Below are 57,671 nucleotides of genomic sequence, written 5' to 3' on the forward strand. Positions count from 1 at the left end.
TGACCCGCGGGCCCGAGGCCGGCGTGGGGACGCCGGCGTCGGCGAGGTCGGGGCGGGCGTCGCCGTGGCCCGGCAGGGCGACGCCGGCGGCGCCGTCCTGGCGCTTGGCCGGGGTGAGCGGCAGCAGGGTGCGGCGGTCGCCCGGGGTGTGGCTCTCGACGTGGCCACCCGCGAGGATCGTCTGCAGGTGCGCGCTCATGTCGCGGTAGGAGTCGAAGCCGAGCACGGCGTCGGCCTCGGGCAGCTGGTCGGCCAGCTCCTTGCCGTAGCGCTCGGCCAGGCAGCCCACGGCGACGACCTTCTGGGTGCGGCCGCCGTCCTTGAGGTCGGAGGCCTCGAGGAGGGCGTCGATGGAGTCCTTCTTGGCCTGCTCGACGAAGCCGCAGGTGTTGACGACGGCGACGTCGGCCTCGGCTGCGTCGTCGACGAGACGCCAGCCCTCCGCGAGCAGCCGTCCGGCCAGCTCCTCGGAGTCGACCTCGTTGCGCGTGCACCCGAGGGTGACGAGTGCGACGCTCCTGTCGGCGCTCGGGTGGGGAGGGGTCATGCGTCCACTCTAGATGCCGGGGTGTTCAATGGCCGACATGCTCGGAACCGCCCCCCACGGCCGCGACGACCTGCTCGCGCGCGCCCGCGAGCTGCTCGCCGAGCACCCGCTCGTCGACGGTCACAACGACCTCCCGTGGGAGGCACGCGAGCAGACCCGCTACGACTTCGAGGCCCTCGACATCGGCCGGCGCCTGACGACCACCCAGACCGACCTGCCCCGGTTGGCCGAGGGCGGCGTCGGCGCGCAGTTCTGGTCGGTCTTCGTGCCGAGCACCCTCCAGGGCGACTCCGCCGTCGTCGCGACGCTCGAGCAGGTCGACGGCGTCCACCGGATGATCGGGTCGTATGCCGACCGGCTCGCCCTCGCGCGGACCGCGGACGAGGTCGAGCGTGCCACCGCGACGGGACGGATCGCCTCGCTGCTCGGCGCCGAGGGCGGCCACTCCATCGGCTGCTCGCTCGGGACGCTGCGCCTGCTGCACGTGCTCGGCGTGCGCTACCTGACCCTGACCCACAACGACAACACCCCCTGGGCCGACTCCGCGACCGACGTCCCGGTCGTCCACGGCCTCAGCGAGTTCGGCCGTGAGGTCGTCCGCGAGATGAACCGTCTCGGCATGATGGTCGACCTCAGCCACGTCGCAGCGACGACGATGCGGGCGGCGCTCGAGACCGCCGACGCACCCGTCGTCTTCAGCCACTCCTCGGCCCTCGCCCTGTGCGACACCCCGCGCAACGTCCCCGACGACGTGCTCGGGGCGCTCCCGGCCAACGGTGGTGTGTGCATGGTGACGTTCGTGCCCGAGTTCGTCTCCCCGGCGACCGCCGAGTGGCGCGTCGAGGCCGCGGAGGCCGCGGCCGAGGTCGGTGTCGAGGCCCGCGACTGGGAGGCCTTCGGGCGGTTCACCGCCGGCTGGCAGCGCGAGCACCCGAAGCCGGACGCGACGATCGAGCAGGTCGTCGCGCACCTCGAGCACGTGCGCGAGGTCGCGGGCATCGACCACGTCGGCATCGGCGGCGACTACGACGGCACCGACACCTTCCCGGTCGGTCTCGAGGACGTCAGCGGCTACCCGCGACTCGTCGCCGCCCTGCTCGAGCGCTCGTGGTCCGACGCCGACGTGGCGCAGCTCGTCCGCGGCAACACCCTGCGCGTCATGCGCGACGTCGAGGCCGTGGCCCGCGACCTGCAGACCACCCGCTCCCCCAGCCTCAAGACGTTCGACGAGCTCGACGGCACGCACTGACCGCACGCACTGACCGCACGCCGGTCGCCCACCCGGGCACACGGCATACGCCCTCGGTGGGCGCAGCCTGCTACTGGCGGAACCGGGCGATGGTGAGCCCGACGAGGCGGGCGACGACGAGCGCGACGTAGAGCATGCCGGCGATCTGCTGGAGCAGCACGAACGCCCGGGCGTGCGGCTCGACGGCGATGATGTCGGACAGGCCCGTCGAGGTCATCGTCGTGATCGAGAGGTAGAGCAGCTCGAACCAGGTGCGGGTGCCCGGGTCGGCCTCGCCGTAGATGGTGAACGAGTGGGGCCACAGGATCTGGACGGCCACGTAGAGGTAGGCGAAGCCCCACGCCACCACGGTGAACGTCGCCCCCGTCGCGTAGAGCTCGTCGCGCGTGACCCAGTTGTCGGCGAACATGTACCGCAGCAGGCCGTAGCCGGTGTAGAGGTAGAAGAGCGCGTGCAGCAGCGCGCTCCAGAAGGCGAGGGTCTGGTTGTCGGTCCACACCGCCTCGGCGACGGTGAGCAGCACGACCGGCCCGCCGAGGAGCACGGCCACCCAGGTCAGGGCCGGTGTCGCACGGACCGCGCGGACGGCGAGGAAGAGCACGACGAGGCCGATGAGCCCGAAGATCGCGCGGCCGGTCTCGCGGACGTCGCCGGCCCTGGTCTCGACGAACGGGTAGGCGACGAGCGCGGCGAGCTGGGCGAAGAGCAGGAGCGCGCACGGGAGCTCGGCGACCTTGCGGCGCAAGCGGTCCAGCCACGACGGCGGGCCCGCCCGACGGGGCGATGACGGCCAGAGCTCCAGCGACGCACTCACGACTCGGACTCTAGTGGCGAGGCCGTCAAGAACACGTCAAGAGCCGTCAGCAGGCGGTCAACGGACCGGACGGCCACGGCGGGCCGACCTAGGAAGGAGGCATGTTCACCAACGTCCTCCTGCTCGTGGTCGGGGTCGCCGTGCTGGCCTACCTCGTCCACGTCCTGCTCCACCCGGACCGCTTCTGATGAGCGACACCGCCAGCGGGCTGCTCACCATCGCCGTCCTCGTCGCCGCCCTGGCCGCCGCCCACGTGCCCCTCGGTGCGTGGATGGCGCGCGCCTTCACCGGCACCGACACCGGGCACTGGCGCGTCGAGCGCCTCGTCTACCGCCTGTGCCGGGTCGACCCGTCGTCCGAGCAGCGGTGGAGCACGTATGCCGTCGCCGTCCTCGGCTTCTCCTTCGTCGGGATCGTGCTGCTCTTCGCCCTGATCGCCCTGCAGGGCGTGCTCCCGCTCGACCGCGGCGCCGCGATGAACCTCGACACCGCTCTCAACACCGCCGTCTCCTTCGTGACCAACACGAACTGGCAGTCGTATGCCGGGGAGGCCGGCACGTCGCCCCTGGTGCAGACCGTCGGGCTGACCGTGCAGAACTTCGTGTCGCCGGCCGTCGGGCTCGCCGTCGCGATCGCGCTCGTGCGTGGCCTGGCGCGCTCCAGCGGCTCGGAGGTCGGCAACTTCTGGGTCGACCTCGTGCGCGGGACCGTGCGTGTCCTGCTGCCGCTCGCCCTCGTGGGAGCCGTCGTGCTGCTGCTCGGCGGCGTCGTCCAGAACCTCTCGGCACCCACGGCCGTCACGACGCTCTCGGGCGGCTCACAGGTGCTCCAGGGCGGCCTCGTCGCCTCGCAGGAGGCGATCAAGGAGCTCGGGACCAACGGCGGCGGCTACTTCAACGCCAACTCCGCCCACCCCTTCGAGAACCCGAACGCCGTCACGAACCTCGTCGAGATCTTCCTGCTCCTCGTCATCCCGTTCTCGTTGCCCCGCACCTACGGCATCCTCGTCGGCGACCGTCGGCAGGGGTGGGCGGTGCTCGGCTTCATGGCGACCCTGTGGGGGCTCATGGTCGCGGCGGTCACCTGGGCCGAGGTGAGCGCCGCGAGCGGCCCGCTCGGCGGCCTGGAGGGCAAGGAGCTGCGCTTCGGCACCTGGCCCTCGGCCCTCTTCGCCGCCAGCACGACCGGGACCTCGACCGGCGCCGTCAACTCCATGCACGAGAGCTTCAGCCCGCTCGGCGGGGGCGGCGTCCTCTTCTCGATGCTGCTCGGCGAGGTGTCTCCCGGAGGCGTCGGCTCCGGCCTCTACGGCGCCCTGCTGCTCGCGGTCCTCACCGTCTTCCTGTCCGGGCTCATGGTCGGGCGCACGCCGGAGCTGCTCGGCAAGCAGGTGGGGCGTCGGGAGATCACCCTGACCGCGCTCGCGCTGCTCGTCATGCCCGCCCTCGTGCTGGTCTTCACCGGCGTCGGGATGGTGGCGCCACTCGTCTCCTCGCAGATGCTCGCGTCGGGACCGCACGGGCTGACCGAGGTGATGTACGCGTACGCCTCGGCCGCCAACAACAACGGGAGCGCCTTCGCCGGCTTCTCGGCGGACACCCCCTACGTCAACCTCACGCTGGCGCTCTGCATGCTCCTCGGCCGCTTCGTGCCGATCGTGCTGGTGCTCGCCCTCGCCGGTTCCCTCGTGGCGCAACGTCGCCGGCCGGTCAACGCCGGCACCCTGCCCACCCACACACCCACGTTCGCAGCACTGTTCGTCGGGGTGGCGGTCATCGTCACCGGACTCACGTTCTTCCCGGCCCTGGCGCTCGGCCCTCTCGCGGAGGCACTGTCATGACCCGCTCGACCTCACTCACCCTCCTGGCCCGGCAGCTGGTCGCGACCTTCCCGGAGGCCGTGCGCAAGCTCGACCCGCGCCACGTGTGGCGCAGCCCGGTCGTCTTCGTCGTGTGGGTCGGCTCGCTCGTGACGACCGTCGTGGCCGTGCTCGACCCGTCGTGGTTCGCCTGGAGCATCACGCTCTGGCTCTGGGCCACCGTGCTCTTCGCCAACATGGCCGAGGCCGTCGCCGAAGGACGCGGCAAGGCCCAGGCCGCGACGCTGCGAGCGGCCCGGACCACGACGACGGCCCGGCGCCGGACGCCGGACGGGTCACTCGAGACGGTCGCCGCCTCGGACCTGACGGTCGGCGACCTCGTCATCGTGCGGCCCGGCGAGGTGATCCCGGGCGACGGCGACGTCGTGGAGGGCATGGCCACGGTGGACGAGTCGGCCATCACCGGCGAGTCCGCCCCGGTCATCCGCGAGTCCGGGGGCGACCGATGCGCCGTCACCGGTGGCACGACGGTGCTCTCGGACGGCATCACCGTGCGCATCACGACCAGGCCCGGCGAGACGTTCATCGACCGGATGATCGCCCTCGTCGAGGGGGCCGCCCGGCAGAAGACCCCGAACGAGATCGCGCTGACCATCCTGCTGACGACCCTGACGATCATCTTCGTCCTCGCCGTCATGGCCATCCAGCCGCTCGCCGTCTACTCCGGCCACGAGCAGTCGGTCGTGGTCCTCGTGGCGCTGCTCGTCTGCCTCATCCCCACGACGATCGGTGCGTTGCTCTCGGCCATCGGCATCGCCGGCATGGACCGGCTGGTGCAGCACAACGTGCTCGCGATGTCGGGCCGGGCCGTCGAGGCGGCGGGCGACGTGTCCACCCTGCTGCTCGACAAGACCGGCACCATCACGTTCGGCAACCGTCGGGCGACGGAGCTGCTCGAGGCCCTCGGGCCCGGTGGAGCCGGGCCCGGTGGAGCCGGGCGCGACGAGCTGCTCGAGGCGGCATACCTCTCGTCGTTGGCCGACGAGACCCCGGAGGGCCGTTCGATCGTCGAGCTGGCCGCGGACGGACTGCCCGACGCGACGCGTCGACGGTTCGACGGAGTCCGTCGCGACGGCGCCACGTTCGTCGAGTTCACCGCTCAGACGCGCATGTCCGGCGTCGACCTCTGCGACGGGACCGCCGTGCGCAAGGGGGCGTCGGACGCGGTGTGCGCGTGGGTGTCCCGACAGGGCGGCCAGGTACCACCGGAGGTCCTCACCGTCGTCGAGACCATCGCCCGCGCCGGCGGCACTCCCCTCGTCGTCGCGACGCGTCGCCCGGGTCAGTCGCCGCGCGCGCTCGGCGTCGTCCACCTCAAGGACGTCGTCAAGCCGGGCATGAAGGAGCGCTTCGACCAGCTGCGCGCCATGGGGATCCGCACCGTCATGATCACCGGCGACAACCCGCTCACCGCCACCTCGATCGCGGCGGAGGCCGGGGTCGACGACTTCCTCGCCGAGGCGACGCCCGAGGACAAGATGGCGCTCATCAAGAAGGAGCAGGAGGGCGGCCGGCTCGTCGCCATGACCGGTGACGGCACCAACGACGCCCCGGCCCTGGCGCAGTCCGACGTCGGGGTCGCGATGAACACCGGGACGTCCGCGGCCAAGGAGGCGGCCAACATGGTCGACCTCGACTCCGACCCCACCAAGCTCATCGACATCGTCTCGATCGGCAAGCAGCTGCTCATCACGCGCGGGGCGCTCACGACCTTCTCGATCGCGAACGACATCGCCAAGTACTTCGCCATCATCCCGGCGATGTTCGTCGTGCTCTTCCCCGGGCTCGAGGCTCTCAACGTCATGGGCCTGGCGACTCCGAAGTCCGCGATGCTCTCGGCCGTCATCTTCAACGCGCTCATCATCATCGCGCTGATCCCCTTGTCTCTCAGGGGCGTTCGCTATCGGCCCTCCGGTAGCACCGCCCTGCTGCGACGCAATCTCCTGCTCTACGGCGTCGGCGGCGTCATCGCGCCGTTCATCGGCATCAAGCTGATCGACCTCGTCGTGAGCCACCTGCCCCTGTGAACCCCGGAATGATGTGAGACAGAGATGAACAACGTCGTCAAGCAGTCCCTGGCCGGCCTGCGGGCCATGCTGGTGCTCACCGTGCTGCTCGGTGTGCTCTACCCCGCCGTCGTCTGGGGCCTCGGACAGGGCGTGGCCCGCGACCAGTCAGCCGGCTCGCTCGTCTCCTACGGCGGCAGGGTCGTCGGGTCGAGCCTCATCGGCCAGCAGTGGAAGGGCGGCGAGTGGTTCCACTCGCGCCCCTCGGCGAGCGACTACGCCGGTGCCACGAGCGGCGGGACCAACCTCGGCCCGGGGACCACGCTCGACGCCCAGGTGGCCGAGCGCGCCGCAGCCGCTGGGATCAGCCGGGTGGGCGCGCCCGCCGACGCGCTCACCGCCTCCGGCAGCGGACTCGACCCGCACATCTCGCCGGCGTATGCCGCAGCCCAGGTCGACCGTGTCGCCGCGGCCCGCGGCCTCGACGTCGGGCAGGTGCGCTCGCTCGTCGCGGCGCACACCCAGGGCCGCACGGCCGGCTTCCTCGGCCAGCCGCGGGTCGACGTCCTCGAGCTGAACCTCGCCCTGGCGCGCCTCGCGACGCCGAGCGCCGGATGACCTGAGAGGATCGAGGACATGGGGCGTGGCTCGCTGCGGATCTACCTCGGCGCGGCGCCGGGCGTCGGCAAGACCGTCGCCATGCTCGACGAGGCGCACCGCCGGCTCGAGCGGGGCACCGACGTCGTCGTGGGCCTCGTCGAGACCCACGGGCGGGCCCACACCCAGGCCTTCGTCGAGGGGCTGGAGGTTCTCCCCCGCCGTGAGGTCGAGCACCGTGGCAGCCGCCTCTCCGAGCTCGACGTCGCGGCGGTCATCTCCCGCCACCCCGGGGTCGTCCTCGTCGACGAGCTCGCCCACACCAATGTCGGTGAGGGCGGCCACGAGAAGCGGTGGCAGGACGTCGAGGAGATCCTCGAGGCCGGCATCGACGTCATCTCGACGGTCAACATCCAGCACCTCGAGTCGCTCAACGACGTCGTCGAGTCGATCACCGGCATCCGCCAGCAGGAGACCGTGCCCGACGAGGTGGTGCGTCGCGCCGACCAGGTGCAGCTCGTCGACATGTCGCCCGAGGCACTGCGACGACGGATGGCGCACGGCAACATCTACGGGCCCGAGAAGGTCGACGCCGCACTCGCCAACTACTTCCGCACCGGCAACCTCTCGGCACTGCGGGAGATCGCCCTGCTCTGGCTCGCCGACCGGGTGGACGAGGCGCTCGAGCGCTATCGCGCCGACCAGGGCATCGACGCCCAGTGGCCGGCCCGGGAGCGCGTCGTCGTCGCCCTGACGGGCGGCGCCGGGTCCGAGACCCTGCTGCGCCGCGGGGCCAGGATCGCCACCCGCGCCGCCGGCGGCGACCTCATCGCCTGCCACGTGAGGTCGGCCGACGGCCTGGCGTCGACCGACCCCGTCGTGCTCGAGCGACTGCGACGTCTGGCCCGAGACCTCGGTGCGGAGTTCCACGACGTCTCGGGACACGACGTGGCCGACGCGATCCTCGACCACGCGCGCGGCGTCAACGCGACGCAGATCGTGGTCGGCGTCAGCCGGCGCAGTCGCTGGCAGCAGACCCTGCGCCCCAGCATCGCCTCGGAGGTCGCCGACGGCTCGGGCGACATCGACGTGCACCTCGTGCCCCACGAGGGGTCGCGGGTGGGTCACCGTCGAGCCCGCGCCACCGGTCTCCCCCTGCGCCGGGTCCTGACCGGGCTGCTGCTCGCGGTCGTCGCCCTCGTCGCCCTGACCGGCGTGCTCGTCGCGACGCGCGAGGGCCACACGCTCTCGCTCGACCTGCTGCTCTACCTCGCCCTCACCGTCGTGTGCGCCCTCGTCGGCGGCATCTGGCCCGCGCTGTTCTGCGCCGTCGTCGGGTCGCTCGTCGTCAACTGGTTCTTCACCGAGCCGCGAGGCACGCTGACGATCAGCGACCCACCGAACGCCCTGGCCCTCGCCGTCTTCGTCCTCGTCGCCATGGCGGTGTCGTCGGTCGTCAACGTGGCGGCCCGTCGGACCGAGCAGGCCGTCTCGGCCGAGCGCGAGTCGTCGGCGCTGGCGGCCATGAGCCGCGACCTGCTCGCCGAGCCCCGGCCGCTGCCCGCCCTGCTCGTCCGGGCACGCGACGACCTCGGCATGCGCGCGGCCGTGCTCGTCGAGGCACATCCGGACCAGCCGTCGAGGGTGGTCGCCTCGACCGACCCCGGGCTGCCTGCGGGCAGCCTGGTTCCCCCGGGGTCGAGCTGGACGCTCGACGTCACCGTCGAGGAGGGCCTGCACCTGCTGCTCGACGGACCGCCGGTCGCCGCCGAGGACCAGCGGGTCGTGGGCGCCTACGCCGCGCACGCCTCGATCCTGCACGGGCGCGAGCAGCTCGTCCGCGCCGCGCGGGAGGCGGCGGGGCTGGCGCGCGACAACGCTGCGAGGACGACCCTGCTGGCCGCCGTCTCGCACGACCTGCGCACCCCGCTCGCCAGCATCAAGGCCGGCGTCTCCACGCTGCGGCAGTCCGGGCTCGCCCTCTCGGCGGAGGACGAGGCCGAGCTGCTCGAGTCGGTCGAGGAGAGCGCCGACCGCCTCGACTCGCTCATCGGCAACCTCCTGGACCTCTCGCGGCTGGAGACCGGGGCGGTCCGGGCCCACCACCACTCGATCGACCTGCTCGACGCCGTCGTGTCGACGGTGCGCACCACCTCCGCCCCCGACCGGGTCGAGGTCGCCCTCGAGCCCGACCTGCCGCTCGTCCGCGCCGACCTCGGGCTGCTCGACCGCGTGCTCGCCAACGTCGTCGAGAACTCCCTGCGCCACAGCGGCGACGCCGACGTGCGGATCACCGCCGGGCGCATCGGGTCCACGGTGCAGGTGCGCGTCATCGACCGTGGCCCAGGCGTGGCCGACCCGGACAAGGAGCGGATCTTCGCCGCCTTCCAGCGCGCCGGCGACGCTCCGCAGGGCGACGGCCTCGGCCTCGGCCTGGCCGTCGCACGGGGGCTGATGACCGTCATGGGAGGCTCGCTCGTGCCCGAGGACACCCCCGGCGGTGGCCTCACCATGGTCATCGAGCTCCCGCTCACCCCGCCGGTGCCGGCCGGTCGAGGTGATGACGACCCCCACGTGGGTGACGAGATCACCTCGACCGACCGGACTGCCCAGGAGGAGGACGCGTGACCCGAGTGCTCGTCGTCGACGACGACCCCCGACTCCAACGCACGCTGGCCATCGCGCTGCGCGCCCACGGCAACGAGGTCGTCACCGCGGCGGACGGGCGCACGGCCGTGCAGTCGGTGACCGAGGACGCGCCGGACCTCGTCATCCTCGACCTCGGCCTGCCCGACATCGACGGCACCGAGGTGCTCCGGCGCATCCGCGCCACGTCCGTCGTGCCCGTCATCGTCCTGTCCGCGCGGCACGAGTCCGACGACAAGATCGAGGCGCTCGACCTCGGGGCCGACGACTACGTCACCAAGCCCTTCGGCGTCGAGGAGCTGCTCGCTCGGGTGCGGGCGGCCGTGCGACGCGGGAGCGACCTCGGGCGCCAGCTCGAACCCGTCGTCACCGGGCACTTCGTCCTCGACTTCGCCGAACGGCGCGCCACCGTGGCGGGCGAGGACGTCCGGCTCACCCCGACCGAGTGGCGCCTGCTCGAGGCCCTGTGCCGCGAGCCGGGACACCTCGTGCAGCAGCAGGACCTGCTGCGCGCGGTCTGGGGACCGTCCTACGGCCGGGAGTCGAACTACCTGCGCGTCTACGCCAACCAGCTGCGCCGCAAGCTCGAGCCCGACCCGGCCAACCCCCGTCACCTCGTCACCGAGCCCGGCCTGGGCTACCGCTTCAACCCCTGACGCGAGCCAGCCACGGCCCCTCGACCCGCAGAGAAGGGCCAGTCGTGGCCCTTCGACGGTTCGTAGGGGCCAGTCGTGGCCCTTCGACGGGTCAGTCGCGCTCGCGGTAGCCGCGCGAACCACGGTCGGTGAGGTTCCAGGCGTCCTCGGACTCCTCGTCGTCCTCCTCGACCGTGCGCGTCATGTCGCCCGGCGTCCACCGGGCGGTCGGCACGGCAGTCGTCTCCTCGTCGCCGCGGCGCTGCTCCCCCCGCTGCGCGACGATCGCGGCGGTCCGCTGCGGAGCGACCTCCTCGGGCTCGTCGGGGTCGTCCGCGTAGTGGGCCGAGACCTCTGGCGGCTCGACGTCGACCGGCGGGGCGGCATACGGCTCGGCGGGCTCGATGAGGTCCGCGAGGTCGTCGTCGTCGACGGGCTCGTTGGGGTGGGGCACGTCCTCGCCGCGCAGCAGCGCGAGCGTCTGCTCGAGGTCGTCGGGCCGCACGAGCACGTCGCGCGCCTTGGACCCCTCGCTCGGGCCGACGACACCGCGCGACTCGAGCAGGTCCATGAGCCGGCCGGCCTTGGCGAAGCCGACACGCAGCTTGCGCTGGAGCATCGACGTCGAGCCGAACTGGGTCGTGACGACGAGCTCGGTCGCCTGGAGCAGCACGTCGAGGTCGTCGCCGATGTCGTCGTCGATCTGCTTCTTGGGGGCCGCGACGGTGACGTTCTCGACGTAGTTGGGCTTGAGCTGGGTCGTGACGAACTTGACGACCTCGTGGATCTCGGACTCGTTGACCCACGCGCCCTGCACACGCATCGGCTTGCTCGCACCCATGGGCAGGAAGAGCGCGTCACCCTGCCCGATGAGCTTCTCGGCGCCTGGCTGGTCGAGCACGACGCGCGAGTCGGCGAGCGAGCTCGTCGCGAACGCCATGCGCGAGGGCACGTTGGCCTTGATGAGGCCGGTGACGACGTCGACCGAGGGCCGCTGCGTCGCGAGCACCAGGTGGATGCCGGCGGCGCGCGCGAGCTGCGTGATGCGCACGACCGACTCCTCGACGTCGCGCGGGGCGACCATCATGAGGTCGGCGAGCTCGTCGACGACGACGAGCAGGTAGGGGTAGGTCGTGATCTGGCGCTCGGAGCCGGGCAGCGGCTTGACCTTGCCCGCGCGGACCGCCTTGTTGAAGTCGTCGACGTGCTTGAAGCCGAACGCCGCGAGGTCGTCGTAGCGCTGGTCCATCTCCTTGACGACCCACGCGAGCGCCTCGGCGGCCTTCTTGGGGTTGGTGATGATCGGCGTGATGAGGTGCGGGATGCCTTCGTATGCCGTGAGCTCGACACGCTTCGGGTCCACGAGGATGAGGCGCACCTCCTCGGGCGTCGAGCGCATGAGGATCGAGGTGATCATCGAGTTGACGAAGCTGGACTTGCCCGAGCCGGTGGCGCCGGCGACGAGCAGGTGGGGCATCTTCGCGAGGTTGGCGATGACGTAGGCGCCCTCGACGTCCTTGCCGACGCCCATGACCATCGGGTGCTCGTTGGCACGGGCGGTGTGGCTGCGCAGCACGTCCCCGAGCGAGACGTTCTCACGGTCGAGGTTGGGGATCTCGATGCCGATCGCGGACTTGCCCGGGATGGGGCTGAGGATGCGCACGTCGGCCGAGGCCACGGCATACGCGATGTTCTTCGACAGCGCGGTGACGCGCTCGACCTTGGTGCCCGAGCCGAGCTCGACCTCGTAGCGCGTGACCGTCGGACCGCGGGTGAACCCGGTGACGGCGGCGTCGATGTCGAACTGGTCGAAGACGCCGGTCAGCGACTCGACCACGCGGTCGTTGGCCTCGCTGCGCGTCTTGTGCGCCGGGCCGGGCGTCAGCATCGCGGGGTCGGGCAGGCGGTAGGTGATGTCGCCGCCGAGGCTCAGCTGCTCGACCCGTGCGGGGAGCTCGGACATGGGCGGCGGGATGAGCTCGGCCTTGGGCCCGACCTTGCTCGTGTCGGGTGCCCCCAGGGTCTTCGGGTCGGTGGCGTCGATGACCTTCTCGGCCTTCTCGCCGCCGGGACGCGGCACGACGAGGCCGGGGGGCGTCGGACGCTTCTCCCCCGGACGCGGGCGCGAGCCGGCCTCGTCCTCCATCGCCCGCTGCGCGGCCTGGCGGAACGCCTCGTCACCGTCGCGGTCGGCGAGGTCGACTGGCTTGCGGCGGGCGCGCCTGACGGCGGCGGCCGGGGCGTCGTCCGGCTCATCGGCCTCGTGGTCGTGGTCGTCGTGGCCGCGGTCGATGACGAGGGCCCTCAGCTGGCGCATTCGGGTCGGGATCATGTTGACCGGAGTGGCGGTGATGACGAGCAGGCCGAAGAGCCCGAGCAGGATGAGGATCACGAGCGCGCCGTAGGTCGAGACCGCAGCGGCGAGCGGGCTCGAGGCGAGGAAGCCGAGGATGCCGCCGGCGGCACGCATGCCGTCGGCGCCGTCGGGTGGGTTGGGGATGCCGTCGGCGAGGTGCGACAGGCCGCACGCGGCGAAGGTGAGCGCGATGGTGCCGACGACGATGCGGTTGGTGGCGGCGTCGTCCTGGGGCGCGCGGAGCATGCGCAGGCCGAGGGCGAGCAGGACGAGCGGGACGGCATACGCGACGCGACCGAAGGTGCCGGCGAAGACCGCGTGCACGACCTGGCCGAAGGTGCCCGAGACCCCCCACCACTCGCGGGCGGCGACGACGACCGCGAGCGCGAGGAGGGAGAAGCCGATGCCGTCGCGCTTGTGCTCGGGCTCGAGGTCGGCGGCGCTGTGGCCGACGCGGCGCACCGCTCCCCCGGCCATGTGCGAGACACCCATCCACGTGTTGCGCACGGCACCCAGCGGGAAGGGCAGCCCCCCGCCGCGAGCCCTGGACGGCGTCCGTGACCCGCCCTTGGCCGCCGGCTTGCGGGTGGCGGGCTTGCGCTGCGCCGGCCGGGTGGACCGGGCTGCCGGAGGGCGCGACGTGGCGCTCGTCGAGGACCCCTTGGCGCGGGTCGCCGCAGAGGTGCTCGTGCGCTGGGTGCTGGACGGACGTGACGCCATGCTCGCACCGTACGTCAACGCACCGGTGAACTCACGCGTCACACGCGCACCACGGGGCAGAGAATGGCCGGCCGCGGGCCGCGGTCCGGTGAACCCACCTCGGCCGCAATGCCGCCCGGCCTAGTCTGGAGAGGTGAGCACGGGGCCATCCCCGACCGAGGGACCCGACGCGGGAGCGGGCCTGACACCCGGTGCCCCCGCACTGCGGCAGCTGCTCCGGATCCGGCCCTTCCGCCACCTCTTCGCCGCCGGCGCCGTCTCCAGCTTCGGCGACTGGCTCGCCCTGCTCGCGACGACCGCCCTGGCCGCCGAGCTGGCCGCCGGCGGGGTGGGCCGGTACCTCGCCGTCTCGGGCGTCTTCATCCTCCGCATCGCGCCGGCCGTGCTCCTCGGACCCCTCGCCGGGGTCGTCGCCGACCGGCTGGACCGGCGCCGCACGATGATCGTCGGGGACCTGCTGCGCTTCGCGCTCTTCGTGTCCATCCCCGTCGTGGGGACGCTCTGGTGGATGTACGTCGCCATCGTGCTCATCGAGTGCACGTCCCTCTTCTGGAACCCGGCCAAGGACGCCACCCTGCCCAACCTCGTCCCGCCGGACCGGCTCGAGCTGGCCAACCAGCTCGGGCTCGTGGGCAGCTACGGGACGGCCCCCGTCGCGGCCCTGGCCTTCTCGGGGCTGTCGCTCGTCGGCGACCCGTTGCGGTCGGTGCTCCCCGGGCTCGACCCGGAGGGGATCTACCTGGCGATGTACGTCAACGGCGCGACGTTCCTCGTCAGTGCGTGGATCGTCTGGCGGCTGCGCTTCCCACCACGGCCGGCGCGCGAGGCCCTCGCGGGACAGTCCGTGCTGAGGACCGTGACCGACGGCCTGCGCGTCGTCCGGGACCGGCCGTTCGTGCGGGGGCTCATCGCCGGCATGCTCGGTGCCTTCGCCGCCGGTGGGCTCGTCATCGGGCTCGCCACGCGGTTCGTCGCGGACATGGGGGCAGGGGCACCCGGCTACGGGATGCTCTTCGTCGCGGTCTTCACCGGGATGGCGATCGGCATCGTCGGCGGCCCCCGGGCTCTGGCAGGACTCTCCCGGCCGCGCATCTTCGGCGCGGCCCTCGGCAGCGCCGGAGCGCTGCTGCTCGTCCTCGCGGCGGTGCCCGCGCTCGTCGTCGCGCTCCCACTCGCGACACTGCTCGGCGCGGTCATCGGCGTGGCCTGGGTCATCGGCTACACCCTGCTCGGCCTCACCGTCGAGGACGAGGTCAGGGGCCGCACCTTCGCCCTCGTGCAGTCGCTCGACGGCGTCGTGCTCGTGCTCGTCCTCGCGGTCGCGCCCCTGCTGGCGGCGGGGTTCGAGGCGGCGCTCTCCCTCCCCCGCACGCTGCACGTCGGCCCGTTCGAGCTCACCTACACCGGAGCGACGGCCGCCTACCTGATCGCAGGGCTCGGGATGGGCGCCGCCGGGCTCGCCGCGTGGCGCACGATGAACGACAAGCCGGGGCTGTCCGTCTTTGCGGAGGTGCGCCAGCTCCGGCGCAGCCGCCGCGGCGGGTGAGGAGGGGCGGCCCTGGCGCGCTCTGCACCTGCGCGCTCCCCGCGCACCGCGACGTCGCCTCGTCTCAGATGACGACACTGCGGTCTTGGCGTCTGGACACGCCCGAGCCGGCTCCCCTATGGTCCTTCGCAGGTCATGAGTGCCAGTGACAAGCCCCGGCTCGCTGGCCAGCAACCCTCCTCCGCGGTGGGGTGCTCCGGGTGACGACCAGGCCACCCTCGATCCGCTCGCGCGATCGAGGTCGGCAAGCGCGGACCCGCACCGGGTGGGTCCCTTGACCCAGGAGCACTGGCATGTCGGCCCTTCCTTCGACGCACCCTTCGACCCGTCCCTCGGCGCACCTCTCGACGCGCCCCGCCTCCCAGACGGCCACCACGCCCTGTGGCGGCTCGTCCGCCCCCGCCGTGCGCACCCGCGCCCTGCACGCCGTGCCCGAGGCGCGCACGCTGCCCACCGTCGTCGGCGCGCAACTGCGCGTGCCGACGCTCCACGGCGACACGGCATACGCCAACCTCGACCACGCGGCGTCGACGCCGGCGCTCGAGACGGTCAAGGCAGCGGTCGACCGGGCCCTCGAGACCTACTCCTCCGTGCACCGCGGCGCCGGCTACGCCTCGCGCCTGACGAGCGCCTGGTACGAGCAGGCCCGCGAGGAGGTCGCGGCCTTCGTCGGCGCGCGACGGGACGACACGGTCGTCTTCACCCGGACGACCACCGACTCGTGGTCGCTGCTGAGCAAGGCCCTGCCGAGCCGCACGACGGTCTTCGTCTTCGACATCGAGCACCACTCGACGCTGCTCCCATGGGGCCGTTTCCGCACGGTGCGCCTCCCGGTGCCGCAGACGGTCGAGGACGCCCACGCCCTGCTCGAGGAGGCGCTGGCCGACCACCCGTCGCGCCACCGCCTCGTCGTCATCGCTGCCGCCTCCAACGTCACCGGTGAGGTGTGGCCCGTCGAGCGCTTCGCCGCCCTCGCGCACGAGCACGGCGCCCGGATCGCCGTCGACGCCGCCCAGCTCTCGGCCCACCGCACCATCGACCTCGCCGGCTGGGACGCCGACTACGTCGCGTTCTCGGGGCACAAGACGTATGCGCCCTACGGCGCCGGTGTCCTGGCCGGGCGCTCCGACTGGCTCGACGCCGGCACGCCGTACCTGCTCGGTGGCGGGGCCACCCGGGCGGTGACCGAGGACGGCACGACGTGGGCCACCGGGCCCGCCCGTCACGAGGGCGGCAGCCCCAACGTCATCGGCGCCATCGCCCTCGCTGCGGCGTGCGCCACGATCTCGAGGCACCGCGACTCCATCGAGGAGCACGAGAGCCGCCTCCTCGAGCGGCTGCGCGCGGGGCTCGACGAGGTGCCCGGCGTCGAGGTCCTCTCGATCTTCGGCGACGACAGCGACCGCGTCGGCGTCGTCGCCTTCACCATCGAGGGCTGGGACTCCTCGCTCGTCTCGCAGGTCCTGTCGGTCGAGCACGGCATCGGCGTCCGCGACGGCAGGTTCTGCGCCCACCTGCTCGTCGACGAGCTGCTCGACGACCCGTGGGGCGAGCGCTCGGCGACCGCGGTCCGCGCGAGCATCGGTCTCGGGAGCACCCGCGAGGGCGTCGAGCGCCTCGTGGCCGCGGTCGCCTCGCTCGTCGAGGAGGGCACGACGGCGACGTGGACGCTCACCGGCAGCGGCTGGGCGGTCGAGGGCACCGACCCCCGCGACGTCGAGGTCGACCGGCCCTGGTGACCCTTCCCCCGGGCCGGCCTCGGGCGGGGCTCAGGCTCAGGCTCAGCGCGGCGGCAGGTGGTAGCTCGCCCACACGGCTGCGTGGTCGGCCCGGTTGAACGCCACCTGTCCGGCCTCGACGACCGTCAGGCCCCGGCTCAGCAGGTGGTCCAGCGCCGCGAATGCTGGCAGCCGGTGGCCGGCGAACGGCCACGTGCGCACCCACCCCTGACCGTCGGTGCGCTGGGCGTCGTCGAGGCCGTCGGCGAGGTCGCGGAAGCCCGGATGGCCGAAGCCGGCGTTGAAGTCGCCCGCCATGACGAGCAGCTCGTCGCCGTCGAGCCGCTCCTTCCACGACTGGAGGTCCCGCAGGCCCGCGCGCCACTCGGCGGTGTCGCCCGGGAGCGGCGCGGTGGGGTGGGCGACCTTGAGGCGGATTGTGCCGTTGGGCGCCGTGACGTCGACCTCCGGCTGGACGCTCCGGGTGCCCTCGACCGCCGGGTCCGTGCCGAGGCTGCGGACCGACAGCGGGTAGCGCGACAGCACCATCGTGCCGGTGTAGGTGTCGGCACGCGCGACGCCCTGGCGCTGGTTGAAGTAGTCGGCGGCTCCCTCGGCGTCCAGGCGGCGCATCATCGCGGGCGTCGCCTCGGTGAGCACCAGCACGTCGACCGAGTGGTAGCGCACGGCATCCATCAGCTGCTCGGCGTTGGCCGAGCCGATCCACGTGTTGGCCGACATGACCGTCAGGTCGCGGTCGGCCTTGGGCGAGGACGTCGCCTCGAAGGACGGTGCGGCGACCGTCGCCGCAGCCACCAGCACGGCGACGACCGGGAGCAGCATCCACCAGCGCCGCAGCAGCAGGGTCGCCACGGCGAGCAGCCCGAGGCCGACGACGACGAAGGGACCTGCCGTCTGGAGCACGACGACGGGGTATGCCGTGGAGTCGTACCAGCGGAGCGCACCGACCGCGCCGAGCCCGACGAGGACGACGCCGACGACGACGTCGACCCACCGCCGGGCCGGCGGGCGGCGCCGCGCCGACGGGGGTGCCGGTGGTGCCGACGGAGGTGTGGACCGAGGCGGCGACGCAGGTGCCGGCACGGCGTGCCCGTCCCCCGGATGGTCGGTCGAGGGGCTGTCGTCCCCGACCCGGCCGGTCCCCCCGTCGACCTCGTGCACCGTCACCTCAGGCCTGCAGCACGACCGGGATGATCATCGGGCGGCGGCGGATCTTGCCACCGACCCACGAGCCGACCGCGCGCCGGATGACCTGCTGGAGCTGCTGGTCGTCGCGCACGCCCTTGGCGACGGCCTCCTCGATGGCCCGCTCGACCTTGGGGATGACCTGCTGGAAGATCTCGGCGTCCTCGACGAAGCCGCGGGCCGTGATCTCCGGGCCGCTCGCGATCTTGCCGGTGGCGGCGTCGAGCACGACGACACAGGTGATGAAGCCCTCGTCGCGCAGGATGCGCCGGTCCTTGAGCAGCGCCTCGTCGGCCCCACCCACGCTGCTGCCGTCGACGTAGACGTAGCCACAGTCGACGACACCCGTCACCCGGGCCACCCCGTCGACGAGGTCGACGACGACGCCGTCCTCGGCCAGCACGACGTTCTCCTCCGGCACGCCGGACTGCATCGCGAGCTGGGCGTTGGCGTACATGTGGCGCCACTCGCCGTGGACCGGGAGGACGTTGCCGGGACGCACGATGTTGTAGCAGTAGAGCAGCTCGCCCGCGCTGGCGTGGCCGGAGACGTGCACCTTGGCGTTGCCCTTGTGCACGACGTTGGCGCCGAGCCGCATGAGGCCGTTGATGATGCGGTAGACGGCGTTCTCGTTGCCGGGGATGAGGCTGCTCGCGAGCAGGACGGTGTCGCCGGGACCGACGTCGATCCGGTGCTCCCGGTTGGCCATGCGCGACAGGGCCGCCATCGGCTCGCCCTGGGAGCCGGTGCAGATGAGGACGAGCTCGTCGTCGCGCAGGCTGTCGATCTTCTTGATGTCGACGAGGATGCCGTCGGGCACCCTGAGGTAGCCCAGCTCGGCGGCGATGCCCATGTTGCGCACCATGGAGCGGCCCACCATGGCCACCTTGCGGCCGGCCTTCTCGGCTGCGTCGAGCACCTGCTGGACGCGGTGCACGTGGCTGCTGAAGCAGGCCACGATGATCCGGCGCTCGGCGTGGCGGAACACCTTGTCGATGGCCGGCGCGATCTCCAGCTCGGGCGTGGTGAAGCCCGGGACGTCGGCGTTGGTCGAGTCGGTGAGGAAGAGGTCGACCCCCTCCTCGCCGAGCCGTGCGAACGCGCGCAGGTCGGTCAGGCGCCCGTCGAGCGGGAGCTGGTCCATCTTGAAGTCGCCGGTGTGCAGCAGAGTGCCGGCCTCGGTGCGCACGAAGACGGCGAGCGCGTCGGGGATCGAGTGGTTGACCGCCACGAACTCGAGGTCGAAGACGCCGAGCTTCTCGCGCTGGCCCTCCTTGACCGCCATGGAGTACGGCCGGATGCGGTGCTCCTTGAGCTTGGCCTCGACGAGGGCCAGGGTCAGCGTCGAGCCGATGATGGGGATGTCGCCCTTGAGCTTCAGCAGGTAGGGCACCGCGCCGATGTGGTCCTCGTGGCCGTGCGTGAGGACGATCGCCACGATGTCGTCGAGCCGGTCGGCGATGTAGGAGAAGTCCGGGAGGATGAGGTCGACTCCGGGGTGGTGGTCCTCGGGGAAGAGCACGCCGCAGTCGATGACGAGCAGCTTGCCCTTCGTCTCGAGGACGGCCATGTTGCGTCCGACCTCGCCGAGCCCACCGAGCGCGACGACCCGCAGGCCGTTGTCGGGGAGGGCGGGAGGCGTGGTCAGCTCGGGGTGGGGGTGGCTCACAGGTGTCCTGTCATTCGGTGGTGCCGCCGGGCCGTCATGGGCGCCGGTCACGGGTCATGGGGCGGTCATCCGACCGCCGAGAGGGCATCGCGCAGCAGGGCCGTCTGGACGTCGTCGGCCTCGACGAGCGGCAGGCGCACGCTCGGTGATTCAATGACGCCCTGGAGGGCGAGGCCGGCCTTGGCCATGATCGCGCCCTGCGTGACGTTCATGACGGCGTTGACGAGCGGGACGAGCCGGCGGTGCACGGCACGGGCGTCGTCCCAGCGGCTGTCGACGACGGCATCGGCCATCTCGCGGTAGGCGACCGGGGCCACCTGCGAGGTCACGCCGACGAAGCCGACGGCGCCGTAGACGAAGTGCCCGAGGTTCATCGCGTCGTCGCCGGAGTACCAGTCCAGGCCGGTCTCCTGCATCATCTCGCCGGCGAACCAGAGGTCGCCGCGGGCGTCCTTGACGGCCGTGATGCGCTCGTGCTCGGCGATGCGCAGGTAGGTCTCGCGCGCGATGGCGATCCCCGAGCGGCCGGGGATGTCGTAGACCATGACGGGCAGGTCGCTGGCGTCCGCGAGGGCGCGGAAATGCGCGACGAGCCCCGCCTGCGGCGGCTTGTTGTAGTACGGCGTCACGGCCAGGACCGCGTGGGCGCCGGCCTTCTGGGCGTGGCGCACCGACTCGACGCTCTTGGCGGTGTCGTTGCTGCCGGCACCCGCGATGACGACGCACCGGTCGCCGACCGCGTCGACGACGGCGCGGAGCAGCTCGTCCTTCTCCTCGGCGGAGGTCGTCGGCGACTCGCCGGTCGTGCCCGAGACGACGAGGCCGTCGTGCCCGGCGTCGACGAGGTGGGTCGCGACGCGTTGCGCGGCGTCGAGGTCGATGGAGCCGTCGGGCCTCATGGGCGTGACCATCGCCGAGAGAACACGTCCGAGGGCGGGTGCGTCAGCCATGGGGCCAAGGTTAGCGCCCGCGACTGCACGCACGACGCCACGCCCACGCCGTGCTCTCGAGGCGTCTCTCCGGCCGTCTCCCCGGTGGCCGGCAGCGGGCACGAAAGAGGCGAGGCACTACTCGCTCGGGGGTCCGAGTAGTGCCTCGCCACCCCCTACATCGCCGCCGCTCTGCCGCCGTTACAGCCTTTCGGCCGCCGATCTTCCCGACGGTCTTCCCGACGACGGCGTATGCCGGGTCAGCCGCGCCGCTCGTAGGTGACCCAGGCGAAGCCGGGGCGCGCCTCTCGCGCCGTCTCGGCCCACTCCAGGGGGTCGATCGGGGGGAAGGTGACCGAGCCGTCCGGGGACTGGTCGACCTCGGTGACGAGGAGGCGGGCGGCATACGCCATCGCCTGGCGGTAGATCTCTCCCCCGCCGACGACGAAGACCTGCTCGGCGTCCGCGACGAGCGCGAGTGCCTCGTCCAGCGAGTGCGCGACCTCGACGCCAGGCGCGCTCCAGTCGGGCTGCCGGGTCACGACGACGCTGCGGCGGCCCGGGAGGGCGCCCATCGAGTCGAACGTGCGCCGGCCCATGACCATCGGGTGGCCCATCGTCGTGCGCTTGAAGTACTTGAGGTCCTCGGAGATGTGCCAAGGCATCGTCAGGCCGTCGCCGATGACGCCGTTGCGCCCGACGGCGGCGATCATCGTCACGTTCGGCCAGGCAGTCGTCATGGCGCCAAGGCTCCCAGACCGCAGGGAGTCAGACCGCGATGGGGGCCTTGATGCCCGGGTCGGCGACGTAGTCCACGAGCTCGAAGTCGTCGAGGTCGAAGGCGTCGATGTCCGTCTTGCCGGGGGTGATCCGCATCGTCGGCAGCGCGTGCGGCGTCCGGGTCAGCTGCAGCCGGGCCTGGTCGAGGTGGTTGAGGTAGAGGTGGGCGTCGCCCAGGGTGTGCACGAACTCCCCCGGCTCGAGGTCGGTCAGCTGGGCGACCATCTGGGTCAGCAGCGCATAGCTGGCGATGTTGAACGGGACGCCGAGGAAGATGTCGGCGCTGCGCTGGTAGAGCTGGCACGACAGGCGGCGCCGGCCGTCGGGTCCGGGCGGGGAGACGTAGAACTGGAACATCGTGTGGCACGGCGGCAGCGCCATGTCGTCGACGTCGGCGACGTTCCAGGCCGAGACGATGAGGCGACGACTGTCGGGGTTGGTCCGGATCTGCTCGATGACCCTGGCGATCTGGTCGAGGTGACGCCCGTCGGGGGTCGGCCAGGACCGCCACTGGTAGCCGTAGATGGGGCCGAGGTCACCCGTGACGGGGTCGGCCCACTCGTCCCAGATGGAGATGCCGCGTTCCTGGAGCCAGCGGACGTTCGTGTCGCCGCGCAGGAACCACAGCAGCTCGCCGATGATCGAGCGCAGGTGCAGCTTCTTCGTCGTCATGGCCGGGAAGCCGTCGGCGAGGTCGAAGCGCATCTGGTGGCCGAAGACGCTGAGCGTCCCGGTGCCCGTCCGGTCGGACTTCTCCTGACCGTGGGTCAGGACGTGGTCGAGGAGGTCGAGGTACTGCCGCACGGTCCGCAGCCTAACCCCGGCCGCCGACCCGCCGCCGTATGCCGTCCCGCCACGCCGCGTGGCCCCGACCGACGCGCTCGCCCCCGCTGTGTGCAGCGACCGGGGCCAGGGTCCCGAAACCTGCACACTGGATCACCGCTCAGGCGCGCACCTGTGGACGGCGGCGAATCGTGACGTCCCGGACTGCGCACCATGGGACGGTGCGCGCAGACCGGGTCCTCGAGCAGACGCCACGGCTCCGGGCGCAGGTCAAGGGCCAGGCCGGCCTCGACACCCGAGGACAGGCCGTCGCGTCGGGCATCGGCGACGAGGCGATCCGTTGGGCTCTCGCCACCGGTCGCTGGACGACCGCCCACCCCGGCGTCTACCTGACCACGCCCGGCCGCGACGACTGGGAGGTCCGGGCCGTCGCGGCCCTGCTCTTCGTCGGTGGGCCGGTCGCCTTGTGCGGACCGAGCGCCGCCTTGGCCTGGGGGCTGGACCGCCGCGAACCGGGGGCGGTTCACGTCATCGTCCCGGCGGGGCGTCGAGCGAGCATCCGTCCCGGCATCGTGGTCCTGAGGTCCAGGCGGTTCGACGAACGGATCGACGGCTTCGCTTGGCCGCACCGCACCACGGTGGAGCACACCGTGCTCGACCTGGGCATGCGAGCACCGCTCGACCGGGTGCTGGCCGTAGCGGCTCGGGCGTGCCAGCAGCGCCTGACGGACGAGGCGCGGCTTGCCGGCGCGCTCGCCGGCCGCTCGGACCAGACGCACCGGGCCTTGCTGCGGGAGTGCCTGGCCGACGTCGGTGAAGGCGCCGAGAGCGCCGCCGAGGTGCGCTACATCCGCGACGTCGAGAGGGCCCATGGGCTGCCGGCCGCGGTCCGCCAGTACGACCTCGGGGACCGTCGCCGGTGCGACAACCTCTACCTCGCCGAGCAGCTCGTCCTCGAAGTGGACGGTCGCCTCGCGCACGAGGGCTGGGGCGCCCGGGTCCGTGACGGCATACGCGATCGGGCATCCGCACGGGTGGGCCGGCTGACCGTGCGGGCATTCTGGACCGACGTGGCTGTCACTCCGTGCGCGCTCGCGGTCGAGGTGGCTGATCTGTTGCGGATCCGAGGGTGGACGGGTTCACCACGCGCCTGCCGCAGGCAGGGATGTGCCGTGGCCCTCGAGGCCGCGGCATGAGTCGCGCTGTGAGCAGGGATCGGTGCCTGGACACCGACTCATGCACACGGGGTCGCTGCGGAGACTCAGGCGGCGGGTCAGGCGTCGTAGTCGAGGCTGACCTCGTCGGTGACCGGGTGGCTCTGGCAGGCGAGGACGATGCCGGCCGCGACCTCCTCGGGCTCCAGGGCGTAGTTGCGGTCCATCCGCACCTCTCCCGACACGAGCCGCGCGCGGCAGGTGCCGCACACTCCCCCGGTGCACGAGTAGGGCGCGTCGGGCCGGGCCCGCAACGTCGCGTCGAGGATCGTCTCCTCGCGGCTCGGCATGGGGATGACCGTGGTGCGCCCGTCGAGGTTGACCGTGACGGTGGCCTCGGGCGGCGCGCCGGCGTCGACGACGACCTTGCGCTTCGGCTCGGTGCCGTCGTCGACGTGGAAGATCTCGTGGTGGATGTGCCGGCTGTCGACGCCGCGGCCGGTGAGCAGCGCCTCGGCGCCGGTCACCATGCCGAAGGGCCCGCAGAGGTACCACTCATCGACCGACCCGACGGGCAGCAGCGAGTCGAAGATCGCCGTGAGCCGCTCGGTGTCGAGGCGGCCGTGGAAGAGCTCGACGTCCTGGGCCTCGCGGGACAGCACGTTGACGAGGTGGAAGCGTCCCGGGAAGCGGTTCTTGAGGTCCTCGAGCTCCTCGAGGAACATGATCGAGCTGGTCCGCCGGTTGCCGAAGAGCAGCGTCGCGCGCGACCCGGGCTCCTCCTCGAGGGCGCTCGTCAGGAGCGACAGCACGGGCGTGATGCCGGACCCCGCCGCGATGGCGACGTGATGGCGTATGCCGTCCGGCCGGGTCGCGCAGGTGAAGGATCCCTGGGGGGTCATGACCTCGACGACGTCGCCCGCGGACAGGCCGTCGTTGAGCCAGCCCGACATCCGGCCGTCCGGCACGCGGGCGGCCGCGACCCGGAGCCGGCGTCCTGCGGGGTCGGCTCGGCGGGACTGGCAGATCGAGTAGGACTGGCGCACGTCCTCGCCGCGGATGGTGGCGCGGAGCGTCAGGTGCTGCCCGGGCTCGAAGGCGAACTCGTCGACGAGGTCCTCGGGCACCGAGAAGGTGACGGCGACGGCGTCGTCGGTCAGCCGCTCGACCGAGGCGACCGTGAGAGGGTGGAAGCGGGCCCGGTGGCGCACTGACGCGCCGTTCGGCGTGGTCGAGGGCGAGTCGGCCGTGGCCGGGGTGGTTACGTCGGTCATTCAGATGGCCTTGAACTCGTCGAAGGGCTCGAGGCACGCGTTGCACCGGCGCAGGGCCTTGCAGGCGGTCGAGCCGAAGTGGGCGATCTCGGTGGTGTCGGTGGACCCGCAGAGCGGGCAGGTGACGACGTGACGGCTCAGGGTCACGGCGACGGGTGCGCCGGGCTCCCCCGCCGGCACGGGGCCGGGGGGCGCGATCCCGAAGCGCTGCAGGGCGGCTCGTCCGTCGTCGCTCATCCAGTCGGTCGTCCACGCCGGCGACAGCTGCGTGCGCACGTCGGCGGCATACCCCTGGCGGCCGGCCTCGAAGACGATCCGCGACGCGATGGCCTCCATGGCCGGGCACCCGCTGTAGGTCGGGGTGATGGTCACGGTGACGGTGTGTGCCGCCTCGTCGACGGCGACGTCGCGCAGGATGCCCAGGTCGGCGATGCTGATGACCGGGACCTCGGGGTCGGGGATGCGTGAGATTGCCTGTGCGACAAGAGACTCCACTGCCAAGACGATCACCACGTCGCGCCGGGGTGGGACCTGGCGATGTGCTGCATCTCGGCGAGGAGGTAGCCCATCGGGCGTGAGTGGATGCCGGCGCGGCCACCGCGCGAGCGCCACCGGGAGCCCTCGGGGAGGGTCAGCGTGGCCTGCTCGACGACGCGGACGACGCGGGCCTCCACCCGGTCGCGCAGGCTCGAGGGCAGCACCCCGGCGCCGCGGTCAGCGGCGAGCACCGAGGCCCCGTCGTCGTCGAAGAGCTCTGCGACGTAGGGCAGCACGCGGTCCAGGGCCGACTGCATGCGGCGGTGCGACTCGTCCGTGCCGTCGCCGAGGCGCACGACCCACAGCGACGCGTGGTCGAGGTGGTAGCGGACCTCCTTGAGCGCCTTGCCGGCGACGCCCGCGACGACGTCGTCGCCCGAGCCGGTCAGGGCGGTGTGCAGCTCGACCTGGTAGGCGGAGAACCACAGCAACCGGGCCATCTCGTCGGCGAAGTCGCCCCGCTCCTGCTCGACGAGGTGGACGTTGTGCCAGTCCCGCTCGTCGCGCTGCATGGCGAAGTCGTCCTCGCCGCGGCCGGTCCCGTCGATCGAGCCGATGTAGGGGTAGAGGCCGCGCGCCTGTCCGAGGAGGTCGAGCGCGATGTTGCCGAGCGCCATGTCCTCCTCGATCTGCGGTGCGTTGGTCATCCACTCGCCGAGGCGCTGGGCGTAGACCATCGCGTCGTCGGCGAGGCCCACCAGGTAGCCGGCATACGGCTTGGTGCCGGGTCCGGGTCCGGTGTTCTCGGCGGCGCCGGGGAGGGACTCACGCCGCGCCGACTCCGAGGCAGAGGACACCGCGCCCGTGACGGGCTCGGTGACCGGCCTGCCGGCAGTGTCCGGGTCGATGTCGGCGTGGGTGCCGGCCGCGGGAGAGCTGGGTGAGGTGGTCACAGGTACTCGACATCCTCGGGCACGTCGTAGAAGGTCGGGTGCCGGTAGATCTTGTCGCCGGCCGGGTCGAAGAACGAGTCCTTCTCCGACGGGCTGCTCGCGGTGACGTCGTCGGCCTTGACCACCCAGATCGACACGCCCTCCTGGCGGCGGGTGTAGACGTCGCGCGCGTTGCGCAGGGCCAGCTCCGCGTCGGGCGCGTGCAGCGAGCCGACGTGCACGTGGGACAGACCGCGCTTGCCGCGGACGAAGACCTCCCAGAGCGGCCAGCTGCGCTCGGTCGCTCCCTCGGGTGCGTCGGTCACGCGGCACTCTCCTTCTCGTTCTCTCGGGTGGCCTGCTTGGCGGCATACGCGTTGGCGGCCTCGCGGACCCAGGCGCCGTCGTCGTGGGCGCGCCGGCGGTGCTCGATGCGCTCGGCGTTGCAGGGGCCGTCACCGCGCAGCACCTGCCAGAACTCGTCCCAGTCGATCTCGCCGAAGTCGTAGTGGCCGCGCTCCTCGTTCCAGCGCAGCTGCGGGTCGGGCAGCACGATGCCGAGCTTCTCGGCCTGCGGCACCATCATGTCGACGAACTTCTGGCGCAGGTCGTCGTTGCTGACCCGCTTGATGCCCCAGGCCATCGACTGCTCGGTGTGACCTCCCTTGGCGGCCTCTCCGGTGTCGGGCGGCCCGAACATCGCGAGCGCGGGCCACCACCAGCGGTCCGCGGCGTCCTGGGCCATGGCGCGCTGCCCCTCGGTGCCCCGCATGAGGTTCCAGAGGATCTCGAAGCCCTGCCGCTGGTGGAAGGACTCCTCCTTGCACACGCGGATCATGGCGCGGGCGTAGGGCCCGTAGGAGCACCGGCAGAGCGGCACCTGGTTCATGATCGCGGCGCCGTCGACGAGCCAGCCGATGGCCCCGCAGTCGGCCCACGTCAGGGTCGGGTAGTTGAAGATCGAGGAGTACTTCTGCTTGCCGTCGTGCAGCCGGTCGAGCAGCTCCTGCCGGTCGATGCCGAGGGTCTCGGCGGCCGAGTAGAGGTAGAGCCCGTGGCCGGCCTCGTCTTGCACCTTGGCGATGAGGATGGCCTTGCGACGCAGCGACGGGGCACGGGTGATCCAGTTGCCCTCGGGCTGCATGCCGATGATCTCGGAGTGCGCGTGCTGGGCGATCTGGCGGATCAGCGTCTCGCGGTACGTGTCGGGCATCGCGTCCCGCGGCTCGATGCGCTGGTCGGCGGCGATGAGGGCGTCGAAGTCGGACCCGATCGCCTCACGCTGGTCCTCGTGCGCCGTGGCCGCGTCGTACGCGCCGGTCTCGGCGGCGTTCAGCGGTTCGTTCGGGTCGATGACGTCGTTGCCATACATGAGTCCAGTATGCGAGATGGGGCCGGGGGCGTCCAAAGCCGGGGTGGACCAGGGCGGGTCGAGAGCGACCGGGGTGGACGACCGGGCCGCTCACGCCTGAGAGGATGCCGGGGTGGCACACGAGCACTCGAACGGACACCAGCACGACCACGGGCACGACCACCAGCACGAGCGCGGCCCCGTCGCCGACGCGTCGGTCCGGGTCGCCCGCGCCTCGGACGCCCCCGCCGTCGGGCTCGTGCAGGCCGTCGTCTTCCGGGAGGCGTATGCCGCCACGCTCGCGCCCGAGGTCATCGCGACGTTCGAGCCGCGGGCCTTCGCGAACGCCTGGCGCGCGACGCTCGAGGGCGAGCAGTCCCGCGACGGCGTGCTCCTCGTCGCCTGCGCCGGCGAGCAGGTGGTCGGGTTCGCCGCGGTCGGCGCCTCCGACGACGCCGACGCCGAGCCCGGCACGGCCGAGCTGCTCGTGCTCGGCGTGCACCCCGACGCGCGCCGCCAGGGGCACGGCTCACGGCTGCTGCACGCCGTCGTCGACACGACCCGGGGCCGCGGCCGCTCCGAGCTCGCCGCCTGGGTGCTGGCGAGCGACGACGCCACCCGAGGCTTCCTCACCGCAGCCGGGATGGTGGCCGACGGCGCGCACCGCGAGCGTGTGGTCTCGCAGGACGGCGCCACGACCGGCGAGATCCGCCTGTCGGCGGCCGTCGTCGACGGCGAGGACGGCACTCCGGGCCAGGGCGGCGAGGACACGGAGCCGGTGTGACCGCGGCCGCAGAATCCGGCACGGCTGATCCAGCTGACCCGGGGGCACGACGTGCCGTCGTGCGGCAGGCGCTCTCGGTGGGCGTCGCGACCGGCGCCTACGGCCTCAGCTTCGGGGCGCTCGCGGTCGCTGCCGGTCTGGACACGTGGCAGGCGATGGCGCTGTCGCTGCTGATGTTCACCGGCGGGTCGCAGTTCGCGTTCGTCGGCATCATCGCGAACGGGCTGCACGCGGCGCCCGCGGCGATCGCGGCGTCCTCGATGCTCGGCATCCGCAACGGGCTCTATGCCCTAGAGCTGACGCACCTGCTCGGGGCGCGCGGGCCGCGCCGGGTCGCCGCGGCCCACCTGACCATCGACGAGTCGACGGCCGTGGCGGTGGCCCAGGACGACGCGCGCACCTCCCGCCTCGGCTTCTGGGTCACGGGACTGACCGTCTTCGTCCTGTGGAACCTCACCACGCTCGTCGGCACCGTCCTCGGCTCACACATCGGCGACCCCCGCACCTACGGTCTCGACGCCGCGGCCTGTGCGGCGTTCACCGCCCTGCTGTGGCCGCGGCTGCGCGACCGGGACGCGGTCGCCATCGCCGTCCTGGGCGCCGTCGTGGCGATCGTGCTGTCACCGACGATGCCGCCCGGCATACCCGTCGTCGCGGCGGCAGCCGCCTCGCTGCTGGCCTGGCGGACGCCGAGGAGGGAGGCACCGTGAGCCTGTGGACCTCGCTGCTGCTGGCGGCCGGGATCGCCTTCGCGCTCAAGCTCGCCGGTCACCTCGTGCCGGCCCACCTGCTCGACGGCCCCCGGGTGCGCCGCGTCACCGCGGCCCTGCCCGTCGCCCTGCTGGCCGCGCTCGTCGCCACGCAGGCCTTCACCGTCAGGGGTGGGGCGTTCGTGCTCGACGCCCGGGCCGCGGCCGTCGGTGTCGCGGTCGTCGCGCTCGCCCTCCGCGCTCCGTTCATCGTCGTCGTCGTGCTCGGGGCGGCCACCGCGGCGCTGCTGCGGGCGATGGGCTGGGGCTGAGCCGTGGCCGACGCCGCCGACGTCCGTCGCCTCGCCCTGGCCCTGCCCGGGGTCGAGGAGATCGCCAGCGACGGCTTCGACTTCCGGGTGGGCAACAAGGGCTTCGTCTGGTCCTGGCCTGAGCGGCGTCCCGGGCAGCGACGGGTCATCCGCACCGACATCGCGGTGCTCTACGTCGGCGACGAGGCCGAGAAGCAGGCGCTCGTGCTCGGCGAGCCGGACCTCTTCTTCACGACGCCCGCCTACGACGGTGCCCCGCTCGTCATGCTGCGCCTCGAGCAGGTCGACGTCGGACGGCTCGACGAGCTCGTCACCGACGCCTGGCGCATGCGCGCGCCGGACGAGCTGCTCGGCCCCTGAGCCGGCTCAGGCGTGCGCGTCGCAGACGGGCTGGAGCGGACGCCCGGGCAGCTCCTCGCGGTTGTGCAGGCGGCTCGTCGGTGCGCCGCAGACGTGACAGGCCGCGAGGTGCACGGCCTCGTCGGAGAACCCCACCGCCATCCGCTCGTCGAAGACGTAGAGGTGACCCTCCCAGAGACCGCGGTCGCCCCGCTCCCCGCCATAGCGCACGATGCCGCCGTCGAGCTGGTAGACCTCCTCGAAGCCGCGTGAGCGCATGAGGCTCGTCAGCACCTCGCACCGGATGCCGCCGGTGCAGTAGGTGACGACCGGGCGCCCCTTCAGCTCGTCCCAGCGGCCCGCGTCGAGCTCGCGCACGAAGTCGGCCGTGTGGCCGATGTCGGGGACGACGGCGCCGCGGAAGCGGCCCACCTGCGCCTCGACGGCGTTGCGGCCGTCGAAGAGCACGACCTCGTCACCGCGCTCGGCGACGAGGGCGTCGAGCTCGTCGGGACGTAGCCGGGCGCCGCCCCCGACGACCCCGTGCTCGTCGACGACGACCTCGTCGGGCACGCCGAACGAGACGATCTCGTCGCGGACCTTGACCACCAGACGCGGGAAGTCGAGGCTGCGGCCCTCGTCGTCGAGCCCCGTCCCGTCGCTCCACTTCACGTCGATGTCGTGGAAGGAGGCGTACTCGCGGGTCTTGCGGACGTAGGTCTTGAGCACGGTCACGTCGCCGCCGACGGTCGCGTTGATCCCGTGCGGGGACAGCAGGATCCGGCCGCGCAGCCCGAGACCCTCGCAGAGGTCGCGCTGCCACAGGCGGAGCGCGTCAGGGTCGGCGAGCGGCCGGAACGCGTAGAAGAGGACGACCGTGGGGATGGCCATGCGAGGAGCTCGTTCGAGGAGGGGGCCGGTCAGTCGAGACCGAGGTAGTGCTCGAGCCCGACGGTCAGACCTGGGTGGTCGGCGACGGCGCGCACCGCGGCGACGACGCCGGGCATGAAGCTGCCGCGGTCGAACGAGTCGTGGCGCAGGGTGAGCATCTCCCCCGCGTTGCCGAGCAGCACCTCCTGGTGCGCGGTCAGCCCGCGCAGCCGCACCGAGTGCACGGGGATGCCGTCCAGCCGGGCGCCGCGGGCACCGTCCGGGTCGTGGGTCGTGGCGTCGGGCACCGGGTCGCAGCCGGCCTCGGACCGGGCCTTGCCGATCATCGCTGCCGTGCGCGCGGCCGTCCCCGACGGTGCGTCGACCTTGGCGGGGTGGTGCAGCTCGATGACCTCGACGGACTCGAAGAAGGGGGCGGCCTTGGCGGCGAACGCCATCATGAGCAGCGCCCCGATGGCGAAGTTCGGCGCGATGAGCACCCCGACGCCGGCGCCGGACGCTGCCGGCGGCGCCTCGGCGAGCTGGCCCCGTAAGGTCTCGAGCCGAGCCTCGTCCCAGCCCGTCGTGCCGACGACGACGTGGACGCCGCGCTCGACGCAGTGGGCGACGTTGGCGGGCGAGGCTCCCGGCACCGTGAGCTCGACCGCGACGTCGGCTCCGCCCAGGTCGCCGAGGTCGTCCCCGGAGCCGTAGGCACCGACGAGCGACAGGCCCTGGGCGCTCTCGATCGCCCGCACCGCCTCGGAGCCCATCCGGCCGCTGGCGCCGATGACGGCGACCTTGGTGTCACGGGACTGGCTGCGTGTCGTGTCGCTCACCCGGCCACCCTAACGAGGGCGCCCGGCCGCGGGCGCACGCGCACGGCATACGAAACCCGCTCATCACGGCCGAAGACGGTCCCGCGAGGAGCCGCGGTTCCCACCGGACACTCAGGACCGGGCGCGACGATGCGGGTCGTGCCCGTGTTCACCCCGTCGTCCCTGCTCACCGCGTGGACCCCGGCACCGGCCGGGCTGGCCCTCGTGGCGCTCACGGTCGTGCCCTACGCGGTGTGGCTGCGACGTGCCCGCCGCCTCGGGGTGGCGTGGTCGTGGTGGCGCCCGGCCCTCTACCTCGGCCTCGGCGTCGGCACGCTGGCGTATGCCGTGTGCGGACCTCTCGCCGTCTACCGCACCCAGGTCTTCTGGATCGGTGCGCTGCAGGTCGGGGTGCTGGCCTCGCTGACGCCGGTGGGACTCGCGCTCGGCGACCCGGTGCGCCTGCTGCGGGCCACCGCCCCCGAGTCCGGCCACTGGCTGCTTCGGCTGCTCGAGAGCCGTCTCGCCCGGGCTCTGATGTTCCCCGCCGTCAGCACCCTGCTCGCGGTGGGCACGCTGCTGGCCGTCTGCTACACCCCGTGGTTCGACCGCTCGGTGCACTCGGACGCCGTCGCCGCCGTGCTCTACGTCGTCCTGCTCGGCTCGGGCCTGCTCTTCGTGCTGCCGCTGCTCGTCGAGGAGCTGCTGCCGCACTGGGCCACGCCACCCGTACGCGCCTTCCTCGCCTTCGGTGACGGCCTGCTCGACGCGATCCCCGGCATCCTCGTCATGACGTCGTCGACCTTGCTGACGCCCCACTTCCCCGGCTTCTCGACGGCCGTGAGCGGCATCGACCCTGTGCTCGACCAGAAGCTCGGCGGCGGGGCGCTGCTCGCGGTCGCCGAGTCGGTCGGGCTGCCGGTCATCGGGGCCGTCTTCATGGAGTGGGTGCGCAGCGACGAGCGCGAGGCACGGGCCATCGACGCCCAGCTCGAGGCCGAGCAGGTCGGCCGGCGCGACGGAGCCGACAGTGGCCTTGACGATCAACCCGGCTTCGGGCGTCCGGAGCCGTCGAGGCCCGTCGGAGCCGAGGGCGAGCCGGACGTCGACACGCAGCCCGCCTCGTCGGGCCTGTGGTGGGAGACGGACCCTCGCCTGTCGGGGCGGTTCGGACCCCGCGACTGACGCGGCGCCGCTCCCGTCAGACCCGTCCGACCGGCGCGGCCGGTCCGACAGCCCACCCGGGCCCCAGCGTCGACCACTCCGCCTGCCGTCGAGGCTGGGCGTCCGGAGACGGCGAACGGCCCGCCACCCCAGTGGGGTGACGGGCCGTTCGCGTGATCCGGGACCGGTCAGGCGTCAGCGGACTCCGTGGCCGGCGCGTCGGCCTCGGCGGCCGAGTCACCGTTGTCGCCCTCCGGGAGGACCGCCGCGAGGCTGAGCTTGCCGCGCGGGTCGATCTCCTTGAGCTCGACCTGGATCTTCTGGCCGATCTTGACGACGTCGTCGACGCTGTCGATCCGCTTGCCACCGACGAGCTTGCGCACCTCGGAGATGTGCAGCAGACCGTCCTTGCCGGGCAGCAGCGAGACGAACGCACCGAAGGTGGTCGTCTTGACGACGGTGCCGAGGAAGCGCTCGCCGACCTCGGGCATCGTCGGGTTCGCGATGGCGTTGATCGCCGCGCGAGCCGCCTCGGCCGAGGGGCCGTCGACCGCACCGATGAACACGGTGCCGTCGTCCTCGATGGAGATGTCGGCGCCCGTGTCGTCCTGGATCTGGTTGATCATCTTGCCCTTCGGGCCGATGACCTCACCGATCTTGTCGACGGGGACCTTCACCGTGATGATGCGCGGCGCGTACGGGCTCATCTCGTCGGGCACGTCGATGGCCTCGGCCATGACGTCGAGGATGTGCAGACGCGCGTCGCGGGCCTGGGTCAGCGCGCCGGCGAGGACCGACGCGGGGATGCCGTCGAGCTTCGTGTCGAGCTGGATGGCCGTGACGAACTCCTTGGTGCCGGCGACCTTGAAGTCCATGTCGCCGAAGGCGTCCTCGGCACCGAGGATGTCGGTGAGCGCGGCGTACTGCGTCTCACCGTCGACGGTGTCGGACACGAGGCCCATCGCGATGCCGGCGACCGGGGCGCGCAGCGGCACACCGGCGTTGAGCAGCGACAGGGTCGAGGCACAGACCGAACCCATGGACGTCGAGCCGTTGGAACCGAGGGCCTCGGACACCTGACGGATGGCGTACGGGAACTCCTCGCGCGTCGGCAGGACCGGCATGAGCGCACGCTCGGCCAGGGCGCCGTGACCGATCTCGCGGCGCTTCGGCGAACCGACGCGGCCGGTCTCACCGGTGCTGTAGGGCGGGAAGTTGTAGTTGTGCATGTAGCGCTTGCGCGTGACGGGGCTCAGCGTGTCGAGCTGCTGCTCCATCTTGAGCATGTTGAGCGTGGTGACACCCATGATCTGGGTTTCGCCGCGCTCGAAGATCGCCGAGCCGTGCACGCGCGGCAGGACCTCGACCTCGGCGCCGAGGGCGCGGATGTCGGCGAGGCCACGGCCGTCGATGCGGACCTTGTCGCGCAGGATGCGCTGGCGGATGAGCTTCTTCTGCACGGAGCGGAAGGCGGCCGAGACCTCCTTGTCACGCCCCTCGAACTGCTCGGCGAGCTGGCCCTTGACGGCGGCCTTGATCTCGTCGAGGCGCTCCTCGCGCTCCTGCTTGCCGGCGATCGTCAGCGCAGCGGTCGTGTCGGCCTCGACGGCGGACTCGACGGCGGCGTAGACGTCGTCCTGGTAGTCGAGGAAGATCGGGAAGTCCTGGACCGGCTTGGCGGCCTCGGCAGCGAGCTGGGCCTGGGCCTCGCAGAGCTGCTTGATGAACTTCTTGGAGGCCTCGAGGCCCTCGGCCACGACCTCCTCGGTCGGCGCCTGCTTGCCCTCGTTCTTGACGAGGTCCCACGTCGACTCGGTGGACTCGGCCTCGACCATCATGATCGCGACGTCGTCGCTGCCGTCGGTGTGCTTGACGACACGACCGGCGACGACCATGTCGAAGACCGAGCGCTCGATGTCGGAGAAGTTCGGGAAGGCGACCCACTGGCCGTCGATGAGCGAGACGCGCACGCCACCGATGGGGCCCGAGAACGGGAGGCCGGAGATCTGCGTCGAGGCGCTGGCCGCGTTGATGGCGAGCACGTCGTACTGGTGGTCGGGGTTCAGCGAGAACACCGAGATGATGACCTGGACCTCGTTGCGCAGACCCTTCTTGAAGGTCGGGCGCAGCGGGCGGTCGATCAGGCGGCAGGTGAGGATGGCCTCGGTGGACGGGCGGCCCTCACGGCGGAAGAAGCTGCCGGGGATCTTGCCGATGGCGTACATGCGCTCTTCGACGTCGACCGTCAGCGGGAAGAAGTCGAACTGGTCCTTGGGGGACTTGCCCGCGGACGTCGTCGACAGGAGCATCGTGTCGTCGTCGAGGTAGGCCGTGACGGCGCCCCCGGCCTGACGGGCGAGGCGGCCGGTCTCGAACCGGACCGTGCGGGTGCCGAAGCTGCCGTTGTCGATGACGGCCTCGGCGAAGGTGATGTCTGGACCCTCCATGTGGGCCCTCGCTTTCTTTTTCTCATGTGCCGCGCACATCGTCGTTGTGTGCGTGGTTGCTTCTTCGGGCCGGGTGGCCCTGGTGCGGTCCGACGGACGTCGGGCGCCTGCACCTACGACGAAAGGCGGTCTCCGCAGGACGCGGTGACCGCCTTTCGTCACGAGCTCATCGACGCAGGCCGAGTCGCTTGATCAGCGAACGGTAGCGCTCGATGTCGGTCGCCTCGAGGTAGCGCAGCATGCGCTTGCGGCGGCCGACCAGCAGGAGGAGACCACGACGGCTGTGGTGGTCGTGCTTGTGGGCCCGAGCGTGCTCGGTCAGGTCCTTGATGCGCTGCGTCAGCATCGCGATCTGGACCTCGGGAGAGCCGGTGTCGCCCTCGACCGTGGCGTACTCGGTCATGATCTGCTTCTTCACGTCAGCGTCCAAAGGCATGGATGAACCGACTCCTTCTCATCTCGTTGCGCGGTGCTCCGGGGCATGTCCACCCGGGCGCTATCGATCCGCGGCCGAACTACGGCGTCTCCCAGCCTAACAGCGGGGTTCGTGCGCCCCTAATCGAGCCGGCGGCCCGTCCGGCCGCCCATCAACGGGGCTGCGTCACCGTGCGTGACCGTTTCGTGACCGGGAGGACGTTTGGGGACCTCCACGGGCTGGGTACGACATGTACTGCTCGGGGAATCCATCTTGAAGGAGCTAAGCGACACCATGATCGTTCTCGGACTCATCTTGCTGATCATCGGACTTCTGGTGAAGTCCCTCAGCATCCTTGTGACCATCGGCGCCATCATCCTGGTCATCGGCATCGTGCTCTTCGTGCTCGGCGCGACGGGTCGCGCCATCGGCGGCCGCAAGCACTGGTACTGATCGGTCGCTGCCACCGGCAACAACCAGACGCCCCCGCGGTCTCCGCGGGGGCGTCTTGCCGTTCCGGCGCAACCGCTGACACGGCGCGCACCGCGCACACGGCGCCCCAGGACGAGGTATGCCGTCCGCTCGACTCGAGCGGACGGCATACCTCGTGTGGTCTCCGGGGTGTCCCGGGGTGTCAGAGGTTGATCATGTGCCCCGCGATGCCCTCGATGGCTTCCTTCATCGCCTCGCTCAGCGTCGGGTGGGCGAAGACGTTGCGGGCCACCTCGTCGGCGGTGAGGTCCCACTGCTGGGCCAGCGTGAGGGCGGGCAGCAGCTCGGTCACCTCGGGACCGACCATGTGGGCGCCGAGCAGCTCGTTGTGCTCCGCGTCGGCCACGATCTTGACGAAGCCGACGCCCTCGGCCATGCCGCGCGCCTTGCCGTTGGCCGAGAAGGGGAAGCTGGCCGTCTTGACGTCGTAGCCCTTCTCCTTGGCCTGCGCCTCGGTGTAGCCGAACGAGGCGATCTGCGGCTGGCAGAACGTCGCCCGCGGGATCATGTCGAAGTTGAGCTCCATCGTCTCGGCGTCCGCGATGGTCTCGGCAGCGACGACGCCCATGGCCTCGGCGGTGTGCGCGAGCATGAGCTTCGCAGTGACGTCGCCGATGGCGAAGACGTTGGGCACGCTCGTGCGACCGCGACCGTCGACCGCGATGGCGCCCCGCTCGGTCATCTGCACGCCCAGGGACTCGAGGCCGTAGCCCTCGGTGCGCGGGGCGAAGCCGAAGGCGGCGAGGAACTTGTCCGCCTCGAGGACGGTCTCGTCTCCCCCGGCAGCCGGGGCCACCGTGACGCGGACGCCGGAGCCGGTGTCCTCGACGTTCTTGACGGCCGTCGACAGCAGGACCTTGACGCCGAGCTTCTTGTACTGGCGGAAGATCTCCTTGGACACGTCCGGGTCCTCGGTCGGGACCATGCGGTCGAGGAACTCGACGATCGTGACGTCGACGCCGAAGTTCTTCATGACGTAGGCGAACTCGACGCCGATGGCGCCCGAGCCGCCGATGATGATCGACGACGGCAGCTCGGCGTCGAGGATCTGCTCCTCGTAGGTGACGACGTTGTCGCTGACCTCCATGCCGGGCAGCATCCGGACCGTGGCGCCGGTGGCGATGATGAGGTGGTCGAAGGTGACCGAGCGCTTCGAGCCGTCACCCTGCTCGACGTCGAGCGACGTGGCGGAGGTGATGGTGCCCCAGCCGTCGATCTCCTCGATCTTGTTCTTCTTCATCAGGTAGTGGACGCCCTTGGCGCTGGCGTCGGCCACGGACCGGCTGCGGGCGTGCGTCGGACCGTAGGACATCGTGGCGTCGCCCTCGATGCCGAACGTCTTCTTCTCGTGCGTGATGATGTGGGCGATCTCCGCGTTGCGCAGGAGCGCCTTGCTGGGGATGCAGCCGACGTTGAGGCAGACGCCTCCCCAGTACTGCTTCTCGACGACCGCAACCTTCTTGCCGAGCTGCGACGCGCGGATCGCCGCGACGTAGCCACCAGGTCCGGCACCGAGCACAACGAGATCGAAATCAGCCATGCCCACACCCTATCCGTGCGCGAGCGCGCGCCGAGACGGCGTCCGGCACCACATCACGATCTGCACAGAACCGGCCAATTGCTGTGTCGCAGACCACATCGCGGGGCGCCGCAAGAGTAAGTTTCCGCGACGCACGGCCGAACAATCCGGCCCGACCAACGGAGGTCACCCGAGTGAGCACCACTCCGCACCGCCACGAGGCGCCACCGGCGAACAAGGGCCTGCTGGTCCTCGCCGGAGTGCTCCTCGCCATCCCGATCATCGCCCTGCTCCTCGTCGGCACCTACGCCAAGGACGAGCCACGCCTCGGGGGCTTCCCCTTCTTCATCTGGTACCAGTTCCTCTGGGTCATCCTCTGCTCGATCCTCACCTACTCGGCGTACCGGATCGTGCTCAAGGCGCGCCCGCACGTGCCGATGAACCCCGAGGGTGACTCCTACCTCGACGACGACCTGTCCCCCCGGGACCGAGAGGACGGCACCCGATGACCGCCGGCACCCTGGCGATCGCCCCCGCCGCCAACACCGGCGGCGTCAACGGCGTCGCCCTCACCGTGCTCATCTTCTTCTTCGTCGTCGTCGCGGCGGCCGGCTTCTGGGCCGCGCGCTGGCGTCGCCCGGCGAGCATGGAGAGCCTCGAGGAGTGGGGCCTCGGCGGACGGTCCTTCGGCACGTGGATCACGTGGTTCCTGCTCGGCGGAGACCTCTACACGGCCTACACCTTCGTCGCCGTCCCGGCCGCCATGTGGGCCTTCGGCGCCGTCAACGGCTTCTTCGCCGTGCCCTACACGATCATCCTCTACCCCATCATCTTCATCTTCATGTCGCGCCTGTGGTCGGTCTCGCACCGCCACGGCTACGTCACGCCCGCCGACTTCGTCCACGGCCGCTCCGGCTCGCGCGGCCTCTCGCTGGCCGTTGCGGTCACCGGCTTCCTCGCGACGATGCCGTACATCGCCCTGCAGCTCGTCGGCATCCAGGCCGTCCTCGAGGTCGCGGGCGTCGGCGGTGGCGGCAACTGGGTCGCCAAGGACCTGCCGCTCTTCATCGCCTTCCTCGTCCTGGCGCTCTACACCTACACCTCGGGGCTGCGGGCGCCGGCGATCATCGCCTTCGTCAAGGACATCCTCATCTACATCGTCATCATCGTCGCGGTCATCTACCTGCCCTCGAAGGTGGGCGGCTGGGGCCACGTCTTCGACGCCGCCGAGCACAAGATGAAGACGACGACCAACGCCGCCACCGGCAAGCCCAACGTCTTCATCCCGGGGGCCGGCGCCTACTGGGCCTACGCGACGCTGGCACTGGGCTCGGCCATGGCGCTGTTCATGTACCCCCACTCGGTCACGGCCACGCTGTCGGCCAAAAGCCGCAACACGATCCGCAAGAACGCCTCGATCCTGCCGGCATACTCCTTCCTGCTCGGCCTGCTGGCCCTGCTCGGCTGGGTCGCGATCGCCGCCGGCACCAAGCCGGTCGGTCTCGACGGCAAGGTCAACGGCCAGCTCGTCATCCCGCAGCTCTTCGAGGACATGTTCCCGTCGTGGTTCGCGGGGGTCGCCTTCGCGGCCATCGCGATCGGTGCGCTCGTGCCGGCCGCGATCATGTCGATCGCCGCGGCCAACACGTTCACGCGCAACATCTACAAGGCGTGGATCAAGCCGGACGCGACGGTGCAGCAGGAGGCGAAGGTCAGCAAGATCACCTCGCTCGTCGTCAAGGGCTTCGCGCTGATCTTCGTGCTGACCCTCGACAAGAGCAACGCGATCAACTTCCAGCTCCTCGGCGGCATCTGGATCCTCCAGACGTTCCCGGCGCTGGTGTTCTACCTCTACACGCGCTGGTTCCACCGCTGGGCCCTGCTCGTGGGCTGGGCCGTCGGCATGGTCTACGGCACGCTCGCCGCCTACAACGTGACCAACAAGGCGACCGGCGCCCCGTTCGCCGGGTCCGTGGCCAGCATCCCGGTCATCGGGCAGCTCGGCTACATCGCGGTGACGGCGTTCGCGATCAACGTCATCGTGGCCGCGGTCCTCACCCTGGTCCTGCGCGCCGCCAAGGCGCCGGAGGGCAAGGACGAGACGATCCCCGCGGACTACTTCGCCGACGCGGGTGACCCGCGGGTCGAGAAGCTCGCCGTGGGTCCGCACGAGACGACGCCGTCCGCCTAGGTCGCGTCACCGAGCAGGTATGCCGCAGGGCCGGGTCCGCGAGGACCCGGCCCTGCGCGCGTCCCCGGCCCCTCCCCCCGGTCGCCCTCGAGTGGCCCCGCAACCTCACCTGCCCCACCCCTGCCCGCTCTCCCCCGTCGAGTGGCCCCGCAACCCCACCTGCCCCATCCGCTCCTGTGACGACGGGGCCACTCGACGGCGAGCGGCGGTCGGTGGGTGTGACGACGGGGCCACTCGAGCGGGATGTCCCCGGGGCGGCGGGTCAGAGGTCGCGGGGGCGCTCGGGCGGGAGGGCCGCGATGGCCTGGTCGACGTCGAGGCCGGTGACCTGCAGCAGGTCGACGATCGTCGAGCGCACCTGCGCCAGCACGGTCTCGGTGGCGAGGCTCGAGGTGCGGGGCACCGAGGCCGTGGCCGTCGCGACCGCGAGCAGGGCAGGCCGCCCGATCTCGGGGGACGCGTTCTCGGACAGGGCTCGTCCGATGACGTCCGTGGCCTCGGCCAGCTCGAGCAGCAGCGTCTCGTAGCCCGGGGGCAGGGCCTCACCGCGTCCGACGGCGACGGTGACGCGGCGCACGAGCACCCGGGTGCTGCGCATCGCCCGGTCGAGGGGCTCGACGAGGTCGACCATCTTGCGCACCCCCGGCCGGTGGTGCCGCTTGAACGGTGACGACGTGATGACCGAGAGGCCCTCGTCGGCGGCCGACCGGAGCTCACGCAGCAGCGACTCGGTGCCGCGGGCCGACGCGAGCACCTCGGCGGCGCCCTCGACGTCGCCGTCACGGGCGCTGGCGGCCGCGCGGCGCAGCAGCTCGCCGATCTTGCGCACGGCCTCGGCCGCGGCCACGCGTGGGCGGCGCAAGGGCGCCTGCGGGACGACGGTCGCCGCGACGAGGGCGATGCCGCCCCCGATGAGGGCGTCCGTCCAGCGCCCGAAGGCCTGACCGGGGCTCGCGACGAGAGCCGCGATGACGATGCCCTGGACGGCCGACTGCGTGACGATGACGGCGCTGCCGTCGAGGAGGGTCGCCAGCGCCATGGAGACGAGGACGACGGCGGAGATCTGCCACGGACCGCTGCCGGCGACGTGGACGAAGACGTCGGCCGTGAAGACGCCGACGGCCACGCCGATGGCGACCTCGAAGACCCGGCGCAGCCGCTGGCCGTAGGACATCCCGAGGCAGACGACCGCCACGATCGGGGCGAAGAAGGGCGAGGGGTGGCGGAACACGTCGGTCGCCACCCACCAGGCCACGCCCGCGGCCACCGCGCACTGGACGATCAGGAACATCCGCGAGCGCAGGCGGCCCAGCCGCGTGCGCACGCTGAGGCGGCTGCGGTCCCAGGCACGGTCGAGCGCCTCGACGACCGGGGCGTCGCTCCTCAGGTAGTCGTCCACGAAGGCACCTCTCGGTCGGGTGCCGCCCGGGGCGTGCGGCACGTCGTGGTGGGAGTCGTGCAGGGGTGCTGCGGGCGGTCGTTCTCGTCGGGCCGGTCAGAGACCCAGGGCAAGGATCGCATCGAAGATCTGTCGCACGGCAGGGGCCGCCACCTTCGAGCCCGAGCCGCCCTGCCCGACGACGACCACGACGGCGTACTTCGGCTTGGTCGTGGGGCCGTAGCCGGCGAACCACGCGGTCGCCTGCTTGCCGAACACCTCGCCCGTCCCGGTCTTGCCGGCCACGGGGTAGCGGCCCTGCGGGAAGCCCTTGAAGGCCGTGCCCGCCGAGCCGCCGGGACGCGTGACGTCGCCGAGGGCAGAGCGGACGTATGCCGCGACGTCGGCCCGCAGGGGCACGGTGCCCACGCGCTTCGGCGGGATCACCGTGGTGCCGGCCGGCGACCTGTAGGCGGCTGCCACCTGGGGCTGCCACAGCGTGCCACCGTTGGCGATCGCGGCGTAGACCCCGGCCATCTGCAGGATCGTCACCGCGGTGTCGCCTTGGCCGATGGAGAAGTTCACGGCGTCGCCGGCGCGGTACTGGTAGCCGGTCGTGCAGTTCTCGGCGGCGAGCCGCTTGAGGTAGTCGGCCCGGGCGCGGTCGGTGCGTGCCACCTCCGGGTAGCCGGTGGCCGCCCGCTTGCACGACTCGGTCCTCGTCGCCAGCCAGTACTGCTCCTTCCACGCGCGGTCCGGAACGCGGCCGGCGGCCTCACCGGGCACGTCGATCCCGGTGCGCTGCCCGAGCCCGAACGCCTTGGCCATCGACACGAACGGGTCGGGGGCGGTCACGGGCGCGGCGAGACCGCCCTGGGCGAGCCACGCGGCATACGCGAGACGGTAGAAGACGGTGTCGCACGAGATGACGAGGGTCTTGTGCAGGTCGATCGGTCCGAAGCCGCGGGACTCGTAGTTGTTGAAGACGTGCCCGCCGACCGAGACGTTCGCCGAGCAGTCGTAGGTGCCCTTGAGATCGGCTCCGGCGTTGACGGCCGCGGGCACCGAGATCACCTTGAACGTCGACGCGGGCGGGAAGGTCTCGGCGGTGAGCCGCGAGCGCAGCGGGGTGCCCGACCGTTCGTCGTCGAGCCGTGCGAGGTCGGCGCTGGTGATGCCGCCGGCGAAGACGGACGGGTCGTAGGAGGGGTAGCTCGCTGCCGCGACCACGGCGCCGTTCGTCACGTCGACCACGACGGCGGCGCCGGTGTCGGCCCGCAGCTTCTGCGCGCGCGCCGAGGCGACGGCGCGGGCGAGGGCGGCCTCGGTGCGCGCCTGGAGGCGGGCGTCGAGGTGGGTGACCACGTCGCTTCCGGGCACCGGCGCCGTCGACCCGACGGTGCCCGTGACGATGCCACGCGGGTCGATCGAGACCACCGTCGCACCGTTGGTGCCGCGGAGGACCGCGTCGTACTGCGCCTCGAGACCCGAGCGGCCGACGACGTCCTCGGCACCGATGCGGCCCCCGCTCCGGGTGACCTCTTCGGCGTCGGCCCGGGCGACCCAGCCGAGCAGGTGTGGCGCCAGGGCCCCGTCGGGGTGCGGGTAGGAGCGCACCGGCTCGGCGGCGACCCCCACGCCCGGGAACTTCTCCGGCTGCTCGAGCAGGGTCAGCGCCCGGCGCGCGTCGACCCCCGACGCGACGGGGATGGGCACGTACGGCGAGCCGTTGAAGCACGCCGGCGCGGCAGGTGCACCTACGGTGCCGCACAGCATCGTCTTGCCCCACAGGCGGTCGAAGGGCAGGCCGAGGGCGGCGGCGACCCGGGTGACGAGGTCGCGGCCTCCGTCCGCGGCGTCGACGAGCACCGAGCGCTGCACGGTGACGACCGTCTCGAAGGCGTTGTCGACGAAGGGCGCTCCCGTGCGGTCGAGGATGCGGCCACGCAGCGCCTGCTCGGTGACCGTCCGCGTGTTGAAGGTGACGGCGGCCCGGGCGAGCTCCGGTCCCTGGACGAGCTGGAGCTGACCGAGACGGCCGAGCAGCAGGCCGAAGAGCGTGACGAGCAGGACGAGGACCACCCCGGCGACACCGACCCGCCGACGCGTGCGACGCCGGGGACGCACCCTCATCCGAGCCTCCGCCGCACCAGCGCCCGGTCGAGCGCGAGGAAGACCGGCAGCACGAGACCCCCGACCACCACCGTCACGAGCAGCCGCGAGAGCCCGTCGACGACCTCCACGCTCCCGTCGGCGAGCACGGCGGAGCCCAGACCCGCCACGAGCACAACGGCCGCGGCCGCCAGCAGCGCGGCCGGCGCCCGGAGGCGGGACCGCGACGAGGTGCGCCGGAAGAGGCCCGCGACGAGGCCGGCGACCATCATCACGAGCGCCGTGAGCCCGAGCGGGACCCCGGTCGGCGGCACGAGCTCGACGACCCAGCCGGCGAGCAGCCCGACGAGGGCGCCGTGGACGGGTCCCCGGAGCACCGCGGTCGCGACGACCCCGACGAGAACGAGGTCGGGCACCCAGCGCGGCGGGACGCCGAGTCGCGGCAGCAGGGTCGCCACGACGAGCGCGGCGACGAGCACGTATGCCGTCCGCAGCACCCCCAGCAGCGTCGGCCTCATCGCGCGCTCCCCGGTGCCGGCGTGGTCGACCGGACCGCGGGCCTGGGGCTGGTGCGCGCCGTCGGCACGAGGACCGCGACGACGTCGATGGCGTCCGGGTCGATCGCTGGGCGCACCGTGGCGCTGCGCGCGCGCTGCCCCCGGTCGGGGTCGACCGAGGTCACGGTCCCGACGACGAGGCCGGCGGCATACGGCGTCTCGTCGACGCTGCCGAGGGTGCGTACGACGTCGCCGACGACGGGGGTGGACGGGACGACCAGCTCGAGGCGCAGGGAGCCCCGGGGCCGCGACTCCGAGTCGCCCGGCGTCGGGGCGGAGACGGTGCCGAGCGCCCCGGCCGGCCCCACCCGGACGGCCACGACGGAGTCCGCGCTGCCGAGGACCTGGACATCGCTCGTCCACGGCGACACGGCGACGACGCGCCCGACGAGGCCGTCCGCCGCCACCACCGTCGAGTCGGTCCGGATGCCGTCGCGGGACCCGACGTCGATCGTCACGCTGCGACCACCGAGGGGGCTCAGGTCGGTGGCAACGACCCTCGCCGGGACGAGGGTGCGGCCCGTGGTGGTCGCCGACCCCATCAGGTCCTCGAGACGGCCGAGCTCCTCGAGGCGCTGCTCCTGCTCCCCGGAGAGGGCGCGCAACCTCACGTTCTCGGCCTCGACCCGCGCGAGCTCGTCACGCGGGGCGCCGGACAGGACCCGCTGCACCGGCCCGAGCACGAGCCCTCCGACGCTGCGCACGCCGTCGGCACCCGACCAGCCGGCGAGGTCCGCAACGAGGAGCGCGACGGTCAGCGAGGCGAGGACGACGAGGAGGCGGCGGCGGGCTGCGGGCTGCATACGGCTAGAGGCGGTGGTCCCCGACGAGCACGCGCTCGAGGCTGTCGAAGTCGTCGACGCAGCGGCCGGCGCCCCGGGCCACGGCGCGCAGCGGGTCGTCGGCGACCTGCACCGGCACGCCGAGCTCGTGGCGCATGCGCTCGTCGAGGCCGCGCAGCAGCGCCCCACCCCCGGTCAGGGTGATGCCGCGGTCGAGGATGTCGCCCGCCAGCTCGGGCGGGCAGACGTCGAGGGTGGCCCGGACCAGCTCGATGATCTGGAGCACAGGGCCCTCGATGGCCCGGCGCACCTCGACCGAGCCGACCTGCACGGTCTTCGGCAGGCCGGTCACGAGGTCACGCCCCCGAACGCGCGTCGTCAGCTCCTCGCGCAGCGGGAACACCGAGCCGACCGCGACCTTGATGTCCTCGGCGCTGCGCTCCCCGAGCAGGAGGGAGTACTCGCTCTTGACGTGACTGACCAGGGCCTCGTCGATCTCGTCGCCGGCGATGCGCAGCGAGCTCGACGTGACGATGCCACCGAGGCTGATCACGGCGACGTCGGTCGTGCCGCCCCCGATGTCGACGACCATGCTCGCGGAGGTCTCGTAGACGGGGAGCCCGGCGCCGATGGCGGCCGCCATCGGCTCCTCGATCATGTAGACGCGCCGGGCACCGCACCGGGTGGCGGCGTCCTCGAGGGCGCGCCGCTCGACGCCCGTCACCTCGCTCGGGACGCAGAGCACCATGCGCGGGCGCACGAGCCGCGAGGTGCGCACCTGGTCGATGAACCACCGGAGCATCCGCTCGGTCTCGTCGGCGTCGGAGACGACGCCGTCGCGCAACGGCCGCACGGCCCGGATGGTGCCCGGAGCACGGCCGAGCATCTCCTTGGCCCGGGTGCCGGCGGCGACGAGACGACCCGTGCCGACCTCGACCGCGACGACTGACGGCTCCTCGATGACGACCCCGTGCCCGCGGGCGTGGATCAGGGTGTTGGCGGTGCCGAGGTCGATCGCCAGGTCACGCCCGAGGGGGCGCAGCCGCGGTCGGGAGGTCATGCAGGGATTGTGCCCCGATCAGCCCTCGAGATCGGGGAACCAGATGCCGATCTCGCGTGTGGCGGACTCGTGGGAGTCGGATCCGTGCACGATGTTCTGCTGCACCTTGGTGCCCCAGTCGCGGCCGAGGTCGCCACGGATAGTGCCGGGGGCGGCGTCGGTCGGGTTGGTGGCGCCGGCGAGGCTGCGGAAGCCCTTGACGCTGTCCTGGCCCTCGATGACGACGGCCGTCACGGGGCCCGAGCTCATGAACTCGACGAGGGGCTCGTAGAACGGCTTGCCCTCGTGCTCGGCGTAGTGGGCCGCGAGCTGCTCGCGGGTCGGCGTCAGCACGGAGAGGGCGACCAGCCGGTAGCCCTTCCCCTCGATGCGACGCAGCACCTCACCGGTGAGGCCGCGCTGGAAACCGTCGGGCTTGACGAGGACGAGGGAGCGTTCGGTGGTCACCCGTCCACCCTATCGGCCGTGCCGTCGTCGTCCGCGCCGGCTTCGCTCCCGCCGGCAGCCGCCTCACGGCGGGCCATCTCGGCGTCGACCTTGGCGCCCTTGACGAGGCAGGTGACCCACAGGGCGAGGAAGAAGAGCCCGACGACGAACATCATCGGGACGACGAGGGCGCTGAGGAGGGTGAGGGCCTGCACGACCCAGCCCAGGGTGACGCCCCAGGGCCGGCGCATGAGTCCCGCGGCCACGATGCAGAGCGCTCCGAGGCCCACCCCGACGACGAGGTATGCCGTGCTGGACCCGCTCCCCTGGTCGGTCGCCGCGATCGCCCGTGCCACGAGGGCGCCGAGCAGGATGCAGATGGACTGGCCACCGAGCACCGTCGCGAGCATGCGGAAGGTGAACTTGCCGGTCTGTCCGTAGAAGATGGTCGGGCTCATGGGGTGGTGTCGCCTCGGCTGTCGTGCGGCTGGTGGTGACTGGCAGCGAGCGGCTGCTCAGTAGTGCTGGCTGGTGTCCCAGGTGCGGATGATCGCCTGCGCCTCGGCGGAGCCAGCCCCGGTCGCCTCGGCGTAGAGGGCCATCGCGTCCTCGCGGCGTCCCGCGAGGATCAGCTCGCTGATGCGCGCCCGTCCCTCGTCGGTGAGCCGTCCCGCGGTGTAGGACGCGGCCGCGTCGCGCACGCCGGGACCCTGGCCCGGCACGAACCAGTGGTCCACGGCGCGCTTGGCGTCGGCGAGCGGCGCCCCGGTGGCCTCGCGGTAGATCTTGATGGCGTTGATCTTGTGCCCGGCGCTGATCTCCCGGCTCACCTTGGCGCGGACGGCGTCGGTGAGGCCGACGATCTCGCGGTCGGGGTCCCTGCGGCCCATGACCCGGCCCCAGATGACGACGGCCGCGATGACGATGACGACGATGAGCACGAGCTTCACCAAAGGGGGCATGGGGGCCAGCCTAGATCGGGGTCGAGGGGCGGTCGGGTCAGACGTCGGTGAGGCCGAGCAGCATGCGGACCTCACCGGCGGTGATGACCGAGCCCGTGGCCACGACGCCGCCGCCCATCCCCTCGGCCTCGGCCAGCGTCACGGCCTGCTCCAGGGCGTCTGGCAGGTCCCGGACCACGGTCACGCGGGACTCGCCGAAGAGCTCGACGGCGAGCTTGCCCAGGTCGTCCGGGCGCATCGCGCGCGGTGACGAGCTGCGCGTCACGACGATGTGGTCGAGGGCCGGCTCGAGCACCTCGAGGATGCCGACCGCGTCCTTGTCGGCGACGATGCCGACGAGCCCGACGAGGCGGGTGAAGGCGAAGGCCTCCTCGAGCGCGGCCACGAGCGAACGTGCCCCGTGCGGGTTGTGCGCGGCGTCGACGAGGACCGTCGGTGACCTCCGCACGATCTCCAGCCGGCCCGGCGAGGTCATCGCGGCTGTCGCGGCGCTCAGCACCTCGGGCTCGATGCGCTGCTCGCCCCCGCCGACGAAGGCCTCCACGGCTGCGACGGCGGTCGCGAGGTTACTCGCCTGGTGCGCGCCGTGGAGCGGGAGGAAGAGGTCGGCATACTCCCCCGCGAGGCCGCGGAGGGAGACCTGCTGGCCGCCGATGGCAACCTCACGGGCGAGGACGCCGAAGTCGTTGCCCTCGAACACGATCCGTGCTCCCCCGACCTCCTCCACCCGGTCGAGGAGGACCCGCGCGACATCGTCGTCCTGGACGCCGGAGACGGTCACGGAGTCCGCCTTGATGATGCCGCTCTTCTCCTCCGCGATGGAGACGACGTCGTCGCCGAGCAGGTGGGTGTGGTCGAGGTCGACGGGGGTGACGACGGCGACCTGGGCGTCGATGACGTTGGTCGCGTCCCACGAGCCGCCGAGCCCGACCTCGATGATCGCGACGTCGACGGGCGCGTCGGCGAACGCGGCGTAGGCGAGCGCCACGAGCACCTCGAAGAAGTTCATCCGGCGTCCGCCGGACTCGAGCGAGCGGGCGTCGACGAGCTCGATGAGCGGCGCCACCTCGTCATAGGCGGCGATGAACTTCTCGCGCGGGATCGGCTTGCCCGACAGGGTGATCCGCTCACGGATGTCGTGCAGGTGCGGTGAGGTGAAGCGTCCCGTGGACAGACCGCTCTCACGCAGGATCGTGTCGATCATCCGGCTCGTCGACGTCTTGCCGTTGGTGCCGGTCAGGTGGATCGAGGGGTAGGTCCGCTGCGGGTCGCCGGCGAGCTCCATCACGGCTCGGATGCGGTCGAGCGAGGGGCCGATGTCGTTCTCGGGGGCACGGGCGAGGATCTCCTCCTCGATCTCGCGCATCCGCTTCATCTCCTCGAGGTTGCGCGCCGCCTCCAGGGCGGCGGCGTCGGGACGCCCGCTCATGCCTGCTCACCGTCCTCGAGCTCGCGCGCCATCCACACGCTCTCCGGGAGCCCGGACCCGGGCGTCTCGCGGTGCGTCTCGACGAAACCGTGCTTGTCGTAGAAGCGCGCCGCCTGCTGGTTGCCCTCGAGGTAGGACAGCGTGATGCGCGACTGCTCGCTCTCGCGCGCCCGGTCGACGACGGCGTCCAACAGCCGTGAGCCGATCCCGTGGCCGTGGTGGCCCGGCAGCACGTAGAGCTTCCACAGCACGAACGCGTCGTCCTGCGGGCCGAAGGTCGCGACGCCGACGACGTCGTCGCCCTCGACAGCCACGAGCGTGCGGCCCTTGCGGATCGAGTCGGTGACGACGTCGCTCGTCCACCACTTGGCCAGGCCCATGGCGACGTACTCCGGGCCGGCGATCGGCTCGTAGGTCGCGAGCCACGTGCGGTGACCGACCGACAGGACGCCGGACAGGTCGTCACCGACGGCGCCGCGGATGACGACCCCGTCGGCCGCCAGCGCGACGGTGGCGCCGTCGGCGTCGATCGGGTCGGTCTCGGGGGTGGTGCTCACGTCAGCGCCCTCCAGCTCGTGCTCGCGGTTACCGGCGATCATCGCTTGACCACCAGGATCTTCGCCTCGTGGTTGTCGCCGACGACGACGTCGGTGGCGGTGCCCGGCAGGCCGGCGGGCAGCGCGTGGTCGGGGCCGGCCGCGGCGAACTGGGTCGCGAGCGTCTCGCCGACGATGAGGTCGCGGTGGGTCACCGTCGCCTCGAAGACCTCGGCGCCACCGAGGACGGTGAGGCTGATGCGGTCGCTGACGTGCAGGCCTGAGTCGCGGCGTGCCTGCTGCACGGCACGGACCAGGTCGCGGGCCAGGCCCTCGGAGGCCAGGGCCGGGGTCACCGTCGCGTCGAGCACGACGAAACCACCCGAGGGGAGCATGCCCGTGGCACCCGAGTCACCCTCGCCGGCGACGACGGTCTCGAGGGCGTACTCCCCCTCGACGAGCGCGAGACCACCCGCCGTGACGCTGCCGTCGGCGTCGACGCTCCAGTCACCGGACTTGCTGCCCTTGATGGCGCGCTGGACGTCCTTGCCCAGACGCGGACCGGCCGCGCGGGCGTTGACCGTGAGGCGCTGGCTCACGCCGAAGTCGGACTCGCTCGCCGTGGCGAGGTCGACCAGCGTCAGCGCCTTGACGTTGAGCTCGTCCTGGATGATCGCCCGGAACGGCTCGAGGCTGGCCGGCTCCGGCGCGACGACGGTGAGCTCCGCGAGCGGCAGCCGCGCACGCAGGGCGCGCGCCTTGCGCAGGCTCGAGCCCGTCGAGCAGATCTCGCGGGCGCGGTCCATGGCGACGACCAGCTCGTGGTCGGCCGGCAGGTCCTCGGTCGTCGGGTAGTAGGTGAGGTGCACCGAGCGCTCGCCGGTCAGGCCGCGCCAGATCTCCTCGTTGACGAGCGGCAGCAGCGGTGCCGTCGCGCGCGTCACCGTCTCGAGGGCGGTCCACAGCGTGTCGAAGGCCGCGAGCGACTCCTCGGTCTCACCGCCCCAGAACCGGTCGCGGGAGCGGCGGATGTACCAGTTGGTCAGCACGTCGAGGAAGCCGCGCATGGTGTCGCACGCGGCGGCGATCTCGTAGGTGTCGAGCTGCTCGGTCATGTCGCCGACGAACTCGCGCAGCTTGGCGAGCAGGTAGCGGTCGAGCACGTCCGTCGAGCTCGTCGAGCGCTTGGCCTCGTAGCCCTGGCCGCCCCGGGCCGTGTTGGCGTAGAGCGAGAAGAAGGACCACGCGTTCCACAGCGGGATCATCACCTGCCGCACGCCGTCGCGGATGCCCTGCTCGGTGACGATGAGGTTGCCACCGCGCAGGATCGGGCTGCTCATGAGGAACCAGCGCATGGCGTCGGCGCCGTCGCGGTCGAAGACCTCGGAGACGTCAGGGTAGTTGCGCAGCGACTTGCTCATCTTCTGCCCGTCGGAGCCGAGCACGATGCCGTGGCTGACGCACGTCTTGAAGGCGGGCCGGTCGAAGAGCGCCGTCGCGAGGATGTGCATGGTGTAGAACCAGCCGCGCGTCTGGCCGATGTACTCGACGATGAAGTCGCCCGGGAAGTGGTGCTCGAACCACTCGGCGTTCTCGAAGGGGTAGTGCACCTGGGCGAAGCTCATCGACCCGGAGTCGAACCACACGTCGAGCACGTCCTCGACCCTGCGCATCGTGGACCGCCCCGAGGGGTCGTCGGGGTTCGGCCGCGTCAGGCTGTCGATGAAGGGGCGGTGCAGGTCGGTGACCTCGACGCCGAAGTCACGCTCCAGCTCCTCGAACGAGCCGTAGACGTCGATGCGCGGGAACTCGGGGTTGTCGGACTTCCACACGGGGATCGGGCTGCCCCAGAAGCGGTTTCGCGAGATGGACCAGTCGCGGGCGTTGGCCAGCCACTTGCCGAACTGGCCGTCCTTGATGTGCGAGGGCGTCCACTCGATCTCCTGGTTGAGCTCGAGCATGCGCTCCTTGATCTTCGTGACCTCGACGAACCACGACGAGACGGCCATGTAGATGAGGGGCTCGCGGCAGCGCCAGCAGTGCGGGTAGCTGTGGTCGTAGGTCTCGCGGCGCAGCAGCACCGTGCCGGGCGTGACGGAGCCGGTCTCGCCCTCGCCGCGGGTGGCGGCCTTGAGGTGGTCGATGATGTGCGCGTTCGCGTCGAAGACGTGCATGCCCTCGTAGTCCGTCACGGGCCACAGGAACCGGCCGTCCGCACCGACGGGCACGACGGGCTCGATGCCCGCCGCGTCGGTGACGATCTTGTCCTCCTCACCGAAGGCGCCGGCCGTGTGCACGAGGCCCGTGCCGTCCTCGGTGGTGACGAAGTCGGCCGGGAAGACGTGGTGCGCCCGCTCGTGGCCGCGGTAGTAGGAGAACGGCGGGGTGAACGAACGTCCCAGCAGGTCCGAGCCCTTGAGGCGCTCGACGACGCGCTCGTCGAGCGCGTTGCGGTCGACGTCGGGGCCGAAGAGGTCCTTGGCGTATGCCGCGAGGCGGGCCTCGCCGATGACGTAGCGCTCCGTCGTACCCGTGACGTCGGACTCGACGACGACGTAGTCGATGTCGGGGCCGACCATGATGCCGAGGTTGGCCGGCAGGGTCCACGGCGTCGTCGTCCAGACGAGGGCCAGCTCGCCCGTCTCGAGGCGGAGGCCGATGGTGACGGCAGGGTCCTGACGCATCTTGTAGACGTCGTCGTCCATGCGCAGCTCGTGGTTGGACAGCGGCGTCTGGTCGTTCCAGCAGTACGGCAGCACCCGGAAGCCCTCGTAGACGAGTCCCTTGTCGTGGAGCTGCTTGAACGCCCAGATGACCGACTCCATGTAGTCGGGCTCGAGCGTCTTGTAGTCGTGGTCGAAGTCGACCCAGCGCGCCTGGCGCGTCACGTAGTCGCGCCACTCGCCGGTGTACTTCAGCACCGAGCTGCGGCACGCGTCGTTGAACGTGTCGATCCCGAGCTCGACGATGTCCTGCTTCGTCTTGAGGCCGAGCTGGCGCTGGGCCTCGAGCTCGGCGGGCAGGCCGTGGGTGTCCCAGCCAAAGCGGCGCTCGACGCGCTTGCCGCGCATCGTCTGGTAGCGCGGGACGATGTCCTTGACGTAGCCGGTGAGCAGGTGGCCGTAGTGGGGCAGGCCGTTGGCGAAGGGAGGCCCGTCGTAGAAGACGAACTCGTTGTCGCCGTCCGTGCCGGCGTCGCGGCCCTCGACCGACGCGATGAACGTGCCGTCCTCGGCCCAGTACTTCAGGACCCGCTGCTCGATCTCGGGGAAGCGCGGGTTGGACGGGACGCCGCCGGTCCCGGACTGGTCGGCGTCGTCGTTCGTGGTGACCCGGGGGTAGGTCATGCTCGTGGTCTCCTGCGTTCGCGTCTGTTGGTCACTCGTGCTGGTCACTCGTCCGTGCCACGAGGACGACGTCTCCTGCCGGAGGTTGCCGCGGTACCACCCCGCTTGCCGCACGCTCCCACCCGCTCGGGCAGACGGCATACGGCCGCTCTTGTCGAAGGCTGTGACGGGCCCACCCGTCCGGGTCTAGTGGGAGCTTGCGCCCTGTTCTTCCGGAGGCTCGCCGCTGATGACGGCTCGAACGCCTGTGGGCGTCAGTCTAGCGTGTCGGCGTGCCCGGGCCCCTCCGGCGGACTCCCCTCCTGAGCGCGGTGGATCGCCGGCGCCGGGCGCCGCGGACCCACCGGGTCGACCCGCCCGGCGCGCCGGGGCACGGGACCCGGCCGGGCGTCCCGCCCCACGTTTGGCAGGATGACGTCATGACCGAAGTGGACACGACGGGTGCGTGGCTGAGCCGCGAGGACCTCGACAACGCCCGTGACCGACTGCCGATCCTCTACGTCCACGCGATCCCGGTCCGCGTCGACGACCGCGGTGTCGTGACCGACGTCGGCCTGCTGCTGCGCGCCGACAGCGACGGCGGCATCGGCCAGGAGGTCGTCGGAGGACGGGTGCTCTACCACGAGCGCATCCGCGACGCCCTCGTGCGCCACGTCGAGTCCGACCTCGGCCCGATGGCCCTGCCCCGCATCCCCCTCTCGCCGCAGCCGTTCACGGTCGCCGAGTTCTTCCCGACGCCCGGCGTGACCCCGTTCCACGACCCACGGCAGCACGCCGTCTCGCTGGCCTTCGTCATCGCGGTGAGCGGCGACTGCCGGCCCCAGCAGGACGCACTCGACCTCTCCTGGGTCACCCCGGAGGAGGCGGCCTCGCTCGCGGCCCGCGGCGAGATGCCCGGCTCGCACGGCGTCCTGGTCCGCCAGGCCTTGGCCCACGTCGGTTTCCCCGTCTGAACGGTCACATGGCCATGGGCTCCTGAACACGCAGAGGTCCCGGCCGCTGGCGGCCGGGACCTCCTCGACGGCGTGGCCCGTCAGTTCACGACCGGTTCACGGGAACAGCGTCCCAGGACCCGAGTCGTTGGTGAAGGTGAACTGGGTGTTCTCCGTGCAGACGCTTGCGCGTCCTGTGTGGGCGGTGTCACCCGTCGCGTAGGTGGCGGTCCAGTAGACCGTCGTGTTGCTGTCGACGGCGACCGACGTGTTCGCCGTTCCGACCGTGGTCGTGTGCGTGCCACCGACGCCGGTCTTGGTCTCCTTGTAGAGCAGACCACCGGAGTTCACCGTGTCACCGCCAGCCTGGCAGTTGGCCAGGGTGTCGTAGAGACGGAAGATGACGGTGCCGTTGCTCGGCAGGTTGTTGCCGGCGACCGACGACGTGATCGTCGCCGAGTCGTTCGGGAACGCCTTCTGCGCGGTCGAGATCTCGGTCGGGATCTGGCGGACCACGACGTCTTCCTTCGTGTCCGTGCAGCTGCCGTTGTGCGAGGAGCCGAGCGTGTTCGGAGCGTCTCCCGTGTAGGTGGCCTTCCAGTGGTAGGTCCCGGGTGCGTCCGGCGTGAAGCTCACCGGGCCGTACACCGAGTCACCGCTGACGTTGACCGTCTGCGGGTTCGATCCGGTGCCCGTGGCGACAGTGGTGCAGTCGTCCTTGTAGAGCGTGAACGTGATCGTGCCGCCGGCCTTGCCCCCGGCGGTTGCCGGGTTGATCGACCCGTCGGTGCCGACGCCGCCGCTGCCCTGGTGGTTCGCGGTGTTGCTCAGCGTGGCCGTGTCGGTGACCGCATTGCCGAAGTCGACCGGGCTTGCGCCAGCCTGAGTGTCCAGACCGGACTGCCGCGGAGTGACTGTGAAGCACTCGCCGGTGCTGTCGTCCTTCGAGGCGGGCACTCCGGCCGTGGAATCACCTGAGAACTCGGCCCGCCAGCAGTAACGCCCGACCTCGGTGATGCTCGCAGCCGTCGATGGATACGTGCCGCCGGTTGTGATGGCTTGCGTGGTGCCGATCTGGTCACCCCCGGTGGTGCAGCTGCCGGTGGCGTCGAGCGCCGTCGGGCCACAGATGAAGAACTTCAGCGTGGCACTGAAGGTCTGGATGCCGGTGACCGTGATGAGGGCGCTGTCGGTGACCGAGAGAGTGCCCGATGCCGGGATCTCTTGGGTGGTCACGTTCGGTGTCGTCACCGTGGTCGAGGTGCACTCGCCGAGGTTGCCCAGCGAGTAGTCGAACAGCGTCGCGGTCAGGGACTGCGACGAGCGCGTGTCGCCCGTGAAGGTGTTGAAGCACTTGCCGCCGAGGTTGTTCGCCGTCAGGTCCAGGCCGCCTTCGTAGAACTCGGCGATGCGCAGGCTGTGTCCGACGCCGTCCTTGAAGTTGGCCGTGGGCCAAGGCGTGGTGATGGTGCCGGTGTTGACCGTGGCGCAGCCGGTGTCGCCAGCGGCCGTGGTCTTGCAGTCCACGCCGTGCGCGACCGGCGTGGTGCCGAGCGTGCCGTTGGCGCCACCGTTCCAGCGGTAGACGTCGACGGTGCTGACCGCTCCACCATTGGTGAAGGCCGAGACGATGAGCAGGTCTCCGTCGCGGTGCTGGCCGGAGAAGGTTGCCGTGCTGCCGTTGTCGTTGCACGCAACCTGGTCCTGCAGGAACCAGAAGGCGACGTTGGCGTCGCCACTGTTGGTGTTGCGCTCGAGCGCGAAGTAGAGCAGCTGGTGGCCGTTGGGCGCCGTGTACGCGGTTGCGTACGAGTTCATCACGTCGATCTTGCTGTTGACGTTGTTGGACGCGGTGCACTGCCAGCCGCTGATCGGCAGGGTGTCCTTGCTGCCCGTGGTGTATGTGGTCGCGTCACTGGTGTTGAAGGAGCCGTTCGCGTTGGTGTTGAAGTCCTTGCTGAACACCGATGCCGTGTAACCGCTCGGCAAGGCCAGCTCGTTGCCGGTGGAACCGAACAGGGTGCTCCAGTCAATCGCCTGGGTCGTGCCACCGACGTTGGTCGTCGTCGAGGCCGACACGTCGCCGTCGAGCTGGAACGTCTCGTCATGCACGGCGAACGCCGCGGGCACGTTGCCGGCCACCACCATCGCCGCCGCCACGCCCAAGCTGGCGACCACGGCCTTGACGGTGCGTAGCCGCGAGTTCTTCTGCATTTTGCTCATGGATCTACCCTTCGGGGAAACAGAGCGAGAAATGGTGCGGCTACCGCGAAGTTGCCCAGCCGCGAGTCAGCCCCCGAGCCCTGATGCAGTGCGCCGGGCCCCCTCACCCGTCGCCAGCCTGACGCCCCCCCGGTGACGTCGGGTGCACGCACGTCGTCGGGCTTCGTGCCGTCCGGAAGTGTCTCGGTGACGGCGTGGCCACGGCCGCGAACATCCAGATCCGATGGTAGGGATGGAGCTGGCTCGATGCAGGAGAATAAGAAATTCGGGGCTACGTTTTTGAACCTCCGATAGACAATTGGACTGTTGTCGTGACGGCGACCGATTTCAGGGCCTATGTCACTCCTTTCGTGCCCATGCCGTACCCAGGGCGAGGAGGGCGGGAATATCGGATGTGCCTGCTGTCGAACGGGATTCACATCTTTCCACGCCTGCAGATGCGACCACTCGTGTGAAATCTCCGCCCCTATAGGGCTGCGTCGCGATGTGGAACCATGGTTTGCTTTGCCGGAAACCGGACCCATGACCACGCGCTGGCTCAATGCCGTACGCCTGCCTCGAGAAACAAACGGACAGATTGAATTCGCGACTTGAAGATTCGCGACTTGAATTCGTGAGGATGTCGGTTTTGGGAGTTCCCCCGCAATCAGTTCGCGGCTACCTTGACAAGAGGCAGTGCAGGGGGCAAGGAAGGCGCTGAGCGCGACGGTCCGTCGCAGATGATGCCGACCAGCGGGAGCACGAGCCCAACACGGTGACGAGTCAGGGGCAGGAACGTACTCGGAACCGAACGCGATCGCTCGGGGGTTAGGTCGAACAACCACAGGGCAGACGCGCCTCGGCGACGAGCGCTGTGGGGGCGCGCCCCCACCGGTGCGGCGCCGCAAACAGGGACAGGCCTGCTCAGAAGTTTCATTTTCCAGCAGGGAGAGACCATGCGCCACACGCGTTATCTTCGTGTCCTTGTCGCCGTGCTCGCGGCGGCTTTGGTCACCATCGGCTTTGCCGGCTCGGCCTCGGCAGCCAGCCCGCACTATGTCCAGGGTCCGTCCGTCTCGACATCGGGCAACAGCCTCGTAGTCTCGTGGAAGGCGGCAGGCCTCGGCAACACCGCGACGGCCGACTTCTCGCTCACCGGCACCGTCACGGCTGTCGCCCAGTGCTACACGCGGAGCGGCAACCCGGTCAACGGAGTGCCGAAGAGCGACACGACGAACGTGAACGCCACAGGGACGTTCCCGGTCCGCAACGGCCAGGTGACCGGCTCCTTCACCGTGTCTCCGCTCACGACCCTCACGTGCACCGGCAGCCAGCAGGTGCGGATCCTCTCGGTCACCTATGACCTGTACCTGAACGGTGCTGGCCTGCCGGAGGTCCACCTGACGTCGTGACGTCTCGCACGGCACAACAGAAGTGAACGCCAACCGGCGTGCTGGGCGGTGGGCTCCATCGGATCCCACCGTTCGGCACTGTCATGAGGGCCAGACGCGACGACTGTCCCGCACGGCTCGAGCAGCTCGGTCAGTGCTGGTGCTCGAGGAGGTCCTGGCGGCCGGAGCCGAGCACGGTGAGCGGCAGGAGCGTCTTGCCCGTGGGCCCGATCTCGATCTCGGTGCCCATCTGGGGGCACACGCCGCAGTCGAAGCACGGGGTCCAGCGGCAGTCGTCGACCTCGGTCTCGTCGAGCGAGTCCTGCCAGTCCTCCCACAGCCAGTCCTTGTCGAGACCCGAGTCGAGGTGGTCCCAGGGCAGCACCTCGGACTCGCCGCGCTCACGCGTGGTGTACCAGGCGAGGTCGACCGGGACGTCGGCGAAGGCCTCGTCGGCGCACCGCATCCACCGCTCGTAGGAGAAGTGCTCGCTCCAGCCGTCGAAGCGACCGCCGTCGCGCCACACGGCCTCGATGACCTTGCCGACGCGGCGGTCACCGCGCGAGAGCAGTCCCTCGACGATGCCGGGCTGGCCGTCGTGGTAACGGAACCCGATGGAGCTGCCGTAGCGCTTGTCGGCGCGGATCGCCTCACGGAGCTTGAGCAGCCGGGCGTCAGTCTCCTCGACCCCGAGCTGCGAGGCCCACTGGAACGGCGTGTGCGGCTTGGGCACGAAGCCACCGATCGAGACGGTGCAGCGGATGTCGCGCCGGCCCGACACCTGGCGGCCGGTCTCGATGACCTTCTTGGCGAGCTCGGCGATCTGGAGCACGTCCTCGTCGGTCTCGGTCGGCAGGCCGCACATGAAGTAGAGCTTCACCTGGCGCCAGCCGGCGCCGTAGGCCGCGGCGACGGTCTTGATGAGGTCCTCCTCGGACACCATCTTGTTGATCACCTTGCGGATGCGCTCCGAGCCACCCTCGGGCGCGAAGGTCAGGCCGGAGCGGCGACCGTTGCGGGTCAGCTCGTTGGCGAGGTCGATGTTGAAGGCGTCGACGCGCGTCGACGGCAGCGACAGGCCGGTCTGGGTGCCCTCGTAGCGGTCGGCGAGACCCTTGGCGAGGTCGGCGATCTCGGTGTGGTCGGCCGAGCTGAGCGAGAGCAGCCCCACCTCCTCGAAACCCGTCGCGGCCAGGCCGCGCTCGACCATCTCGCCGATGCCGGTGATC

At 71.4% G+C, this 57,671-nt stretch carries 51 protein-coding genes and 1 riboswitch (2 of these 52 only partly in view); of the genes, 20 read left to right on the top strand and 31 right to left on the bottom strand.

The genetic code is table 11. The features are described 5' to 3' along the window. Positions 1-547, bottom strand: the start of a protein-coding gene (rimO, locus tag ABD297_RS05470) for a 30S ribosomal protein S12 methylthiotransferase RimO (RefSeq protein ID WP_344253730.1). The gene continues 926 nt to the left of window position 1, outside the view; 547 of the gene's 1,473 nt are visible here — the first part of the coding sequence; its start codon is at positions 545-547; its stop codon lies beyond the left edge, outside the window. A 28-nt stretch (positions 548-575) separates the two neighbouring features. On the opposite strand from rimO, the gene ABD297_RS05475 reads away from it, so the two are divergent. After that, entirely contained in the window at positions 576-1,796 is a 1,221-nt protein-coding gene (locus ABD297_RS05475) for a dipeptidase (protein WP_425581132.1), read from the top strand. 70 nt (positions 1,797-1,866) lie between these two features. Here ABD297_RS05475 and ABD297_RS05480 read toward each other — a convergent pair whose 3' ends face one another. After that, positions 1,867-2,610, bottom strand: a complete 744-nt coding sequence (locus ABD297_RS05480) for an ion channel (RefSeq protein ID WP_344253733.1) — start codon at positions 2,608-2,610, stop codon at positions 1,867-1,869. Positions 2,611-2,711: 101 nt separating this feature from the next. Here ABD297_RS05480 and ABD297_RS23695 point away from each other — a divergent pair, with 101 nt between their 5' ends. The 6 genes from ABD297_RS23695 to ABD297_RS05505 are packed head-to-tail and all read left to right on the top strand — an operon-like array spanning position 2,712 to position 10,394. After that, positions 2,712-2,798 carry a potassium-transporting ATPase subunit F gene (locus tag ABD297_RS23695; RefSeq protein WP_425581136.1) on the top strand — a complete coding sequence of 29 codons (87 nt, stop codon included), beginning with the start codon at positions 2,712-2,714 and terminating at the stop codon, positions 2,796-2,798. Continuing rightward, entirely contained in the window at positions 2,798-4,450 is a 1,653-nt protein-coding gene (gene kdpA, locus ABD297_RS05485; protein WP_344253735.1) for a potassium-transporting ATPase subunit KdpA, read from the top strand. Before ABD297_RS23695 ends, kdpA begins: the two co-directional genes overlap by 1 nt. Then, positions 4,447-6,516, top strand: coding sequence for a potassium-transporting ATPase subunit KdpB (kdpB, locus tag ABD297_RS05490; RefSeq protein ID WP_344253737.1), 2,070 nt, complete (start codon positions 4,447-4,449; stop codon positions 6,514-6,516). Before kdpA ends, kdpB begins: the two co-directional genes overlap by 4 nt. Positions 6,517-6,540: 24 nt before the next feature. After that, the gene (gene kdpC, locus ABD297_RS05495) at positions 6,541-7,113 is read left to right on the top strand and encodes a potassium-transporting ATPase subunit KdpC (RefSeq protein ID WP_344253740.1); all 573 of its coding nucleotides are present in this window, start codon (positions 6,541-6,543) and stop codon (positions 7,111-7,113) included. Positions 7,114-7,131: 18 nt separating this feature from the next. Then, positions 7,132-9,720 (top strand): DUF4118 domain-containing protein, encoded by a 2,589-nt coding sequence (locus ABD297_RS05500; RefSeq protein ID WP_344253741.1) that lies wholly within the window; start codon positions 7,132-7,134, stop codon positions 9,718-9,720. Beyond that, positions 9,717-10,394: a response regulator gene (locus tag ABD297_RS05505; protein WP_344253743.1), complete on the top strand. Its 678-nt coding sequence runs from the start codon at positions 9,717-9,719 to the stop codon at positions 10,392-10,394. The genes ABD297_RS05500 and ABD297_RS05505 overlap by 4 nt, the downstream gene beginning before the upstream one ends. 91 nt (positions 10,395-10,485) lie before the next feature. Here the strand turns inward: ABD297_RS05505 and ABD297_RS05510 are convergent, their stop codons facing one another. Beyond that, complete coding sequence (locus ABD297_RS05510) at positions 10,486-13,449, bottom strand: FtsK/SpoIIIE family DNA translocase (RefSeq protein ID WP_344253745.1); 2,964 nt, start codon at positions 13,447-13,449, stop codon at positions 10,486-10,488. 133 nt (positions 13,450-13,582) lie between these two features. On the opposite strand from ABD297_RS05510, the gene ABD297_RS05515 reads away from it, so the two are divergent. Both ABD297_RS05515 and ABD297_RS05520 read left to right on the top strand, forming a co-directional pair. Then, the gene (locus tag ABD297_RS05515) at positions 13,583-14,995 is read left to right on the top strand and encodes an MFS transporter (RefSeq protein ID WP_344253747.1); all 1,413 of its coding nucleotides are present in this window, start codon (positions 13,583-13,585) and stop codon (positions 14,993-14,995) included. A 131-nt stretch (positions 14,996-15,126) separates the two neighbouring features. Continuing rightward, a riboswitch (SAM riboswitch) is annotated at positions 15,127-15,252 on the top strand. A 36-nt stretch (positions 15,253-15,288) separates the two neighbouring features. Beyond that, the gene (locus tag ABD297_RS05520) at positions 15,289-16,734 is read left to right on the top strand and encodes an aminotransferase class V-fold PLP-dependent enzyme (protein WP_344253749.1); all 1,446 of its coding nucleotides are present in this window, start codon (positions 15,289-15,291) and stop codon (positions 16,732-16,734) included. Positions 16,735-16,776: 42 nt separating this feature from the next. Here ABD297_RS05520 and ABD297_RS05525 read toward each other — a convergent pair whose 3' ends face one another. From ABD297_RS05525 to ABD297_RS05545, 5 genes are all read right to left on the bottom strand, one after another. Further along, entirely contained in the window at positions 16,777-17,817 is a 1,041-nt protein-coding gene (locus ABD297_RS05525; RefSeq protein ID WP_344253751.1) for an endonuclease/exonuclease/phosphatase family protein, read from the bottom strand. A gap of 85 nt (positions 17,818-17,902) precedes the next feature. Further along, the gene (locus ABD297_RS05530) at positions 17,903-19,588 is read right to left on the bottom strand and encodes a ribonuclease J (protein ID WP_344253753.1); all 1,686 of its coding nucleotides are present in this window, start codon (positions 19,586-19,588) and stop codon (positions 17,903-17,905) included. Positions 19,589-19,653: 65 nt separating this feature from the next. Continuing rightward, positions 19,654-20,538, bottom strand: a complete 885-nt coding sequence (gene dapA / locus ABD297_RS05535) for a 4-hydroxy-tetrahydrodipicolinate synthase (RefSeq protein WP_344253755.1) — start codon at positions 20,536-20,538, stop codon at positions 19,654-19,656. Positions 20,539-20,777: 239 nt separating this feature from the next. Then, positions 20,778-21,257 (bottom strand): dihydrofolate reductase, encoded by a 480-nt coding sequence (locus ABD297_RS05540; protein ID WP_344253757.1) that lies wholly within the window; start codon positions 21,255-21,257, stop codon positions 20,778-20,780. 28 nt (positions 21,258-21,285) lie between these two features. Next, complete coding sequence (locus ABD297_RS05545) at positions 21,286-22,101, bottom strand: thymidylate synthase (RefSeq protein ID WP_344253759.1); 816 nt, start codon at positions 22,099-22,101, stop codon at positions 21,286-21,288. Between the two features lie 200 nt (positions 22,102-22,301). On the opposite strand from ABD297_RS05545, the gene ABD297_RS05550 reads away from it, so the two are divergent. After that, positions 22,302-23,276 carry a hypothetical protein gene (locus ABD297_RS05550; protein WP_344253762.1) on the top strand — a complete coding sequence of 325 codons (975 nt, stop codon included), beginning with the start codon at positions 22,302-22,304 and terminating at the stop codon, positions 23,274-23,276. 77 nt (positions 23,277-23,353) lie between these two features. Here the strand turns inward: ABD297_RS05550 and paaE are convergent, their stop codons facing one another. The 5 genes from paaE to paaA are packed head-to-tail and all read right to left on the bottom strand — an operon-like array spanning position 23,354 to position 27,289. Next, positions 23,354-24,508 carry a 1,2-phenylacetyl-CoA epoxidase subunit PaaE gene (paaE, locus tag ABD297_RS05555; RefSeq protein ID WP_344253764.1) on the bottom strand — a complete coding sequence of 385 codons (1,155 nt, stop codon included), beginning with the start codon at positions 24,506-24,508 and terminating at the stop codon, positions 23,354-23,356. Continuing rightward, a complete protein-coding gene (gene paaD, locus ABD297_RS05560) occupies positions 24,509-25,003 on the bottom strand; it encodes a 1,2-phenylacetyl-CoA epoxidase subunit PaaD (RefSeq protein WP_344253766.1) in 495 nt (164 codons plus the stop codon). Between the two features lie 11 nt (positions 25,004-25,014). Beyond that, positions 25,015-25,938 (bottom strand): 1,2-phenylacetyl-CoA epoxidase subunit PaaC, encoded by a 924-nt coding sequence (paaC, locus tag ABD297_RS05565; protein ID WP_344253768.1) that lies wholly within the window; start codon positions 25,936-25,938, stop codon positions 25,015-25,017. Continuing rightward, positions 25,935-26,243, bottom strand: a complete 309-nt coding sequence (gene paaB / locus ABD297_RS05570) for a 1,2-phenylacetyl-CoA epoxidase subunit PaaB (protein WP_344253770.1) — start codon at positions 26,241-26,243, stop codon at positions 25,935-25,937. Before paaB ends, paaC begins: the two co-directional genes overlap by 4 nt. Further along, positions 26,240-27,289 (bottom strand): 1,2-phenylacetyl-CoA epoxidase subunit PaaA, encoded by a 1,050-nt coding sequence (gene paaA, locus ABD297_RS05575; RefSeq protein ID WP_344253773.1) that lies wholly within the window; start codon positions 27,287-27,289, stop codon positions 26,240-26,242. The genes paaB and paaA overlap by 4 nt, the downstream gene beginning before the upstream one ends. 112 nt (positions 27,290-27,401) lie before the next feature. Here paaA and ABD297_RS05580 point away from each other — a divergent pair, with 112 nt between their 5' ends. From ABD297_RS05580 to ABD297_RS05595, 4 genes are all read left to right on the top strand, one after another. After that, a complete protein-coding gene (locus ABD297_RS05580) occupies positions 27,402-28,052 on the top strand; it encodes a GNAT family N-acetyltransferase (protein ID WP_344253776.1) in 651 nt (216 codons plus the stop codon). A 77-nt stretch (positions 28,053-28,129) separates the two neighbouring features. Continuing rightward, positions 28,130-28,762 (top strand): AzlC family ABC transporter permease, encoded by a 633-nt coding sequence (locus ABD297_RS05585; protein WP_344253778.1) that lies wholly within the window; start codon positions 28,130-28,132, stop codon positions 28,760-28,762. Beyond that, positions 28,759-29,073 (top strand): AzlD domain-containing protein, encoded by a 315-nt coding sequence (locus tag ABD297_RS05590; RefSeq protein ID WP_344253780.1) that lies wholly within the window; start codon positions 28,759-28,761, stop codon positions 29,071-29,073. Before ABD297_RS05585 ends, ABD297_RS05590 begins: the two co-directional genes overlap by 4 nt. 3 nt (positions 29,074-29,076) lie before the next feature. Next, on the top strand, positions 29,077-29,433 hold the full coding sequence (locus tag ABD297_RS05595; protein ID WP_344253781.1) for an MmcQ/YjbR family DNA-binding protein: 357 nt from the start codon (positions 29,077-29,079) through the stop codon (positions 29,431-29,433). A gap of 6 nt (positions 29,434-29,439) precedes the next feature. Here the strand turns inward: ABD297_RS05595 and trhO are convergent, their stop codons facing one another. After that, the gene (trhO, locus tag ABD297_RS05600; protein WP_344253783.1) at positions 29,440-30,303 is read right to left on the bottom strand and encodes an oxygen-dependent tRNA uridine(34) hydroxylase TrhO; all 864 of its coding nucleotides are present in this window, start codon (positions 30,301-30,303) and stop codon (positions 29,440-29,442) included. Between the two features lie 29 nt (positions 30,304-30,332). Beyond that, a complete protein-coding gene (dapB, locus tag ABD297_RS05605) occupies positions 30,333-31,121 on the bottom strand; it encodes a 4-hydroxy-tetrahydrodipicolinate reductase (RefSeq protein WP_344253785.1) in 789 nt (262 codons plus the stop codon). Between the two features lie 138 nt (positions 31,122-31,259). Between dapB and ABD297_RS05610 the strand changes: the two genes are divergently transcribed. Next, on the top strand, positions 31,260-32,285 hold the full coding sequence (locus ABD297_RS05610; protein WP_344253787.1) for a cytochrome c oxidase assembly protein: 1,026 nt from the start codon (positions 31,260-31,262) through the stop codon (positions 32,283-32,285). A gap of 167 nt (positions 32,286-32,452) precedes the next feature. Here the strand turns inward: ABD297_RS05610 and ABD297_RS05615 are convergent, their stop codons facing one another. Beyond that, the gene (locus ABD297_RS05615; RefSeq protein ID WP_344253788.1) at positions 32,453-34,711 is read right to left on the bottom strand and encodes a polyribonucleotide nucleotidyltransferase; all 2,259 of its coding nucleotides are present in this window, start codon (positions 34,709-34,711) and stop codon (positions 32,453-32,455) included. 166 nt (positions 34,712-34,877) lie between these two features. Next, entirely contained in the window at positions 34,878-35,147 is a 270-nt protein-coding gene (gene rpsO / locus ABD297_RS05620; RefSeq protein ID WP_020142650.1) for a 30S ribosomal protein S15, read from the bottom strand. A gap of 273 nt (positions 35,148-35,420) precedes the next feature. Here rpsO and ABD297_RS05625 point away from each other — a divergent pair, with 273 nt between their 5' ends. Further along, the gene (locus ABD297_RS05625; protein ID WP_186815187.1) at positions 35,421-35,579 is read left to right on the top strand and encodes a DUF6131 family protein; all 159 of its coding nucleotides are present in this window, start codon (positions 35,421-35,423) and stop codon (positions 35,577-35,579) included. A gap of 181 nt (positions 35,580-35,760) precedes the next feature. On the opposite strand, the gene lpdA is transcribed toward ABD297_RS05625, so the two are convergent. After that, positions 35,761-37,158, bottom strand: coding sequence for a dihydrolipoyl dehydrogenase (lpdA, locus tag ABD297_RS05630; RefSeq protein ID WP_344253790.1), 1,398 nt, complete (start codon positions 37,156-37,158; stop codon positions 35,761-35,763). A gap of 173 nt (positions 37,159-37,331) precedes the next feature. Here lpdA and ABD297_RS05635 point away from each other — a divergent pair, with 173 nt between their 5' ends. Beyond that, positions 37,332-37,646 (top strand): DUF3311 domain-containing protein, encoded by a 315-nt coding sequence (locus tag ABD297_RS05635; protein WP_344253792.1) that lies wholly within the window; start codon positions 37,332-37,334, stop codon positions 37,644-37,646. Then, on the top strand, positions 37,643-39,328 hold the full coding sequence (gene mctP / locus ABD297_RS05640; protein ID WP_344253794.1) for a monocarboxylate uptake permease MctP: 1,686 nt from the start codon (positions 37,643-37,645) through the stop codon (positions 39,326-39,328). Before ABD297_RS05635 ends, mctP begins: the two co-directional genes overlap by 4 nt. Positions 39,329-39,590: 262 nt before the next feature. Here the strand turns inward: mctP and ABD297_RS05645 are convergent, their stop codons facing one another. From ABD297_RS05645 to ileS, 11 genes are all read right to left on the bottom strand, one after another. Then, entirely contained in the window at positions 39,591-40,727 is a 1,137-nt protein-coding gene (locus ABD297_RS05645) for an FUSC family protein (protein WP_344253795.1), read from the bottom strand. A gap of 96 nt (positions 40,728-40,823) precedes the next feature. Then, positions 40,824-42,839: a penicillin-binding protein 2 gene (gene mrdA, locus ABD297_RS05650; RefSeq protein WP_344253797.1), complete on the bottom strand. Its 2,016-nt coding sequence runs from the start codon at positions 42,837-42,839 to the stop codon at positions 40,824-40,826. Continuing rightward, positions 42,836-43,336: a rod shape-determining protein MreD gene (locus tag ABD297_RS05655; RefSeq protein ID WP_344253799.1), complete on the bottom strand. Its 501-nt coding sequence runs from the start codon at positions 43,334-43,336 to the stop codon at positions 42,836-42,838. Before ABD297_RS05655 ends, mrdA begins: the two co-directional genes overlap by 4 nt. Continuing rightward, positions 43,333-44,178 (bottom strand): rod shape-determining protein MreC, encoded by an 846-nt coding sequence (mreC, locus tag ABD297_RS05660; RefSeq protein ID WP_344253801.1) that lies wholly within the window; start codon positions 44,176-44,178, stop codon positions 43,333-43,335. The genes ABD297_RS05655 and mreC overlap by 4 nt, the downstream gene beginning before the upstream one ends. Positions 44,179-44,182: 4 nt before the next feature. Then, positions 44,183-45,217 carry a rod shape-determining protein gene (gene mreB / locus ABD297_RS05665; RefSeq protein WP_425581133.1) on the bottom strand — a complete coding sequence of 345 codons (1,035 nt, stop codon included), beginning with the start codon at positions 45,215-45,217 and terminating at the stop codon, positions 44,183-44,185. An 18-nt stretch (positions 45,218-45,235) separates the two neighbouring features. Then, positions 45,236-45,664 (bottom strand): nucleoside-diphosphate kinase, encoded by a 429-nt coding sequence (gene ndk / locus ABD297_RS05670; RefSeq protein ID WP_030146561.1) that lies wholly within the window; start codon positions 45,662-45,664, stop codon positions 45,236-45,238. After that, positions 45,661-46,101, bottom strand: coding sequence for a DUF4233 domain-containing protein (locus ABD297_RS05675; RefSeq protein WP_344253803.1), 441 nt, complete (start codon positions 46,099-46,101; stop codon positions 45,661-45,663). Before ABD297_RS05675 ends, ndk begins: the two co-directional genes overlap by 4 nt. 57 nt (positions 46,102-46,158) lie before the next feature. Further along, positions 46,159-46,605, bottom strand: coding sequence for a hypothetical protein (locus ABD297_RS05680; RefSeq protein ID WP_344253804.1), 447 nt, complete (start codon positions 46,603-46,605; stop codon positions 46,159-46,161). A 37-nt stretch (positions 46,606-46,642) separates the two neighbouring features. After that, complete coding sequence (locus ABD297_RS05685; protein ID WP_344253806.1) at positions 46,643-48,034, bottom strand: bifunctional folylpolyglutamate synthase/dihydrofolate synthase; 1,392 nt, start codon at positions 48,032-48,034, stop codon at positions 46,643-46,645. Beyond that, positions 48,031-48,591, bottom strand: coding sequence for a GNAT family N-acetyltransferase (locus tag ABD297_RS05690; RefSeq protein ID WP_344253808.1), 561 nt, complete (start codon positions 48,589-48,591; stop codon positions 48,031-48,033). Before ABD297_RS05690 ends, ABD297_RS05685 begins: the two co-directional genes overlap by 4 nt. A gap of 38 nt (positions 48,592-48,629) precedes the next feature. Then, positions 48,630-51,917, bottom strand: a complete 3,288-nt coding sequence (ileS, locus tag ABD297_RS05695; RefSeq protein WP_344253809.1) for an isoleucine--tRNA ligase — start codon at positions 51,915-51,917, stop codon at positions 48,630-48,632. 419 nt (positions 51,918-52,336) lie between these two features. On the opposite strand from ileS, the gene ABD297_RS05700 reads away from it, so the two are divergent. Then, positions 52,337-52,870 (top strand): NUDIX hydrolase family protein, encoded by a 534-nt coding sequence (locus tag ABD297_RS05700; RefSeq protein WP_344253812.1) that lies wholly within the window; start codon positions 52,337-52,339, stop codon positions 52,868-52,870. A gap of 96 nt (positions 52,871-52,966) precedes the next feature. Here ABD297_RS05700 and ABD297_RS05705 read toward each other — a convergent pair whose 3' ends face one another. Continuing rightward, the gene (locus ABD297_RS05705; protein ID WP_344253814.1) at positions 52,967-55,072 is read right to left on the bottom strand and encodes a hypothetical protein; all 2,106 of its coding nucleotides are present in this window, start codon (positions 55,070-55,072) and stop codon (positions 52,967-52,969) included. Between the two features lie 935 nt (positions 55,073-56,007). On the opposite strand from ABD297_RS05705, the gene ABD297_RS05710 reads away from it, so the two are divergent. Then, positions 56,008-56,463 (top strand): hypothetical protein, encoded by a 456-nt coding sequence (locus ABD297_RS05710; protein WP_344253816.1) that lies wholly within the window; start codon positions 56,008-56,010, stop codon positions 56,461-56,463. A gap of 130 nt (positions 56,464-56,593) precedes the next feature. Here the strand turns inward: ABD297_RS05710 and ABD297_RS05715 are convergent, their stop codons facing one another. Then, positions 56,594-57,671, bottom strand: partial view of a TIGR03960 family B12-binding radical SAM protein gene (locus ABD297_RS05715; RefSeq protein WP_344253818.1) — the 3' portion only. 914 nt of this gene lie beyond the right edge of the window; only the last 1,078 of its 1,992 coding nucleotides appear in the window; the start codon falls outside the window, past its right edge; its stop codon occupies positions 56,594-56,596.

Source organism: Terrabacter carboxydivorans (assembly GCF_039532035.1).
GTDB classification, from domain to species: Bacteria; Actinomycetota; Actinomycetes; order Actinomycetales; family Dermatophilaceae; genus Terrabacter; species Terrabacter carboxydivorans.

Coding starts and splice junctions, on each gene's coding strand:
- ABD297_RS05540 (WP_344253757.1), bottom strand. CDS start 21,257: ATGACGACTGCCTGGCCGAACGTGACGATGATCGCCGCCGTCGGGCGC.
- kdpA (WP_344253735.1), top strand. CDS start 2,798: ATGAGCGACACCGCCAGCGGGCTGCTCACCATCGCCGTCCTCGTCGCC.
- lpdA (WP_344253790.1), bottom strand. CDS start 37,158: ATGGCTGATTTCGATCTCGTTGTGCTCGGTGCCGGACCTGGTGGCTAC.
- ileS (WP_344253809.1), bottom strand. CDS start 51,917: ATGACCTACCCCCGGGTCACCACGAACGACGACGCCGACCAGTCCGGG.
- ABD297_RS23695 (WP_425581136.1), top strand. CDS start 2,712: ATGTTCACCAACGTCCTCCTGCTCGTGGTCGGGGTCGCCGTGCTGGCC.
- ABD297_RS05700 (WP_344253812.1), top strand. CDS start 52,337: ATGACCGAAGTGGACACGACGGGTGCGTGGCTGAGCCGCGAGGACCTC.
- dapA (WP_344253755.1), bottom strand. CDS start 20,538: ATGGCTGACGCACCCGCCCTCGGACGTGTTCTCTCGGCGATGGTCACG.
- ABD297_RS05500 (WP_344253741.1), top strand. CDS start 7,132: ATGGGGCGTGGCTCGCTGCGGATCTACCTCGGCGCGGCGCCGGGCGTC.
- mreC (WP_344253801.1), bottom strand. CDS start 44,178: ATGCAGCCCGCAGCCCGCCGCCGCCTCCTCGTCGTCCTCGCCTCGCTG.
- ABD297_RS05510 (WP_344253745.1), bottom strand. CDS start 13,449: ATGGCGTCACGTCCGTCCAGCACCCAGCGCACGAGCACCTCTGCGGCG.
- ABD297_RS05675 (WP_344253803.1), bottom strand. CDS start 46,101: ATGAGCCCGACCATCTTCTACGGACAGACCGGCAAGTTCACCTTCCGC.
- kdpB (WP_344253737.1), top strand. CDS start 4,447: ATGACCCGCTCGACCTCACTCACCCTCCTGGCCCGGCAGCTGGTCGCG.
- ABD297_RS05475 (WP_425581132.1), top strand. CDS start 576: ATGGCCGACATGCTCGGAACCGCCCCCCACGGCCGCGACGACCTGCTC.
- ABD297_RS05655 (WP_344253799.1), bottom strand. CDS start 43,336: ATGAGGCCGACGCTGCTGGGGGTGCTGCGGACGGCATACGTGCTCGTC.
- ABD297_RS05625 (WP_186815187.1), top strand. CDS start 35,421: ATGATCGTTCTCGGACTCATCTTGCTGATCATCGGACTTCTGGTGAAG.
- ABD297_RS05520 (WP_344253749.1), top strand. CDS start 15,289: ATGTCGGCCCTTCCTTCGACGCACCCTTCGACCCGTCCCTCGGCGCAC.
- paaE (WP_344253764.1), bottom strand. CDS start 24,508: ATGACCGACGTAACCACCCCGGCCACGGCCGACTCGCCCTCGACCACG.
- ABD297_RS05680 (WP_344253804.1), bottom strand. CDS start 46,605: ATGCCCCCTTTGGTGAAGCTCGTGCTCATCGTCGTCATCGTCATCGCG.
- trhO (WP_344253783.1), bottom strand. CDS start 30,303: ATGGCCATCCCCACGGTCGTCCTCTTCTACGCGTTCCGGCCGCTCGCC.
- mrdA (WP_344253797.1), bottom strand. CDS start 42,839: ATGAGGGTGCGTCCCCGGCGTCGCACGCGTCGGCGGGTCGGTGTCGCC.
- ABD297_RS05685 (WP_344253806.1), bottom strand. CDS start 48,034: ATGAGCGGGCGTCCCGACGCCGCCGCCCTGGAGGCGGCGCGCAACCTC.
- rpsO (WP_020142650.1), bottom strand. CDS start 35,147: ATGCCTTTGGACGCTGACGTGAAGAAGCAGATCATGACCGAGTACGCC.
- ABD297_RS05705 (WP_344253814.1), bottom strand. CDS start 55,072: ATGAGCAAAATGCAGAAGAACTCGCGGCTACGCACCGTCAAGGCCGTG.
- paaA (WP_344253773.1), bottom strand. CDS start 27,289: ATGTATGGCAACGACGTCATCGACCCGAACGAACCGCTGAACGCCGCC.
- kdpC (WP_344253740.1), top strand. CDS start 6,541: ATGAACAACGTCGTCAAGCAGTCCCTGGCCGGCCTGCGGGCCATGCTG.
- ABD297_RS05615 (WP_344253788.1), bottom strand. CDS start 34,711: ATGGAGGGTCCAGACATCACCTTCGCCGAGGCCGTCATCGACAACGGC.
- ABD297_RS05710 (WP_344253816.1), top strand. CDS start 56,008: ATGCGCCACACGCGTTATCTTCGTGTCCTTGTCGCCGTGCTCGCGGCG.
- mreB (WP_425581133.1), bottom strand. CDS start 45,217: ATGACCTCCCGACCGCGGCTGCGCCCCCTCGGGCGTGACCTGGCGATC.
- mctP (WP_344253794.1), top strand. CDS start 37,643: ATGACCGCCGGCACCCTGGCGATCGCCCCCGCCGCCAACACCGGCGGC.